The organism is Phytohabitans sp. LJ34, assembly GCF_052068095.1.
Taxonomy (GTDB): Bacteria; Actinomycetota; Actinomycetes; order Mycobacteriales; family Micromonosporaceae; genus Phytohabitans.
In genome coordinates this window covers 1-57293 of sequence record NZ_JBQHDG010000036.1, presented here as the reverse complement: position 1 = coordinate 57293, position 57293 = coordinate 1, and the positions used below count along the sequence as shown (strand labels likewise).

Sequence of the window (57293 nt, the reverse complement as noted above, 5' to 3'; positions counted from 1 at the left end):
TTCGTACGGCTCCTTCGCCTTGATCTTCGTCTCGAACCTGCTTCGCAACGCTGTCGACGGCTTACCGTCCACGCGGTAGACGACGATCTCCTTGCCGGCGCGGGCGGCGGCGGACACCTCGCTCTCCAGCTTCGGCGGCAGGAGTGGCTCGGGGCTGTTGGCCCGCGCACCGAGGGCGAACGTCATCTGCGTGGGGCTGCCCGTGCACGCGTTGACCTCGCAGGCCGGGTCGCCGGGCTCGCAGGTGCTCCGCCAGTACAGGAAGCCACCGACCGCCACCACCAGGGCGACCGCGACGGTCGCCGCGACGAAGGGCCACCGTCGCGAACGGCGCGGCTGGAAGCGTGAGCGGCCACGAGCCGCGTACCGGGAGCGGGGTGGTGTTCTCATCGGGTTTCTCCTGGGCGTGAGGGCGTCACGGACGCTCGGGGAAGTAGGCGTCGGTCAGCGCGGCGTCCTGTGCGCGCTCGGCGATCCGCGCCCGGATCCGTTGTTTCAGTTCCTCACCGGCGTGCAGGATCTCGACCTGCTCCGCCCAGCGGATGAGTTCGGAGTCACGGGCGCGCTGTTCGAGGTGTTCCACGGTGTTCTTGGCTTCCTCGTAGACCCGGGCCGCCTCGGCCGCCGAACCCACCGCGGCCTCGTACGCCTTCTTGGCCCTGGCGTAGGCGGCACGGGCGGGATTGTGGGTCAGGTAGCCGCCGATCGTGGCGGCCAGCCCGGTGCCGAGGTAGAGCGCGAGGAACATGCGAGCCGATCCGGTCCGCTCGAAGTCGGCGGCCGCCGTCGCGTCACGTTCGCCGGTGTCCGATGTGGGGGTCGGGGCCAGGGTCGGCAGCGGCGCGGGTGTGGCGGCCGGTGCCGGGATCACGCCCTCCTGCTGCTGGGTGGTGGCGTTGGTCGGGTTGTCCCAGGTCCACCGCAGGTGGAAGGCGAACACTCCGAGTAGCAACCAGACGCCGAGCGCGGTGCAGGCGAACACGATGGAGAACCGATCCCTCACCTTCCGGGTCGCCGGCCGGGCGTTCGCCGTCCGTTCGGCCCGTTCGGCCCGCTCCGCCCGCCAGACGCGCAGCTGCACACCGGCGATGTGGGACAGGAAGAGGACACACGCGGTGAAGCCGATGACGACGGCCCAGCGTACGAAGTCGCGTTCCAGCGGCATCACGAACTGGATGACCTGCGAGAACGTGCCGATGTCCGCCAGCGCGGCGAGGGCGAGTACGAAAATGTAGAACCGGTTGGCGGCCGGCCGCCCGGCGATCAGCGCCGGATCGGCGAAGCTGGCGGGATTCGCCGGTGGCGGCGGCCCGTCGTCCGGCGGCTCGCTCTCCGCACCGTTGATCGCCGGGGGCCGGGGCGGCGGTGGCGGCAGCCGCAGCGTTGGCGGCGTAGGCGCCCACGTCGGGTCGACCTGGGAAGGCCAGCCGGCGGAGATCAGCGAGGCGCTCCGGTCGTCCGCGACGGGGAAGGGCTGTGTCACGACTGCTCCTGCTGGTCGGTGGCGGGCTTGCGAACGCGTCGACGAGTGCCGGCCAGCGCTCGCTCGGCTTCCCGGTACGCGAACTCGAGGCCCGCCATGGCCCGCCGCTCGGCGGTGTAGACCGCCTCCTGATGGGCGAGCTCGGCGCGGGCTTCGTTGAGCTCGAGCTGGGCCGCGTCCCGATAGAGCACCCACTGCTTGGCCAGACGCGCCACGCGCCGGAGGGTGTGCCGGTCGACGAGCCGGTCGAGCACATGCGGCGTCGCCTCGTCGACCCCGTGCGGCAGCAGCCGTTCGACCATCTCTTCGAGCTCGCGCTGAAGCTCGGTGGTGTCGTACGGCTCGGGCTCGAACGGCCGGTCCGGGAGAGGGGCCTCTTCGGTCATCGTTGCTCCTCGCCGTCGGTGTCGTCGCGCGTCCAGTCGGGCAGGCGGGGTCCGGCGGGACGCAGGTTCTGGTTCAGCTCGGCGCCCCGCTCGTACGTTCGGATCAGATGCGTCCAGTACGTGGCGATCCGGCGCTGCGTGTGTGCGAGTTGCGCGCGAACGCGGCTGTCCGCGATCCGCCGCTCGGTAGATATCCGGTTTCTCAGATCGGCCACCTCGGCGTTACAGGCGTGCCATTCCTCGTCGAGCGCGGCGTACCGGGACTCGCTGCGCTCGCGCGTGCGGCCGTGCTGTGCCAACCGGCGCTGCCGGCTGAGGTAGGTGGGCCGGTCGAGCTCCTCCTCGGCCACGTGCCGCGTCCGCAGCGTTTCTTCCGTGGGCGGCTGTGAAGCGCCCTTCCACGCGGCCTCGGCGACCTCGAGCTTGTTCGCGGCCGTCTTTTCCCGAGCGACCGCGGCTTCGAGCTTCTTCGACAGCAGGTAGAGCCGCTCGTCCCGCTGCTGCTTCTCGTGTTCGGCCACGGAGCCGAAGCGCTTGCAGAGCGAGTCGACGTAGAAGGTGCTGATCGGCGGCGGTGCGGGCGTCTCCCGCGGGTGGGTGTTCGCCGTCTCCGCCCGGTCGTCGCTCGCATCAGGCTCGGCCTGCACCAGGCGCAGGACGGCCTTCTTGCCGTCGATCCGGCCGTTGCGCCGGTCGAGCCAGCGCTCGACGAGGCCGTACCGGATCGGTCGCGCGGGGGGCCGTACCCACGACTCGTAGGCCGCGCCGGTGACCTCCGACCGGCGGCCGGCCCCGCCGTCCAGGTAGCGCCTCATGGCGTCTGGATCCCCTGGTCGAAGGCCCCGACCGTGAGCGTGTGGAGCACGAACCCGGCGGCGTTGGCGGCGGCCAGGGCGGGCTCGTACCGTTCGTCGCGATCCATGCCCCAGTCGGAGATCGCCTTGGCGAGGATCCACGGCACCCCGGCGTCCGCGGCGGCGGCGTACAACCCGTGCCCTTCCATGTCGCCGCCGATCGCCCGGCTGTGCTCCCGACGGAGTTCCTCCCGGCGGGTGGCCGAGCTGATCAAAGCCGAGGAGGCGAGCATGGGTCCGAAGTGGACGCTCGCGACCGGCCAGTCGGTCGAGGCGGCGGAGAGCCTGGCGACGAGGGCCGTCGACGTGCTGACCCGGTCGCCCATCGGCTCGACCCGGCCCTCGAAGACGATGGCGCGGTCGAGGTCGTGCACGGTGCTCGCCACCAGCACGTCGCCCATCCGCTGCGGCTCCTTCCAGTCCTCGCGCAGGCCGTAGCAGATGCCCACCATGATCACGACGTCGGGACGCCAACGCCGGATGACCTCGGCGGTGGTGAGGATCGCGCCGCCCGGCCCGCCCGGTCCGGGGCGCGCGCACTGAGCCATGGCCACGCGGGCGTTGCGGATCGAACCGAGCTCGTAGATCACCGCGTTTTCCGCGAAGATCCGCTCCGGAACCTCGCCGGTCGCCGGCCGGAACACATCCAGGACGGCGGTGCGCTCCGTGGCGGTGACGGTCATCAGCAACACCCGGGTCTTCTGCAAGGCGCGGGACTGGATGGTCACGAGATCGACCACGCCGCGCTTGTTCGCGGCGATCGCGAGGCGCGCGGACACCCAGGCCACAGGCAGTGTCATCAGCCCGACGAGGCTCGTCAGCCATCCGATGATCCACGTCTGTGCGGTCTTCGGCACGAGGCCGGGCGCGTCCTGGAACATCAGGCGCCACGCCAACCAGCGCAATGCCGACCCCCAGTCGGCCGGCCGGCCCGCGCAGTCGGCCGCGCAGGCCTGCGCCTCCCACGTGGCCACGAGGTACGCGCAGATCGGCACGACGACGAGGACCCCGGCCAGGTAGGTGAAGAAGAACCCGCCGCCAGCCTGCACGGGCTCCCGGTATCCCTCGACCGGCCCGGTCGGCATGCGGAAGGCCACCCGGGCACCCGGCCCGTACGGAAGCGTCAGCGCCGCCTCGAGCGTCCTCCGCATGCCCGTGGTGGTGACACCGTGGTTGAGGCAGATCAGGACCTCCCGTACCCGGACACCCTCCGGCTCGGCGCCCTGCGCCGCGAGCAGCTGTGTCGCGTGCGCCCGGATCAGCCGCTCCATCTGGTGCGTCACGAGGTCGAGCAGCACTCGACCGGGCTGGTCGGTCTCGTGATGGCACAGCGGCATCGACCAGTTCCAGCCGGGCAGCGACTCCTCGGCGACCCGGTCCGCGGCGACGCCCTCGTGCCCGAACACCCTGCGCACCCAGGCCACCTGGGTCGCGACCTGGGCCAGCATGAAGGCCGTGACATAGGCCATGGCCGCCACCGCGAGCCAGACGATCGCGAGCGGTGGCGTGGCGCCGGCCGCCGTCGCACCGAGCGCGACCGCCGCCGTGACAGCCAGCAGGAGCGCCGGCGGCACGGCGAAAATCAGTAGATCCCAGCGCCGATCCAGGACGCGGAGGAAGCGGATCACCAGCCCGCCGTCCCGGCGGACCGGCGACACGTACCGCGGTGCCTCCAGGACGGCGAAGCTGCGCTCGCTCTGCCAGACCAGCCGTGCTTCTACCGCCGACAGGTAGAGGAGAATGGCCAACGGCGCGCGCGTACGGACGATCCCGAGAACACTTCGAGGCCGGATCGTGTTGATGGCCTGGCGGCTGTGCTCGGCCTGCCGTACTGCGCTCGCGGCGGCGCGGCATTGCGTGAAGGTGACGGATGCCATTGCCTCACCGATCGGTGGTGTTGGGAGTGGATGCCAGGTTTCTACGGCCGTACTGGCGCGCAATTGAGGGAATGCGCATGCTGTGCCCGTGCCTTGAGAGCACGATGATCCGTTCCTCCAGGATGTCGGCTCGGGCGCCTTCGCTGCCATCCCGCGTTTGCGTTATTCGGTTCCCGTGACGAGGTCGAGCGGGGCGTTCCATCCGTCGCTGTGGTGCCGGCGTTCCAGACTTGACGGCAGGCGCAAATTGTTTACGGCGGTTGTGATCAACGTGAACAACCTTTCGGATGACGTCACCGCCATCGTCTGTCGCCCGGTGAAATGACGGACCGGCACGCCTCGTATCGGTCGGATGAATACAAAGGCGGCTCAGGGGTCGACATGCACTGATAGTTCTCGATGTTTTGATTCCGTGAGTCGATGGGCAACTGTCGCAAGACCGTCAATAGCTGCCCGGTAAGGGCCCGACTCAAGGTGGAACGGCATTCGGCCGCATTCGCGGCTCGGTAAGACGAGAACGTGTGCGAATGGTACGGACGGCGGCACTGGTTGACCGTTCGAATGTCTCGTCGCGGACTTGCGGACGGTCGCGGGGGTGCTGCGAGACTGGCGGGCATGGAGCAGCACCTGTACGAGCCGGTCCACGACGAGTTTCGCGCGCTCTGCCGGGAGTTCCTGGCCCGCGAGGCGGTGCCCTACCACGACGAGTGGGAGCGGGAGGGCATCGTCGACCGCGAGGTGTGGCGCAAGGCCGGTGCGGCAGGTCTGCTCGGCATGGACGTCGACGAGGAGTACGGCGGGGGAGGGCAGCGCGACTTCCGCTTCAACGCGGTGCTCGTCGAGGAGGTGGTGGCGTCGGGCTGCGCCGGCCTCGGCTTCGGGCTGCACAACGACATCGTCGCGCCGTACCTCACCGACCTCACCACCGAAGACCAGCGCAAGCGGTGGCTGCCCGGCTTCTGCTCCGGCGACCTCGTCACCGCGATCGCGATGAGCGAGCCGGGCGCCGGCTCCGACCTTGCCGGGGTGCGCACGTCCGCGCGGCGCGACGGCGACTCGTATGTCCTCAATGGACAGAAGACCTTCATCACGAACGGCGACATGGCCGACCTCGTGGTGGTCGTCGCGAAGACCGCGCCGGACCAGGGCGCGCACGGGGTGAGCCTGATCGCGGTGGAGCGCGGGACGCCCGGCTTCTCGCGGGGCCGCCGCCTGGAGAAGGTGGGCATGAAGGCCAACGACACGGCCGAGCTCTTCTTCGACGACTGCCGCGTGCCCGCCGAAAACCTCATCGGCACGGAGAACCACGGCTTCTACCACCTCATGGCCAACCTGCCCCGCGAGCGGCTGGGCATCGCGGTCGCCGCCGTCGCCGCCTGCGAAAAGCTGCTGGCCATCACGCTGGAGTACGCGCGCGGTCGCGAGGCGTTCGGCCGGCCGATCGGAAAGTTCCAGCACAACCGCTTCCTGCTCGCCGAGCTCGACACCGAGGTGACGATCGCGCGGACGTTTCTCAACCACTGCGTCCGCGAGTTCAACGCGGGGCGGCTCACCGTGGTCGACGCGGCCAAGGCGAAGTGGTGGACCACCGAGCTGCAAAACCGGGTGGCCGACCGGTGCGTCCAGCTGCACGGCGGATACGGCTACATGCTGGAGTACCCGGTCGCCAAGGCGTGGCTCAACAGCCGCGTGCAGACGATCTACGGCGGCACGACGGAGATCATGAAGGAGATCATCGGGCGTAGCCTGGGGCTGTGACGGTTCTCGATGTAACGAGCGTCCAGCGGCGGACGCTGCGGCTCCTCTTCGTCACCCAGGTCGTGGGCGGCATGGGCGTCTCGATCGGGCTTTCCGTGGGCGCGCTGCTCGCCGCCCGGCTCGGCGGCGCCGGCATCTCCGGCCTCGTGATGAGCGCCGGCGTGGTGGGCACCGCGCTGCTCGCCGTGCCGATCACCCGGCTCACCAACGCGCGCGGACGGCGGTGGGGCCTCACCGCGGGGTACGTCATCGGCGGGCTCGGCGGCGTGGTCGTGGTGGTGGCCGCGACACTCGACGCCACACCGCTGCTCTTCCTCGGCATGATGCTCTTCGGCGGCGGAAACACGGCCAACCTCCAGGCCCGGTACGCCGCCGTCGACCTCGCCGAGCCGGCGCGCCGGGGGCGCCACCTGTCGCTGATCGTGTGGGGCACGACCATCGGCGCGGTCGCCGCGCCCAACCTCGCCCCGCTCGCCGACCGCGCGGTTCGCTTCACGGGGGTACCGGTGCTGAGCGGCCCGTTCCTGTTCAGCGGTTTGGCGTTCGCGTGCGCAGCGGTGGTACTCGCGCTGCTTTTGCGGCCGGACCCGCTGCTCACCGCGCGGCGCGCCGCGGCGGTGGAGCCGGCACCGCACCGCGCGGGTTTCCGGCCCGCGCTGCGCGCGGTCGCGGAAAGACCGGCGGCCCGGCTGGGGATCGCCGCGGTCGCCGTCGGCCACCTCGTCATGGTCGCGGTGATGGTGATGACGCCGGTACGCCTCGGCGAGTCGCATTCGGACGCGGACGTGCTCCGGGTAGTGGGCATCGTGCTGAGCCTGCACATCGCCGGGATGACGGCGCTCGCCCCGCTCGTCGGCTGGCTCACCGACCGGGTGGGGCGGCGCGCGGTGGTGCTCGGCGGGATCGGGCTGCTCGTGGTCGCGTGCGCGACGGCCGGCACGGCGGGGCACGACACGCCGTGGCTGGCGGTGGGGCTGACGCTGCTGGGGCTCGGCTGGTCGTGCACGATGGTGGCCGGTTCGACGCTGCTCTCCGAGTCGGTGCCGGTCGAGGTGCGCCCGTCCGCGCAAGGGCTGTCCGACCTGGTCATGGGCCTGGCGGGGGCGTCCGCGGGCGCGGTGAGCGGGTTCGTGGTGGAGGCGAGCGGGTACGCCACGCTGACCGTGCTGGCCGCCATCGCGACCGTGCCACTGGTCGCGCTAGCGTTGCGGCCGGTGCCAGCGTTTCCAAGGGGGGTTTGACGGGGTGCGGCTCACGGATTTCTGGGCGCGGCTGGAGGAGGCTTTCGGGCCGGTTTACGCGGCCAGCCTCGCCGCCGACCAGGTGCTGCCGCAGCTCGACGGCCGGACCATCCGGGAGGCGCTCGACGGCGGCACTCCGGCGGTGGTGGTGTGGCGTGCGGTGGTGGCCGCGTACCCCGATCGGGTGCCTTCTCGACTCCGCTGAGTGCCGTCCTGACTTCGTTCGGTCATCTTCGGGTTAACGGACTCTTTGTGTGGCGTGTCGGCACTTGCGTCGTACAGGTGTTCGGCTATTGTCCACACCTGGGTGCTTGTCCACAGGTTGCGGCTCGTCGGCTGTTTTCTGTCAGACCCAGCGCCTAGCGTGTCCGCGTGACGAGAAGCTCTTCGGCGAAGACGCCCGCGAAGGCGGCGAATGTAGGGGTGGCGGCAATGGGGGCAGCAGCACCAGATCGGGAGAAGGCACTAGACCTCGCTCTCGCGCAGATCGACAAGCAGTTCGGCAAGGGCTCGGTCATGCGGCTGGGCGAGCGGCCGGTCATCCAGACCGCGATCATCCCGACCGGCTCGATCGCGCTCGACGTGGCCCTCGGCGTGGGCGGCCTGCCCCGCGGCCGCGTGGTGGAGATCTACGGCCCGGAGTCGTCCGGTAAGACCACGGTCGCGCTGCACGCGGTGGCCAACGCCCAGCGGGCCGGCGGCATCGCCGCGTTCATCGACGCCGAGCACGCGCTCGACCCGGAGTACGCGAAGGCGCTCGGCGTCGACACCGACCAGCTGCTCGTCTCCCAGCCCGACACGGGCGAGCAGGCGCTGGAGATCGCCGACATGCTGGTCCGCTCCGGCGCGCTCGACATCATCGTCATCGACTCGGTGGCCGCGCTCGTGCCACGCGCCGAGATCGAGGGCGAGATGGGCGACAGCCACGTGGGTCTCCAGGCCCGCCTGATGAGCCAGGCACTGCGAAAGATCACCGGCATTCTCAACAACTCCGGCACGACCGCCATCTTCATCAACCAGCTTCGCGAAAAGATCGGCGTCATGTTCGGCTCGCCGGAGACCACGACGGGTGGCCGCGCGCTCAAGTTCTACGCCTCGGTCCGCCTCGACGTGCGCCGCATCGAGAGCCTCAAGGACGGCACCGACGTGGTGGGTAACCGCACCCGCGTCAAGGTCGTGAAAAACAAGGTGGCCGCGCCGTTCAAGCAGGCCGAGTTCGACATCATGTATGGCAAGGGCATCTCCCGCGAGGGCTCGCTCATCGACGTCGGCGTCGAGCAGAGCATCATCCGCAAGTCCGGCGCGTGGTATACGTACGACGGCGATCAGCTCGGCCAGGGCAAGGAAAAGGCCCGCGAGTTCCTGAAGGAAAACCCGGACGTCGCCGCCGAGATCGAAAAGAAGATCCTCGAAAAGCTCGGCGTCGGGCAGGGCGCTCCCGACGAGGCCGGCGGGGTCGAGCTGCCCCCGGTCGACTTCTGACCCGGCCCGCCATGCCCGGACGACGGCGTGGCGCACGCTCGGGGCGGGGCTGGGATGCCGCGCCGCCCCGAGCCCGTTCTTCTCGCGGTTCCTCAGCGACGCCCGCCAGCCGCCGCCCGCTGCCCGCACCCGGCCCAGACGAGGGCGAGTTCGAGTGGCCGGAGGGCGCGGTGCCCGCTCCCGCCTCGAGGCCGGCCCCCGAGGCGGACCCGCACGACGAGCCCCCACGTGGGCGCGGCCGCCGGGCCGGCGGCCGCCCCGCGCCGGACGGCGAGCTTGCGGGCGGGCGCTGGGGTGATGCGCGCCTCGCGGCGGACGGCGAGTCGCGTGGCGAGCTTTCGGGTGGGCGTGGGCGTTGGGGTGGTGGTCGCCCTGCCGTGGACGGCGAGTCGCGTGACGAGCTTTTGGGCGGGCGTGGGCGTTGGGGTGGTCGTCGCCCCGCCGCAGACGGCGAGCCGCCGCGCGACGAGGCCGAGCGGGCCCGCGAGATCTGCCTCGCTCAGCTCGCCGTCCGCCCGCGCACGCGCGCCGAGCTGGCCACCGCGCTCGCCCGGCGGGGCATCTCGCCCGAGGTGGCGGTGCAGGTCCTCGAGCGCTACGACGAGGTCGGCATGATCGACGACGCGGCGTTCGCCCGCGCGTGGGTCTCCAGCCGCCACCACGGCCGCGGGCTGGCCCGCCGCGCCCTCGCCAACGAGCTGCGCCGCAAGGGCGTCGACGCCGAGACGGCCGGCGCCGCCCTCGACGACCTCGACCCCGACACCGAGGAGGCCACCGCGCGGGCGCTCGTCGACCGCAAGCTGCGTGTGGCCCGGGGCGAGCCCGAGGCCATCTTCCGCCGGCTGGTGGGCATGCTCGCCCGCAAGGGCTACGGCCCGGGCCTGGCCATCCGCGTGGTCAAGGACGCGATGGCGGCGCAGAGCGCGGAGGCCGCCGAGTTCGCCGACGCCGTCGACGCGGACGCACTGGCCGACATGGAGGGTGGCGACCGCACCGACTGACCCGCGGGCGGACCAGCAGGCGGCCTCGACCGCGATTTGGGCTACCGCGATGTGCGTCGTGGTCTATGCCGTCGCGCGGGACCCCGGGGAAAATGTGGAGCGCGGCGGAGCGTTTTTGGGGTGGCATTTCCCGCGGCCTCACCCGTCCGCCGTTGGGCGCGGCAGTCTCGCCGAGCGGGTGCGGTTTGTGAACCACGGACGGTGTGGCCGAGGGAGCAACGGCATGGACCACAACGCAGACAGACCGCGATCCGCTGCCGTCCTGCCCACGCACTCGGCCAAGATCCAAGTCGCACGGAGGTAACGCGACGTCACTGGCCCGAGTCGGGGACTTTGAGATCTAGGAAACCTAGGGTCGAAATGTCGCCCTAACTCTCCAAGATCTCGACCCGGGGGCCGCTAACCCTGTCGCGACGGTTACTCGGCGCAACGAAAGCTCGAGCCAACGACGCTAGCAAGCGACAGGATGGGCAAACCCCAATCGCCCCCCGGCACGTCGCCCAAGAGCGCGGCGCCAGACGGTCGTAACAGTCAGGCCCAACGATGGCGCCTCGGGCGTTGGCATGCTCGGCTCTTGACGGGGTCGATGGCCGTCGGGATGGCGCCTTCACGATCCTGATGGTCCGGAGGCTTAAAGGGCTGACCGCGACCAACGGCGAATGGGTGAGGCCGCGGGAGCAACGGCATAGACCACGACGGACTTCGCGGTAGCTCAAATCTCCACAGTGGAGCCGCGCGGACGGGGCTGCCGATCGTGCCGCGAGCCGTCAGGGTCCCCGGGCGTGGATGATCGCAATCTCGACGGCCTGTGGACGGCCGGTTGCCCGCCGACGAGGCCGCGAGGTGGCTGAGCCTGGTAAAGCCCTCCGAGCGCGGCTGAGCCCGCGCGGTCGCAGAATGGGGGAATGCTCAAGGCCTGCCTGAACGGCGGCGTACTCCGGCACGAGCACCCCGCGGTGCCGATCACGCCCGCCGAGGTGGCGGCCGACGCGGTGCGGTGCGAGACCGCGGGCGCGGCCGCCGTACACGTCCACCCGCGCGACGAGGAGGGGCGGGAGACGCTCGCCGCGGAGGCGGTGGACGCGACCGTGGCGGCGTTGCGGCGGGCCTGCCCGGAGCTGCCCGTCGGGGTGAGCACCGGCGCGTGGATGGCGCCCGATCCGGGGGAGCGGGTCGCCGCGATCGAGTCGTGGCGGGTGCTGCCGGACTTCGCCTCGGTCAACGCGCACGAGGAGGGTGCCGAGCGGGTCGCGGCGGCTCTGCACGCGCGGGGGATCGGCGTGGAGGCGGGGCTGTGGACGCCGGCGGCCGTGGCGGCCTACCAGGCGTGGCGCGTGCCCTGCCTGCGGCTGCTGCTGGAGTGCATGGAGCCGGAGGAGGAGCGGGCCCTGGCCAACGCACACGCGATGCTGGACGCGCTGGGAAGCGACCCTCCCGTGCTCCTCCACGCGGAGGGGCCGGCGGTCTGGGCGGTCCTGCGCGAGGCGATGCGGCTCGGCCTGCACGCGCGTGTGGGGCTGGAGGACACCCGGACGATGCCGGATGGCACGATGGCACCCGACAATCGCGCTCTGGTGGAAGCCGCGTTGACCTTTGGGAGGACCCCGGGGTCGGCCGAATGATCGCGCAGGTTGGCCGAAAAATGTGCGGCGTTCGTGACTCGTCCCGGAATGCCCGTACCGGCCATGACCTGCGTGTGAGCGTTCGAATGCCGAACGTCCCGGCTTCGGCCGGATCATGGGTCCTTGACCGAACCGCCACTCGCGACCTAGCCTCGCGTTACAGACGAGAAAGCCCGACCATCGCAGGCTAATCGCACAACATAGATCGCGTAACAGTACGGCATCACTTTAGATCCGTCGTCGACCGGGCCGCGTCGGCGACGGCGTGACATATCAGGCCAGTGGCGGTGCCCCAGGTGGGCGCCGCTGGCGGTCGTACCTGCGGCCCGCTGCCTCGGTCGGGCGACACAGCCGTAAGGCGCGTCAGTGGGCGGGCACAACCCGCCCCCCGGCGCCCGAGGCGGCGAAGGGAGGCGGCATGGGCGGGATGACCGTAGTACTGCTGATCGCGGTGCTGGCGCTGGCCGTACTCGTGCTTGTGGCGATCGCTCTCGGCGCGCGGGCGCTGCGTGGCCTGACGGTGCCCCAGCCCGCGGTGGAGCGGGCCGAAGATCCGGCGTTCGTGGCCGAGCGAGACCGCCAGGAGGAGTCCCTGGCCGCGCTGCGCAGCGCGGCCGGCGAGGCGACGTCCGCGGCGGAGCAGGCCAAGAACGCCGCCACCGCGGCCCGTACGGACGCGGCGGAGGCCAAGGCCGAGGCCCGCGCGGCGCGTGCGGAGGCGCGCCGGGTGCTCGACGCGGCCCGGGCCGAGGCCGACACCATCCTCGAACGGGCACACCGGCAGGCCGAGGCGGACGCGGAGCAGGCGCGGGCGGCGGCGCGGCGCAGCGGTGAGCGCGAGATCGCCATGCTCAGCACGACCGTCAAGGAGCAGGCCGCGGATCTGGAGCGGCGCACCGCGCGGATCGACGAGCGGGAGCGGCAGCACACCGAGGAGCTGGACCGGATCGCCGAGCGCGACCGGCGGATCGCGGCGGCCGAGGCCGAGCTGGCCGAGCGCGAGGCGGCCCTGGCCGAACGCGAGGCGACGCTCGTCGAGGCGGAGGAGCTGCGCCGGCGCGAGCTGGAGCGGGTCGCCGGGCTCACCGTCGACGCGGCCAAGGCCGAGCTCGTCGAAGCGATCGAGGGGCAGGCCAAGCGGGAGGCGGCGCTGCTCGTCCGCGACATCGAAAACGACGCGCGCAGCACCGCCGAGCAGCGTGCCCGCCACATCGTGGTCGACGCGATCCAGCGGGTGGCGAGCGAGCAGACCGCGGAGAGCGTGGTCAGCGTGCTCCACCTGCCCGGCGACGAGATGAAGGGGCGCATCATCGGCCGCGAGGGCCGCAACATCCGCGCCTTCGAGTCGGTGACCGGCGTCAACCTGATCATCGACGACACGCCCGAAGCGGTCCTGCTCTCCTGCTTCGACCCGGTGCGGCGCGAGATTGGCCGCCTCACCCTGGAAAAGCTGGTACTCGACGGGCGGATCCACCCGCACCGCATCGAGGAGGTCTTCGAGACCGCCAAGCACGAGGTGGAGCGGCTGTGCGAGCGCGCCGCGGAGGACGCGCTCGTCGAGGTGGGCATCACCGACCTGCACCCGGAGCTGATGACGCTGCTGGGCCGGCTGCGCTACCGCACCTCCTACGGGCAGAACGTGCTCAAGCACCTCGTCGAGACCGCGCACATCGCCGGCATCATGGCCGCCGAGCTCCGGCTCGACGCGCAGATGATCAAACGGTGCGCGTTCCTGCACGACATCGGCAAGGCACTCACCCACGAGGTGGAGGGGAGCCACGCGCTGATCGGCGCCGACCTCGCCCGCAAGTACGGCGAGCCGGAAGAGGTCGTCCACGCGATCGAGGCGCACCACAACGAGGTGCCGCCGCAGACCATCGAGGCGGTTCTGACCCAGGCCTCGGACGCCTGCTCCGGCGGCCGGCCGGGGGCGCGGCGGGAGAGCCTCGAGGCGTACGTCAAGCGGCTGGAGCGGATCGAGGAGATCGCCGCCGGCAAGACCGGCGTGGAGAAGGTCTTCGCGATGCAGGCCGGCCGCGAGATCCGGGTGATGGTCAAGCCCGACGACGTCGACGACATCGGCGCCGCCGTGCTGGCCCGCGACGTGGCGAAGCAGATCGAGGAGGAGCTCACCTACCCCGGGCAGATCCGCGTGACGGTGGTCCGCGAGTCCCGGGTCACGGAGATCGCTCGCTGACCTCGGTGATTACGCAAACGTCGCGCGAGCGCCATCGCCCGCCGACGTGCTGCCGGCTTCTCGGCCTCGGACGCCGGGCGTCGCGGGTTCGTCGCCGGGAAGAGAAACTGTGAGCTACCGCGGCGTCCGTCGTGGTCCATGCCGTTGCTCCCGCGGCCTCACCCGTCCGCTGTTGCTTGCGGCTCACCCCTATGCACCCCAAAAACGCTCCGCCGCGCTCCACGTTTCCCGGGGGCCCCGCGCAACGGCATGGACCACGACGCACATCGCGGTAGCTCAAGGAACGCGTACTCAGGCAATCCGCCTTAGCCCTGCGGCTCCACCACCGCGGCCGAGGGTGGCGCGGCCGCCTCTTCCCGGGGAGCGCGACCCTGGCGCTTGGTGCGGCGGTCGAGCCAGTTGGCCAGCAGGGTCAGCAGCGAGTTGACCACGATGTAGATGGCGGCGACGACGATCGCCGCGGCGACCACGTTGCCGTAGTTGGCGGGCAGGTCGTTGACGCCGCGCTGGAGCAGTTCGGGGTAGGCCACGATGTAGCCCAGCGCCGTGTCCTTCAGCAGCACCACAAGCTGGCTGACAATCAGGGGGAGCATCGCGCGGGCCGCCTGCGGCACAAGGATGTGCTGCATGACCTGGCCCTTGCGCATGCCGACCGCGTACGCGGCCTCGGACTGGCCACCGGGCACGGCGCGGATGCCGGCGCGGAACGCTTCGGCCAGCACCGAGCCGTTGTAGAGCGTCAGGCCGACGACCACGGCCCAGAACGCCTCCACCGGGCCGTCGATGAGAAACGGCACGCCGTAGAAGATAAAGAAGATCATGAGCAGCAGCGGCACGGCGCGGAAGAACTCGACGACCATGCCGGCCGGGACGCTGATCCACCAGTGGTCGGAGAGACGCCCGACGGCGAAGATGATGCCGAACGCCAGCGACAGCACCATGCCGGTGGCCGCCGCCTTCAGGGTCGCCCACAGGCCGGGGAGGATGAAGTCGGTCCACGTGCCAGACTTCGCGAAGGGCTCCCACAGCGGTCCGGCGAACTGGCCCTTCTCGTCGAACTTCGAGTAGACCCACCACAGCAGCGCGATCAGCGCGAGCCCGAAGACGACCGTGAGGATCCGGTTGCGCCGGATGGCCTTGGGGCCCGGGTGGTCGTAGAGAACCGTGCGGTCGCTCATCTAACGCCTCACTGCGAAACGGTTGGCTAGCCAGCCGAACAGGTAGCCGGTCGGCACCAGGAACAGCACGAAGATGCCGGCGAAGACAAGGAAGATTTCGATGACCGCGTCGCCGTTGTCGTTGATGAGGCTGCGCATGGCGTCGGATGCCTCGAGGACGCCGATCACGACGGCGACCGTGCTGTTTTTCGCCAGGGCGATGAAGACGCTGCCCAGCGGTCCGATCACCGAGCGCCCGGCCTGGGGCAGGATGATGATCCGCAGGATCTGGCTGAAGGTGAGCCCGATCGCGCGCGCAGCCTCCGCCTGGCCGGCCGGCACGGTGTTGACGCCGGAGCGAAACGCCTCGCAGACGAAGGCCGCGGTGTAGACCGAGAGGCCGATGACGCCCAACCAGAAGTTGTTGAGCTCGATGTTGTCCGAGAGTTTCAGCCCCAGCGTGGAGAAGAGGGCGAAGTAGCAGAAGACGAGGACCAGCGTCAGCGGCGTGTTGCGGAAGATGTTGACCCAGGCCGTGCCGAAGCCGCGCAGCACCGGCACCGGCGACACCCGCATCGCCGCCAGCAGGATGCCGAGCACCAGTGCGAACGCCGCCGACACGAGGGTGAGGCGGAGGATCCAGGAGAACCCGTTCAACACCAGGTCGACGTTGGCCGAGTCCTGGAAGACGTGCATGGTCCACTCCCTATTGGCGCCCAAGCGAGTGGGGCCGGCCGTCGCGGGCCGACCCCACTCCCGCGGATGTCAGCCGCAGTTGGTCAGCTTGCTGGTGTCCAGGGTCGGTGCCGGGGTGCCGCTCTTGCCGAGCGTGTTGTCCCAGGCCGCCTTGTACGAACCGTCGGTGCCGGCCGCGGTGAGGATCTCGTTGATCTTCTTGCAACCGGCCGAGTCGTCCTTCTTCAACCCGATGCCGTACGGCTCGGTCGAGAACGGCTTGCCCACCACCTTGAACTTGCCCGCGTACTGGTCCTGCGCCGCGTACCCGGCCAGGATGATGTCGTCGGTGGTCACCGCGTCGACCTGGTTACCGGCCAGCGCGGTGATGCACTTGGAGTACGCGTCGAACTGCTGGAGCTGCGCCTTCGGGTAGTCCGTCTGGATCCGCTTGGCCGGCGTCGAACCGGAGACGGAGCAGACCTTCTTGCCGTCCAGCGACTCCGGACCGGTGATGTCCGAACCAGTCGGCACCAGCAGGTCCTGACCAGCCGTGTAGTACGGACCGGCGAAGTTCACCTTCGTCTTGCGCTCGTCGTTGATCGTGTACGTGGCCACGACGAGGTCGACGGTGCCCTGCTGGATGAACGGCTCCCGGTTGGCCGACACGGTGGTCTTCCACTCGATGCCGGACTCGGGCACACCCAGCCCCTTGGCGATGATCTTCGCGATCTCGATGTCGAAGCCTTCGTAGGCCGAGCCGGTCTGTAGACCGAGGCCGGGCTGGTCGGCCTTGACACCGATCACCAGCTTCTTGTCCTTCTCGGCCTTGCCCACGATGCCGGACGCGCCGCTACCACTACCCGAGCCGGCGTCATCGCCGTCATCGCCCCCACACGCGGCGACGCCCAAAGACAGCACCGCCACCGCGGCGATGGCCGTCAAGCGCGACATACGCATTTGTTAACCCTCCTCTTTCGACGGAGCTCCCGGATCCCGGCGGAATGCTCCACAGTGGACGCTTAGTGCGTCAGGATCTTCGACAGGAAGTCCTTGGCCCGCTCGCTCTTCGGGCTGCCGAAGAACTCATCGGGTGCTGCCTGCTCGACGAGCTGGCCGTCGGCCATGAAGACCACCCGGTTGGCGGCGTGCCGCGCGAACCCCATCTCGTGCGTCACCACCACCATCGTCATGCCGTCTCGGGCCAGTGATGTCATCACGTCGAGCACCTCGCCGACCATCTCCGGGTCGAGCGCGCTGGTGGGCTCGTCGAAGAGCATCGCCTTCGGCTGCATCGCCAGCGCCCGGGCGATCGCCGCCCGCTGCTGCTGGCCGCCGGAGAGCTGGGCCGGATACTTTTCCGCCTGGCTCGCGATGCCGACGCGCTCCAGGAGCGCCATCGCCCGGTCGCGGGCCGTCGCCGGCTTCTCCTTGCGCACCTTGATCGGCCCCAGCGTGACGTTCTGGAGGATCGTCTTGTGCGCGAAGAGGTTGAACGACTGGAAGACCATGCCGACGTCGCTGCGCAGCCGCGCGAGGGCACGCCCCTCGGCGGGCAGCGGCTGCCCGTCGAACGTGATCGAGCCTGAGTTGATCGGCTCGAGCCTGTTGATCGCTCGGCAGAGCGTGGACTTGCCCGAGCCGGACGGCCCGATGACCACCACTACCTCACCGCGGTCGACCGAGAGGTCGACGTCCTGGAGCACGTGCAACGGACCGAACCACTTGTTGACTGACTCGAGCACGATGAGCGGTTCGCCCGCTGCCACTGTCGTCACCGCCCTGTAACGTCACGACTACTCTCGGTAGGCCGATTGCCTCGGCTCCGGCCACTTTAAGCGGGTCGGAGTGCGGAAAAGCCACTTACTTGGTCACGAGGGAATAACACCGGCCACGCATACCGTGCTGGACAGCCACCATCGACGTATGAAAACCCCCACCGCCATCTGGACCTGGTCGGTGGACGCCTGGATCCACCCGGTCCGGCTGTGCGCCGCTCTCGAGGCGGTACTGGCCCGTCCGGTGGTCCCCCTGGGCGCCGCCGACCCCGCCCGATTACCGGCGGATGCGGTGGTCTGCGACGTGTGGCAGACCTCGGGCGACTTTCCCACGATCGTGGAGTGCTACGGCCCACCCGCCGGCGTGATCGAGGCGGCGGTGGTCGCCGGGCTCGCCCGGCGGCTCGGCCACCGCTTTCTGGTCGCCGACGACACGCTCAACCCCGGCCGCCACCTGCTGGCCACGCCGGACGGCACGCTCCGCCCGGCGCACGTCGACGTCGCCGACACGGACGACGGCGCGGCACACTCCAACGCCCGCCCGTGCACGATCGCCACACAGCGCTGCCGGGAGTCCGAAGAGTGCCGCCAGTCGCGCTGGGAGCCCGACAGCGCCCATCGGCTGGGCTCCGGGCTCGCTCCGCTCCTCGGCCGCTAGCGCTCCTGTCGCCGGGCGTGTGGCGGCGGCCCCTGACCTAACGGCGGCCTGAGGCGGCGCGGGCCGCGCGGGCCTTTTCGCGGCGTACGTCGGGGGAGTCCGCGTTCGGGCTGGGACGCACCACAAGATCAGCGAGCAGCGTCCGCGTGGCGTCGGCCACCGCGGCGACCGCGGTCTCGAAGGCCTCGGCGTTGTGCGAGGCGGGGGTACGGAAGCCGGAGATCTTGCGGACGTACTGGAGCGCGGCGGCCTGGATGTCAGCCTCGGTGACCTCCTCGACGAACGGCTCCCGCAGGGTAACGATGCTCCGGCACATTTACGCCTCCCAGAAGAATTGGTCCCGCCCCAAGACAGTTAGTCTTGACTCTGCCATGACTACCGCACCCACCGGCAACCCGCGTACCTACGAGGTCCGCACGTACGGCTGCCAGATGAACGTCCACGACTCCGAGCGCATCTCCGGCCTCATGGAGCAGGCCGGCTATGTGCGCGCGGCCGGGTCGGACGAGCCGGACGTGGTTGTTTTCAACACCTGCGCCGTGCGGGAAAACGCCGACAACCGCCTCTACGGCAACCTCGGCCACCTGCGGCCGGTCAAGGACAAGCACCCCGACATGCAGATCGCGGTCGGCGGTTGCCTGGCGCAGAAGGACCGCGGCGAGATCGTCAGCCGCGCGCCGTGGGTCGACGTCGTCTTCGGCACCCACAACATCGGCTCGCTGCCGGCGCTGCTGGAGCGGGCCCGGCACAACTCCGCCGCCGAGGTGGAGATCCTCGAGTCGCTGGAGGTCTTCCCCTCCACGCTGCCGACCCGCCGCGAGTCCACCTACGCGGGTTGGGTGTCGATCTCCGTCGGGTGCAACAACACCTGCACCTTCTGCATCGTGCCGTCGCTGCGCGGCAAGGAGAAGGACCGCCGGCCGGGGGAGATCCTCGCCGAGGTCGAGGCGCTGGTGGCCGAGGGCGTGCTGGAGGTGACGCTCCTCGGGCAAAACGTCAACTCGTACGGGGTCGAGTTCGGCGACCGGCTCGCGTTCGGCAAGCTGCTGCGCGCCACCGGCGGCATCGAGGGGCTGGAGCGGGTGCGCTTCACCAGCCCGCACCCCAAAGACTTCACCGACGACGTGATCGCGGCGATGGCCGAGACGCCCAACGTCTGCCACCAGCTCCACATGCCGCTCCAGTCCGGCTCCGACGCGGTGCTCAAGGCGATGCGCCGGTCCTACCGGGCCGACAAGTACCTCGGCATCATCGAGAAGGTGCGCGCGGCCATGCCCGACGCGGCCATCACCACCGACGTCATCGTGGGTTTCCCTGGCGAGACGGAGGAAGACTTCGCCCGGACGCTCGACGTCGTGCGCGCGGCCCGGTTCGCGGGCGCCTTCACCTTCCAGTACTCCAAGCGTCCCGGCACACCCGCCGCCTCGATGCCCGACCAGCTGCCCAAGCAGGTGGTGCAGGAGCGATACCTGCGGCTGATGGCGGTCGTCGAAGAGGTCACCTGGGCCGAAAACAAGGCGCTCGTCGGCGAGACCGTCGAGGTGCTCGTGGCGGTCGGCGAGGGACGCAAGGACGAGCGCACCGGCCGCATGTCGGGCCGCGCGCGAGACGGGCGGCTCGTGCATTTCGCCACGGACGGCATTGAGCCGAGGCCGGGCGACATCGTGCACACCGTCGTGACGTACGCGGCACCGCACCACCTCAACGCCGACGGCGCGCCCCTGCACCACCGGCGCACCCGGGCCGGCGACGCGTGGGAGTCGGGCCGGGCCCCCCGCACACCGGGCGTACTGCTCGGTATGCCCGCCGTCCGTCCTAGCTAGAAACCTTTCGCGGCCACGGTCGCCGCCGTTGCTCCCGCGGCCTTGCCCGTCCGCCGCTGGTCGTGCTTACCCCGGCGGCTGCGCCGGGCCTGACGGCTCCGGCTGGGTAGGTGCGCGCGGGATGCGTTTGCTCTGCTTCCCTGGAGTGGCCACCCGCATTCGGCCCGCCGCCACCCGCGGAGGCCCGCCGCATAGCCGACCGTCAAATGACCTCCGGAACGCGACACTAGAGCCTTTTCGGAGTCGAGGTAACCGGGCCGCTAAGTTCCTTTTAGGACAAAGATTTGAGCTACCGCGATGTCCGTCGTGGTCCAGACCGCTGCTCCCGCGGCCTCACCCGTCCGCCGCTGGTCGCGCTCACCCCGTCGGGCCGCCGCGACGGTCGCTGTTTGTCCACAAATGCCTGCTCCCGGATCGGCGCTCTGGGAAAGCAACAGCGGTTTCGTCGCCGCGGGTAACCGCCGCGGCGGTGTGAGCGGCGCGAGATTCCAGATCTCGGAGAGTTAGGGCGCTATTTCCACCCCAACTCTCCTAGATCTCGAAGTCCCGATCCCTGGGCTGGTGACGCTGCGTCAGGATGGCGGAGGTAGGCCCCGCGAAGACTCCCTTCGGGGCTTGTCTCGCGGACCTGGCAGTGGACGGCCGGGGATTTCGGCTCGCCCCGCGAGCCGCCGGCCGGGAGCGGTCCCCGCGGGAGCGTACGGTCTCCAGCTGACGCGGACCGGGGGAAATCTGCCGGAGCGCCGCCACGCGCGTAACCCGACTCCGAAAGCTCTTCAGATCTCCCCCCGCCGGTGGCGCGCGGGGGTGAGCGCGACCAACGGCGGACGGGTGAGGCCGCGGGAGCAGCGGTCCGGACCACGACGGACATCGCGGTAGCCCAAATCTCTTTGGTCAAATGGGTTTCGGGGCCGGGCTGGCCGAAGCCACCCCGACCCCGAAGATCTCTAGATGCTGATCCGGCCGGCGCCGGCGCCCTGGGAGACCAGGTTCTTGACCGCGCTGGCGGAGTCCATCGAGTACGCGTACGGGATGCCGGCCACGCTGCCGCCGGTCTGGCCCGAGCCCGAGTTGACGAAGTGGTTGTTGCGGGCCACGAGCGATCCCGGACCCGAGTCGCCCTCACCGAGGTGGAACGGGTCGTCGGTGTTCTCGAAGTAGTTGCCCTCCACGAGCACGCCCGCGCCCTCGGTGGACGCCACGCCGTAGCCGCCGACGTTGCTGTAGAAGTTGTTGTACACGTGCACCGGGTTGCCGAAGCGCACGCGCGGGTGCCGCTGGTTGCTGCCGTCGAACCAGTTGTGGTGGTACGTGACGCGCAGGTGCCCCACGTCCTGGCTGGCGTTGTCGTCGCTGTGCCCGAGCAGCATCGACTTGTCGTGGCCGAAGACGCGGTTCCACGACACGGTCACGAAGTCGGAGCCGCGCTTGATGTCGACCGCGCCGTCGTACCCGGCGGTGAAGCTGTTGTGGTCGATCCAGATGTTGGTGGCCGACTCCTGGATGTTGATCGCGTCGTCGTCCCAGCCGCGGAAGGTCAGGTTGCGGATGATGACGTTGCGGTCGCCGTTGACGTTGAAGCCACAGCCGGCGATCGTCGCGCCCGCGTTCCCGATGATGGTTTTGTTGGAACGGACCCGCAGCATGCCCGAGCACGAGATCGTGCCGGAGACCCGGATGACCGAGGCGCTGGTCGACCCGAGCGCGCTGGTCAGCGCGGAGGCCGAGGTGACGGTCGTGGTGGCCGCGTTGCCGCCGCCGGTGGTGCCGCCGTTCTGGGTGGCCCAGCCGACCAGCCCGGCGCCGCTGCCACCGGGCGGTTGGGTCGGCGGGGTGCCGGTGGTGGGAGAGGTGCCCGGCGTGGTCGGGGTGGCGCTGCCGGTGCAGGCGGTGCCGTTGACCGCGAAGCTTGTCGGCGCCGGGTTGGTGCTGTTGTTCCACGACCCGTTGAAGCCGAACGAGGTGCTCGCGTTGGTGGCGAGGCTGCCGTTGTAGCTGGCGTTCTGGGCGGTCACCTGGCTGCCGCTCTGCGTCACGGTGGCGTTCCACGCCTGGGTGACGGTCTGGCCGGCGGAGTACGACCAGGTGAGCGTCCAGCTGGTGATCGGGTCGCCGAGGTTGGTGACGGTGACGTTGGCGCCGAAGCCGCCCTGCCACTGGTTGCTGACGGTGTAGCCGACCCGGCACCCGGCCGCGGCCTGGGCTCCGGTGGCGGCGATGACGACGCCCGTCGCGGAGAGCGCGGCGGCCGTGGCGGCGGCGGTGCACAGCGCGATGCGGCGCCGTGTATCGAACATGGTTGTCTCCTGGGCTTCGTGTGGGGGCGCTGCCCATTCGCCCACGATGTCCGGCTCTGCGCTCGCAGCCCGGAGGCAAGCGCTTTCCCATGAAAGCATGAACCAGGGCGCCACTCAAGACCGTCAATGAGTAGCGCCCTGGTTCGTTGCGCTATGCCGTAGCTGTACAGGTGGCGCCGTTGAGGCGTACGTTCCCCGGCGGACTCGCGGTGCCGTTGGCGGTGAAGCCGATCGTCACCGAGCTGCCGGCGGGCAGCGACGGGCTCCAGGTCGGCGCCGCCGCGGTAACGGTCGTGCCGCTCTGGGTGACCGTGGCGTTCCAGCCGCTGCCGAGTGTCACCCCGGACGGCCAGGTCCAGGCGACACTCCACGGGTTGGCCGCGCTACCGCTGTTGTTGCGCACGGTCACGTTGCCCTGGAAGCCGCCCTGCCAGGCGTTCGTCTGCTGGTACGTCACCTGGCAGCCGAGCGGCCCATTGGTGGTGGGCGGTGGTCCGGTGGTGGTGCCGCCGGTGGGCCCGCTCGTGGTGGGGCTGGTGGGCGTGCCGCCGCCGACCGGCGGGATCAGGTACGGCTGGAGGATCGCCTGCTTCTCCGTGTTGATGTTGGTCCAGTCGTCGAGCGCGATGCCGCCGGTGTCACCCGAGTTCGGGTTCCACGACCAGTACGTGAACGACATGCCGTCGACGCCCGTGCCGGTGTAGCGCATCAGCTCCTGGAGCCACACCTTGTCCTTCGGGTCGGCCAGCGTGCTGCCGAACTCGCCCATCATGATCGGCGCGACGTTCTGCTTGTAGAGGTAGCCCCAGAAGCCGTCCCAGAGCGCCGGCATGTTCGCCGGGTAGTTGGGCTCGTCGAACCAGTCCTGGTGGAAGACCGAGATCGCGTACTCGTGCGGCGAGTAGACGAGCCGGTTGGCGACGTTGAGCCGCACCGGGAACTCGCCGGCCTTGGACAGGTTGCCGCCCCACCAGCCACAGCTCTCGTCGTTGCTGGGGTCGCCGTCCCACACGTTCGACAGGCCGCCGCTGGGGCAGCTCACGCCTTCGACGAAGATCAGCCAGTTGGGCTGCACGCCGAGGATCGCGTTGCCCGCGCGCTCCGCGGCGAGGCGCCAGTCGCGGCTCTCCACCCCGCAGCCCCAGCAGGCGCCGGTGGCGTTGGGGTTGGTGCCCTCGGCGTGCGGCTCGTTGTGCAGGTCGGCGCCGATGACGGTGGTGTTGCCCGCGTACCGCTGCGCCAGCATCCGCCAATCGGCGATCCAGGTCGCCTCTGACACGGTGGGGGTGTACCAGAGGGCGGACTGTCCAGCCGCCGTCGGGCGGTGCCGGTCGAGGATCACCCGCATGCCCTTGGTGCCGGCGTAGTTGATGACCTTGTCGAGGATCTGCAACGGCGTGTTGCCGACCAGGTCCGGGTTGACGAAGTCGTTGATGCCGGTCGCGGTCGCGCCGGCCTTGAGGGCGTCGTTCGAGAAGGGGATGCGCAGGGTGTTGTAGCCCAGGCTGGCCATCTTGTCGACCTGGTTGCGCCAGGGGTTGTTGGACCACAGGCCGTGGAACGTCTTGTTGTCGGTCTCCATGCCAAACCAGTTGATGCCGGTCAGGCGTACCGTCGCGCCGGTGCTGTCGACAATCTTGTTGCCGCTGGTGCGCAGGTATCCGGTGCCGGTGCCCGCCGCGTGCGCGGCCGGCGCCATGGCGATGGCGACCAGAAAACCAGCGGCGGCGGTGGTGGCGACGGCGAGGGCGCTCGCGAGCGCTCTGCGGGACATTGCCAGGGTTCTCCGTTCAAAGGAATGCAGCGTCGAGGAAAGAACGTTGCCCTGGCTCCAACGGCCATTCTGATCCTTGTAAATGTCCTCGTCAAACCCTCAAGCCCAAAGATCAAGATTTGGGCTACCGCGACGTCCGCCGTGGTCCAGACCGTCGCTCCCGCGGCCTCACCCGTCCGCTGTTGGTCACGCGCACTGGTCTTGCTTCGCGGCATGCGCTGACGCGGACCCGGGACCTGGGTCTGCCTAGGTCTGCCGGCGGAAACGAAAGCGGTGAGGGCTCCCCGACCCGCCGTCGGGGAGCCCTCACCATTGGGAGGAGGAACAGCTAGTGCGTGCCGGCCGTCACCGGCTCGCGCTCGGTCGTCGGCTGGCCGTGCCCGCCGGGCGCGTCGCCGTGGCCGGGCCACCAGGCGGCGTGGCCCAGCAGCGCGGTCACGCTCGGCACCAGGAACATCGACATGACGAACGCGGAGATCGCGATGCCGATCGAGACCGCGAAGCCCATCTCGCTCAGGAACGCGATGCCCGCCAGCATCATCGAGGCGAACGTGCCGGCCAAGATGAGTCCCGCCGAGGCGACCGAGGGGCCGCCGTGCTCGACGGCGAGGTCGGCGGAGGTGCGCGGGTCGTTGCCGAGTCTCGCCTCCTCGCGGAGTCGCGCGATCATCAGGATGTTGTAGTCGGTGCCGATGGCTACCACGAAGAGGTACAGGATCGTGGGCAGCATGAACGACAGGCCGGGCCGGCTGCCGATGCCCTGGAAGACGAGCACCGTCGCGCCGAGCGTGCTGAAGAAGCCGAGCACCACGGCCAGCATCAGGTAGATCGGTGCGACCAGCGCGCGCAGCAGCAGGGCCAGGATGATCGCGATCAGCGCGCCCGCGACCGGGAAGATGACCCACAGGTCGCGGGTGTTGGCGTCCCGGATGTCCGCGAAGATCGAGCTCGCGCCGCCCACGTACGCGGTGGCGCCGGATGGAACGTCGGCGTGTGCCACGTCGCGCAGGCGGTCGCCGGCGAGGTCGAGCGCCTCGGTGGAGTACGGGCTGGTGGCGAGCAGCAGGTTGATCTGCGCCGCCGTCCCGTCCTGGCTCACCGCGGCGCTCGCGCCACCCGGAGCGGGCATGATGCCGCCGACGCCGGGCACCTCCTTGAGCTTGTTCGCGTACTGCTCGAGCGTCGCCGGGTCGAGCCGCCCACCGCCGTCGGCGCGCAGGTACACCGTCGTGGGGTTGAGCGCGCCCGCTGGGAAGCCGGTCTGGAGGTCGCGGAAGCCCTGCGACGACTCGGTGTCCTCGGGCAGCTGGGCGGTCTGGTCGTAGTCGGTGGCCATGCCGAGCGAGCCGAGCGCGAGGGCCACCATGAAGAGGCCGGAGACGACCGCCACCACGGCCGGCCGGCGGCCGACGAACCTGCCGATGCCCCGGAAGACGCTGCCCCGTGGCGTCTTCTGCCACGCCTTGGACGGCCAGAAGACGCGCGGCCCGAGCAGCGACACCACCGCCGGCACCAGCGTCACCGACGCCAGCGCCATCACCGCGACGGCGATGGAGAGGCCCGGCCCGAGGCTGCGGAACGCGCCGAAGATGGCCAGCAGCAGCGCCATGAACGCGATGATGATCGCGGCCGCCGCCGAGGCGATGACCTCGCCGACCCGCGCCACGGCGCTGACCAGCGCGTCCTTCTTGTCGTCGCCGGCGCGCAGCCGCTCGCGGTAGCGGAATAGGAGGAACAGGATGTAGTCGGTGCCGACGCCGAACAGCACGATCGTCAGGATGATCTGTAGTGACTGGTCGACCTGGAGGTCGGTGGCCTTGGCGACGAGCGCGATCAGTCCGGGGGAGATGGCGCTCACGATGCTGACCGTGACGATCGGCAGCAGCGCGGCGACCGGGCTTCGGTAGATCACCAGCAGCAGCACGATGATGAGCACGATCGTGGCGATGCCGACGATCGTCAGCGCGTTTTCGAACGCGTCCTGGTTGTCCAGCTGCATGGCCACGTCGCCGGTCACCGCGAGCGTGAGCGGGCTGCCGGCCACCATCGGCTTGACCGTGTCGCGGATGCGCTGCACGGAGTCGAGCACCTTCTGGTCGTCGGCCAGCCCCTGGATGCCGATGCTGATCAGCTGGACCTGTTTGTTGGGGGAGACCGCCTCGGGGCCGGTTACCACGCCGGTGACCTTCTCGATGTCGGCCGACTGCACCGCGGTCGCCAGCTCGCCGACCTTGGCCTGGTCGGCCTCGGTCAGCGGCTGGTTGTCGGTGCGGCGTACGACCACGGTGGCCGTGGAGTCATTGGACTGCGCGAACTTCTCCTCCGCCAGCTCCTGAGCCTTGACCGACTCATAGCTGTTGGGCAGGAAGTTTGCCTGGTCACTCGTGGTCACGTCGGCCAGCGTCGGCGCGAACACGACGACACCCACCGCCGCGATCACCCACGCGAGGATGACCTTCCACGGGTTGTAGACGACGAAGCGTCCCAACCGTTCGAACATGACTCCCCCTCAGTCAGCCGTTCGGTCCTTACCGTCCGGCAAGTAGATGTCTACCTGCCGCACGGTAGATAAGATCTGAGCGTAGAGCAAGGACTTTTCGCGCGTATGACCAAGCTCGCATCAAGATGATGCGGGAGGCGCGCTGAGAGACTGCTGAGAGTGCGTAACGCGCCTGTTGCTGGGTACGATCGGCGCGCGTCTAGGAGGTGCACGACCCGTGGTCGCTGACGACACCAAGGCCCGGATCCGTGCCGTGGCGATGGAGCTTTTCGCCTCCCAGGGCTACGAGCGGACCAGCCTCCGCGAGATCGCCGAGCGGGTCGGCATGACCAAGGCCTCGCTCTACTACCACTACCCCTCGAAGCAGGCGCTGCTGCTGGCGCTCATCCAGCCGCTGGTCGACGAGTGGCGCCACGAGGTCGAGGCCGCCGAGCGCGAGCCCTACGGCCCGTCGACTGTGCGCGTGGCCCTCGGCCGCATGATCGACACGATGATCCGCCACCGCGCCGCGTGCGGGATCGTCATGCGAGACACCCCGGCGCTCGCCTCGGTCAAGCCGATCCTCCAGGAGATGATGCAGGTGGCCAGCCAGCTGCACACCTGGCTGGCCGGCCCGCACCCGACCGACGTCGACCGGATCAGGGCGATCGCCGCGTCCGAGGTGCTCGGCGGCGCCGTGTCATCGGTGGTCACGGTCGCCGAGGTCTCGCCGGTCCTGCTCCGGCAGACGCTGCTCGACTGCGCCATGGGCGTGCTGGGCATGGACCGCGAGCCGCCGCCGGACGCGCCGCCACCCGTCGGCAGCCAGCGCGTCCCGGTAAACCAGCACGCCTAGCGAGAGCGTCGCCGTCGGCCCCGATCCAGACCCACGATCACGAAACATTGAGCTACCGCGATGTCCGCGGTGGTCCATGCCGTTGCTCCCGCGGCCTCACCCGTCCGCTGTTGGTCGCGCGTCGGGCTCAGCCAGCGTGTGTGCCGCCGGCGGCGACCGCGCCCCAGGTCCCGCGCCTTTGCCGCGCGGTAGCCGCGGCCACAGGCGAAGGCGGGGGGCACCGCGTGACAACGGCGGAGGGCAAGGCCGGGGGAGCAGCGGTCCGGACCCGATGCCACTCACCTGACCTGGACATTCCGAAGCGCGCGGATGACAGGACCGGCAAGAGCATAGATTTCCCGCCCGCACAGGGTGGGCCGGCTTCGCCGGCCACCGTCTGTGACGCGGCCTCAGCAGGCTCAGGTAAGAAACTTCCGGATCTAGGAGAGTTAGGGCTGATATGGCGCCCTAAGTCTCCAAGATCTCGAATTTGGGCCGCGTACAAGGCGGCAGCGGTTACTCAGGGCGACGAAGCCCTGTTTGGGATCGCCCGCCGGCTGTTCGGAAACATGCCGCGACCGAACGCGAGGATGAGCCGCGGGAGCGGCGGACCAGACCATGGTCGACTTGCGGTAAGTGGCATTGGGTCCAGACCACCGCGGCCGTCGCGGTAGCCCGAATCTTGTCTCTGATCTGGGAGTTAGCTTGCCTGCTCGGCCAGCTTGAGGAACTGACGCTTTGACTCCAGGGCCTTTTCCGCCTCGCGGATGCGCTTGGCGTCGCCCGCGGCGCGCGCCCTATTGAGCCGCTGCTCAGCCTCGGCGACCTGGTCGCGCATCTGGGCCAGCAGGGGGTTGGCCGACGGCTCGGTGCGCCGCCAGGCCGACTCCATCGCCTGGCGCACCTTGTCGTCGACCGCGCGGAGCCGGCGGTCGAGGCCGGCGGCCGCCTCGCGCGGCACCCGGCCGGCGTCGTGCCACTGGCCCTGGATCTCACGGAGCCTGGCCTGCGCGGCCCGCGGGTCGGCGTCGACGTCGATCGCCTCGGCCTGGGCCAGCAGCTCCTGCTTGCGGTCGAGGTTTCCGCGCTGCTCGGCGTCGCGGGCCGAGAAGACCTCGCTGCGCCGGGTGAAGAACGCGTCCTGCGCCGCCCGGAACCTCTCCCACAGCCGCTGCTCGGCCTCCTTCGAGGCGCGGGGTGCGGCCTTCCACTCGGACATGAGCTCCTTGAGGCGGGCGGCCGTCGGTGCCCAGTCGGTCGACTCGGTCAGCGACTCGGCCTCGACGACGAGCGCCTCCTTGGCGCCCTGTGCCTGCTTACGCTGCGCGTCGAGCGTCGCGAAGTGCGCGCCCCGCCGCCGGGTGAAGGAGTCACGGGCGGCCGCGAAACGCTTCCACAGCTCGCCGTCGGTCTTCTTGTCGACGCCGCGGATCGTCTTCCACTCGTCGAGGATCTCCTTGAGCCGGTCGCCGGCCGTCTTCCAGCCGGTGGACTCGGCGGCGAGCTTTTCCGCCTCCTCGACCAGGGAGGTCTTGCGGGCCAGCGCCTCGGCGCGGGCGGCGTCGCGGGCGGCGCGGGCCTCGCCGGCCTTCTGCTCGGCCAGGCTCGCCAGCTTGTCGAGGCGCGCGCAAAGACCGTCGATGTCGCCGACCACGTGCGCCTCGGCGAGCTCGGTGCGGAGCCGCCGGACGCTCGCCAGCGAGTGGGCCGCGTCGGCGGCGCCCGAGTTGAGGCGGGCCTCGACCAGATTGACCTCGGTGACCTTGTCGGCGAACCTCCGGGCGAAGTGGGCCAATCCCTCCTCCGGTGGGCCGGCCTGCCACGACCCGACCACTCGCTCGCCCTCTGCCGTCTTGACGTACACCGTGCCGTCGGCGTCCACTCGACCGAAGGCGGTCCAGTCGCTCATGTGCCCATCCTCGTTCTCCCGGCGCCGTCGGGCGGGGGTTACCCGGCGGCTACCGCCACAGCGCAGTATGTTTGCAGCGGAGTATCTCCCGGCATTGTCACAGGTCCAACCCGGTCCGCGTCGAGCGCTAAACGTTGACCGTGACCATACGGTGTCCTTGGTTGGCTTGCGCACGACACAGTTAGGTCGCCGCTACCGTGTGACCGTGCCATTGGTCGCCGCAGCGGTCTGTCCGCATCCGCCCATGATCGTCCCAGAGATCGCCGGTGGCGCGGCTCCCGAGCTCGACCCGCTGCGGGCCGCGTGTGACACGGCGGTGCGGCGGCTCGCCGCTTCCGGCGCCCGTTCACTGGTGGTCCTGGGTAGTTACACATCGACGATGGACTATAGCTTTCCGGTGCGGGTCTCGTTTTCCCGATGGGGCCTGCCCGAGCCTCCGGGCGAGCCGCCGTCGTTGCCGCTCAGCCTGTCGGTCGGCGCGTGGCTGATCAATCGGGCGTTCGTGCCGGTTCCGCCGGTCATCCGTAGATTCGCCACGATCGCGGAGTCCGCGCCGGTCGAGGAATGCGCCGCGCTCGCCGACGACCTCGGGTCCGACGAGCCCTGGGCGCTCCTCGCGCTGGGCGACGGTTCGGCCCGCCGCGGCACGGGTGCGCCGGGATACGACGACCCGCGCGCCGTCCCGTACGACGAATCAGTCGAACAGGCCCTGGCCACCGCGGACCTGGACGTTCTGCGCGGTCTGGACCCCGTGCTCGCCGCGGAGCTGATGGTCGCCGGGCGCGCGCCCTGGCAGGTGCTGGCGGCGGCCGCGGCGGGCGGCACCTGGCGGGCGCGCCTCGACTACGCGGCCGCGCCCTATGGTGTGGCCTACTTCGTCGCGTCGTGGGAGCGGGAGTGGGAGCGGGCATGACTGTGATCGCCGTGGTGGGGCCGACGGCCGCGGGCAAGTCGGCGCTCGGCATCGCGCTCGCCCACGCGCTCGGCGGCGAGGTCGTCAACGCCGACTCCATGCAGCTCTACCGCGGGATGGACATCGGCACGGCCAAGCTCACGCCGGACGAGCGCGAGGGCGTGCCGCACCACGTGCTCGACATCTGGGAGGTGACCGAGCCGGCGAGCGTGGCCGCGTACCAGCGGGTGGCCCGCGCGGCCGTCGACGACGTGCGGGCGCGCGGCCGGGTGCCGATCCTGGTGGGCGGCTCGGGGCTGTACGTGCGGGCGGTGCTGGAGGAGTTCGAGTTTCCCGGCACCGACGCCGACCTGCGGGCGTCGCTCGAGGCCGCGCTCGCCGCCGGCGGCCCGGGCCCGCTCTACGAGCGCCTGCGCGCCGCCGACCCCGCCGCGGCCGCGAAGATCCTCCCCACGAACGGGAGGCGCATCGTGCGGGCCCTCGAGGTGATCGCGCTGACCGGCGCCCCGTTCACCGCCTCGCTGCCCGACCCCAAGCCCTACTACGACGCGGTGCAGATCGGCGTCGACCGCACCGACCTCGCTACGCGGGTGGAGGAGCGGGTGGACGTGATGTTCGCCGCGGGGCTGGTGGCGGAGACTTTGCTTCTCACCGAGCGGGGACTCAGGGAGGGGCGGACGGCCAGCCGGGCGCTCGGCTACCAGCAGGTGCTCGCCCACCTCGCCGGCTCGCTCTCCCTCGAGGAGGCCCGCGCCGAGACCGTCCGTGCCACCCGCCGCTTCGTACGGCGGCAGCGCACCTGGTTTCGCCGCGACCCCCGTATCGCCTGGCTCGACGCCACGCGCCCGGATCTGGTGGAGGCCGCGTTGGAGATTGCGGGATGATGGGTGGCGTGCGATTCCTGAAGGGCCACGGCACCGGCAACGACTTCGTCATCCTGCCGGAGGGCACGCCCGAGCTCACACCCGAGTTCGTGGCCGCGGTGTGCGACCGGCGGCGCGGCATCGGGGGCGACGGCGTGCTGCGCGTGGCGCGCTCGGCACAGTCCGGCGTCGAGTGGTTCATGGACTACTGGAACTCGGACGGTTCCCTGGCCGAGATGTGCGGCAACGGTGCGCGCGTCTTCGCCCGTTACCTCGCCACCGCCGGCCTGGCGGCCGGCACGGTGCCGATCGACACCCGGGCCGGCGTCGTGCGCGCGGTGATCGGTGACGAGACCATCAGCGTCGACATGGGCCTCCCCAAGGTGTACGGGGAGAGCAGCGCTCGCGTCGGCGCCCTCCAACTGCCCGGCGTGGCGGTCGACTGCGGCAACCCCCACCTTGTGTGCGCGCTGCCGGCCGCGGTGCCGCTCGACGCGCTCGACCTGCACCTGGCGCCGGAGCACGACGAGCAGTTCTACCCCGCCGGGGTCAACGTCGAGTTCTACGTCCCGGTCGGTGACCTGCACGTCCGCATGCGCGTGCACGAGCGCGGCTCCGGCGAGACCCTCTCGTGCGGCACCGGCGCGGTGGCCGTCGCGGCGGTGGCGCTCGCGAACGCCGGGCGCGACACCGGCAAGGTGACGGTCGACGTCCCGGGCGGCCGGCTGACGGTCACCTTCGACGGCGCCGCGTGCCACCTGGCCGGACCCGCCGTGATCGTGGCATCGGGGGAGCTTTCACTCTGACCACTTGATCGATGTTGGTCGAGGTGCCAGACTGCACGCTTGGGAACGCTCCCACTGACTGCGATCAATCTCGGAGGTCGACCGATGCGCTGGACCAGCGGTGTGCTGTTCGGTGTCGCTGTCCTGGCGTTCGCCACCGGCTGCAACGGCCCGCAGGGCGACAACGCCGGCCCGCCCGGCGGCGTACCCTCGGCGTCCGCGCCCGCCCCGGTGGAGGGCACCCCGGTGCCCAACGGCCCGAACGTGCAGGAGGCGCTCGACGTCGCCAACAAGCAGTTCGAGATGCTGGCCAACGGCAACTGGGCCGGCGCCTGGGGCTTGTGGACGGAGTCGGCCAAGAAGCAGGTCGGGCAGAAGGACTTCGAAAAGGTCAACAAGACCTGCCCGGCCCAGAAGGGGCAGAAGATCGAGCTCCAGGACGTGCGCCCGGTGAACATGGAGCTGGTCGAGCTGACCTGGCGCCAGGGCGACAAGGTGGGGCACAGCGCGCTACGCCAGGCCGGCGGCAAGTGGCAGTACGAGCCCGCGAGCGAGACGCTGGTCGAGTACGCCAGCGGCGCCGACGCCGCGATAGCCAAGCGCAAGTCGTCCAACCTGTGCCCGGCGGCCTAACCGCGACCACCCGCGGAGCTAGAGCCCGCGGGAGCAACGGCGGGCGACCAAAAGCGGACGCGGGCAAATAGGCCTCAGCTCGAAGAGGGACGCCCGGCCTCCCGTACCGCCGCGGCCACCGCCGGCGCGACGCGCGGGTCGAAGACGCTGGGAACGATCACGCTGGGGTTGATCTTCTCCTCGCCCACGACGTCGGCGATCGCCCTCGCGGCCGCCAGCGCCATCTCCTCCGTGAACTCCTCGGCGTGCGCGTCCAGCATGCCGCGGAAGACGCCGGGGAAGGCGAGCACGTTGTTGATCTGGTTGGGCTGGTCGGAGCGGCCGGTGGCCACGATCGCCGCGTGCTTGCGGGCCTCGCGGGGGTCGACCTCGGGGTCGGGGTTGGCGAGCGCGAACACGATCGAGTTGGGCGCCATCGCCGCGATGTCGTCGCCGGTCAGCAGGTTAGGCGCGCTCACGCCGATGAAGACGTCCGCGCCGCGAAGCGCGCCGGGCAGGTCGCCCGAGTACCCGCCGGAGTTGGTGTGCTCGGCCAGCCACCGCCACGACGGGCTCATGTCGGCCATGCCGCGGTGGAGGGCGCCGAGGCGGTCGTACGCGATGATGTCGCCCACACCCTGGCGGAGCAGGAGCTTCATGATGGCCGTGCCCGCCGCGCCGGCCCCCGAGACGACGACCCGCACGTCTTCGAGGCGCTTGCCCACGACGCGCAGCGCGTTGGTGAGCGCGGCCAGGACGACGATCGCGGTGCCGTGCTGGTCGTCGTGGAAGACCGGGATGTCCAGCTCCTGCCGCAGCCGCTCCTCGATCTCGAAGCACCGCGGCGCGGCGATGTCCTCCAGGTTGATGCCGCCGTACGCCGGCGCGATCGCCTTCACGATGCGCACGATCTCGTCGGTGTCCTGGGTGTCGAGCACGACCGGCCACGCGTCGACCCCGCCGAAGCGCTTGAAGAGCGCCGCCTTGCCCTCCATCACCGGCAGCGCGGCGGCCGGGCCTATGTTGCCGAGGCCGAGCACCGCGGTGCCGTCGGTGACCACCGCCACGGTGTTGCGCTTGATGGTGAGGCGGCGGGCGTCGGCCGGGTTTTCGGCGATGGCGAGGCAGACGCGGGCCACACCCGGCGTGTACGCGCGGGACAGCTCGTCGCGGTTGCGAAGCGCGACCTTCGAGTTGACCTCGATCTTGCCGCCCAGGTGGAGCAGGAACGTGCGGTCGGAGACCTTGTGCACCTCGACGCCGGGCAGCACCTCGAGCGCCTTGACCACCTGGTCGGCGTGGGTGGAGTCGGCGGTGTCACAGGTGATGTCTACGGTCACCCGCACGTGGTCGGAGTCGACCACGTCGAGTGCGGTGACGACCGCGCCGGCCTCGCCGACGCACATGGTCAGCCGTCCGATCGCCGATGCGTCGGCGGTGACGCTCACCCGGACGGTGATGGAGAAGCCGGCGCTGGGCAGGCGGGTCGTGGGCACAGTATCCCTTTCGACTTTGAACGGGTAAGGCCATTTGTACTCCGGCGGAGACTGGGCATTTAACCCAGGTGCGTTCGAGCGATGCTCGTGACACCATGGAAGGCCGGACCAAACGGACACTCACCAGGGAGACCAGCTTGCAGGACGTCGTTCTCATGAGCGAAGACGCCACGACGGGCGAGCTGGAGCTTGAGGACCGCCACGCACTGCGCCGTGTCGCCGGCTTGTCGACCGAGCTCGCCGACGTCACCGAGGTGGAGTACAGGCAGCTGCGGCTCGAGCGCGTGGTGCTCGTCGGCGTGTGGACCGAAGGCACGATCACCGACGCGGAAAACTCGCTCACCGAGCTGGCCGCGCTCGCCGAGACCGCCGGTTCCCAGGTGCTCGAAGGTGTGATCCAGCGGCGCGGGCGGCCCGACCCGGCCACGTACATCGGGCGGGGCAAGGTCGACGAGCTGGGCTCGGTGGTCCAGTCGAGCGGCGCCGACACGGTGATCTGTGACGGCGAGCTCTCCCCGTCGCAGCTGCGCAACCTCGAGCAGCGCACCAAGGTCAAGGTGATCGACCGCACCGCGCTGATCCTCGACATCTTCGCCCAGCACGCCAAGAGCAAGGAGGGCAAGGCGCAGGTCGAGCTGGCCCAGCTGGAGTACCTGCTGCCCCGCCTGCGTGGTTGGGGCGAGGCGCTCTCCCGGCAGACCGGTGGCAGCGGCCGGGGTGGCGGCGCCGGCGGCGGCGTGGGCCTGCGCGGGCCCGGTGAGACCAAGCTCGAGACCGACCGCCGCCGCATCCGCACCCGCATCTCGAAGCTGCGCCGCGAGATCAAGGGCATGCGCACGGTACGTCGCACCATGCGCGCCAGTCGCGCCCGCAAATCCGTCCCCGCCATCGCCATCGCCGGATACACCAACGCCGGCAAGTCGAGCCTGCTCAATCGGCTGACCGGCGCGGGCGTGCTGGTGGAGGACGCGCTCTTCGCCACCCTCGACCCGACCACGCGGCGGGCCGAGACGCCCGACGGGCGGGTCTACACGCTCTCCGACACGGTCGGCTTCGTGCGCCATCTGCCGCACCAGATCGTCGAGGCGTTCCGCTCCACGCTGGAGGAGGTGGCCGAGGCCGACCTCGTCGTGCACGTGGTCGACGGTGCGCACCCCGACCCGGAGGAGCAGGTGCGCGCGGTGCGCGAGGTGCTCGCCGAGGTGGGCGCCGACGCGCTGCCCGAGCTGCTCGCGGTCAACAAGGTCGACGCGGCCGACGAGGAGACGCTGCTGCGGCTCAAGCGCACCTGGCCGGACGCGATCTTCGTCTCCGCCCGCACCGGGCGGGGCATCGACGAGCTGCGTGCGGCGATCGAGGCGCGGCTGCCGGTGCCGGCGGTGGAGCTGAGGGTCGTGGTGCCGTACGAGCGGGGCGAGCTGGTGTCCCGTATCCATCGACGGGGCGAGGTGCTCTCGTCCAGCCACACCGACCGCGGCACCGAGCTGCACGTGCGGGTCGACCAGGCACTCGCCGCTGAGTTGGCGCCGTTTGTGCACGCGGAGTGACGAAACATAGCGTTACCCACGGGATGCGCGCGGCGTGCGACACTGATCTGATGCGTCGTTTGGTGTCCTCGGTGGTGGTTGCGCTGGGCCTGGTCGGCACTGGTCTCGCCGCCTTCCCGGCGCCCGCTCTGGCGGCTGGTAAGAAGATCTGCACCATCCAGGATTCCAAGCTCGACGAGCTGTCCGGTCTGGTGACCACGAGCAGCGGATACATCGCGATCAACGACAGCAGTGAATCGTCCAACCGCAAGCGGGTCTTCTACCTCGACGGCAAGTGCGGCATCACCAAAAACGTGCAGTACACCGGCAACGGCCCCCGCGACACCGAAGACCTCGCGGTCTCACCCGACGCCAAGACGCTGTGGATCGCCGACACGGGTGACAACCCCGAGGCGAGCGAGCGGCGCAGCAGCGTCGCCTTGTGGAATATGCCGATCGGCGGCGGGTCGCGGCCGGTGCTCCACCGCGTGTCCTACCCGGGTGGCAAGCACTTCGACGCCGAGGCGCTGCTGATCGGCGCCAACAACACGCCGATCATCATCACCAAGACGGCGGGCAAGGCCGAGCTCTACAGCCCTTCGGCGGCGCTCAAGGCCAACAACGACACGCCTGTCCCGCTCAAGAAGGTGGGCGAGGTCACCCTGCCCAAGACGGAGACCAACAACCCGTTCGGTGCGGTCGGCCGGCTCACCGTCACCGGCGCCGCCCGCTCGCCCGACGGCAGCCGGGTCGTCCTGCGCACGTATGCCGACGCGTTCGAGTACGACGTGGCCGGCGGTGACGTGGTCAAGGCGCTCACCACCGGCGAGCCCCGCGCGACGGCGCTCGACAGCGACCAGTTCGGCGAGGCGATCACCTACAGCGCCGACGGCAAGACCTTCGTCACCGTCTCCGACCTGGGCAACCTTGGCGAAGACGCCAGCAACGACATGCTCCGGTACACGCCGTCGCAGAGCAAGCCGAAGGACACGGTCGCGGCCGAGGTGCAGGGCGGCGCCAGCGGCGCCAGCGAGCGTTCGTGGACCGACGACCTGACGATCGGCGACATCACCTACATGGTGGGCGCGATCGGCGTGGTCGGCGCGATCATGGTGGGCGCGGGCGTCTTCGGCATCATGCGGGCCCGCCGCCGCGCCCCCGGCGCGCCGCCCGCGCTCAAGGGCGGGCTCGGCCCGCGCGACGACCCCTCCGGCCCGACGATGGGCCGCCAGCCCGTGCCCGGCGCCACGGGCGTCGCCGCGGCGGCACCGGTCGACAAGAGCTTCGGATACGACGAGGCGAGCTGGGATCGCCGGCCGGGCGGCTACGACGACGGCTACCACTCGGGCCGCCCCGACGACGACTACCAGCCCGCCGGCACCACCTATGGTTCGGCCCGCCCCAAGTCCGGCGGCGTCTACGGCGGCGGTGGCGGCGGCAGCGTCTACGGCGGCGGTGGCGGGGGCAACGTCTACGGCGGCCAGGGCCGGGCGCCGCAGGAGAGCCCACCGGTCGTCGGCGGCGGCTACTCGTCGGGCGGCGTCTACGGCCGCCCGCAAGGCGGCATGTATCCGCCCGACGAGCCCTACTGACCCAAGGCCCAGATCCGAGCTACCGCGACGTCCCGTCGTGGTCCAGACCGTCGCGCGGGGGCCCCGGGGAAACGTGGAGCCCTTTGCCTGGCGGATGCGCGGCCCGCGGTGGAGGGGTGGTTGTCCACGATGCCTGTCGCCGCACAGGCGGCGAGGCGGCGAGATCGCAAACAAGGGCTTCGTCGCGCTGAGCAATCGCCGTCGCCATGTGCGCGGCCCAAGATTCGAGATCTTGGAGAGTTAGGGCGCCATATCAACCCTGACTGTCCTACATCTCGAAGTTCTTACCTGAGCCTGCTGACGCCGCGTCACCGATGGTGGCCGGCCCCCAGACCCCGCCCGCGAGGCGACAAAAGCAGGGATTTTGTCGCCTCGCGGCGCCTTACTTCACTTCACGCGGCGGAGGACGGCCACTACGCGGCCCAAGATGGTGGCGTCGTCGCCGGGGATCGGGTCGAAGGCTGGGTTTTGTGGCATCAGCCATACGTGGCCGTCTTTGCGGCGATACGTCTTCACGGTCGCCTCGCCCTCGATCATCGCGGCCACGATCTCGCCGGCGTTGGCGGTCGGCTGCTGGCGCACGACCACCCAGTCGCCGTCGCAGATCGCCGCCTCGACCATCGAGTCGCCCTTGACCTGGAGCATGAAGACCTCGCCCTCGCCGACCAGCTCGCGCGGCAGCGGGAAGACGTCTTCCACGGCCTGCTCGGCGAGGATCGGGCCACCGGCGGCGATGCGGCCCAGCATCGGCACGTACGCCGGGGTGGGGCGCGCCGCGCGGGCGGTCTCGTCGTCGAGCATCTCGCTGGGCGGCCGCACGTCGACCGCGCGCGGGCGGTTGGGGTCGCGGCGCAGGAAGCCCTTTCGCTCCAGCTCCTTCAGCTGGTAGGCCACGCTCGACGGAGAGACGAGCCCGACCGCCTCGCCGATCTCGCGCACGCTCGGCGGGTATCCGTAGCGCTCCACCCAGTCGCGGATGAACTCGAGGATCCGCCGCTGCCGTGCGGTCAGGTCGGCCGTCACCAGATCGGGGAAGGAGCTGACCACCGGCGTGACGGCGCGCAACTGGGGCGCGTCGGCGCTGCGGGACCGGGCCGGGCTGCGCCGCCGCGTGCCGGCGGTCGTCGCCGCGCCCTTGGTGCTCTTTTGCTGGGTCGGCGCTGGCCGTCCGCCTCGCTCGTCGGTGGGCACGGGTCTGTCCTCCCTGTTCGCGGTGGTGCGTCGCGGTGCGCGGTGGTGCTCACCCAATAGCTTGTCGCCCGGCCGGCCGCGTGTTTCGTGGGGATAGTGCCGCGGTGCCCCGGATCGGTGGACTCACCGTAACGGCAAGATTCGCCAGTTTCAAACATCTGTACGACCTGCGTGTCGGCGTGTCGTGTGTCAGGCCTCGACATCGCACAGATGTTCTGGTAGACCATCGTACGTCCGTTCGATCGAACTGCCGTTCGACCAGGGGTCGGGTCAATCGATGGGGGCCGCTATGCAGACGATGGAGGCACAGGCCACGATGGGTGCGACGCGCAGGCGTCCCACTCTCGCCCGGCCACCCGCGCCGGCGCTGCCCGGCGTGCTGGCGCTGGCGACCGCGGCCGGCGTGGTGCCCGCCCGAGCCGCGACGGCCGTCCACGGCGCGCGCGCCGCCGCCCGAGGTGCGGGTGGCACCCGCGGCGCGGCAAAGCCACGGTTGCGCCTCACCCGCCGCGGGCGGGTCGTGGTGTTCGCGCTCTTCCTGCTGCTCGCCGCCACCGCGGTCACCCTCGCGGCCACCGCCTCCCGTGCCGCCGACCCGTCCGGTCCGGCCGTCACGACGGTCGTCCAGCAGGACGACACCCTCTGGTCGATCGCCGAGCGCCACCACCTCAAGGGCGACCGCCAGGCGGTCATCGAGGAGATCCGTCGCCTCAACGGCCTCGACGACTACACCGTCTACGTCGGCCAGGAGCTCAAGCTCCCCAGCTGACCCAGCGGCCACTCCGCGCGCACCCTCGCTCGACGCGAGGGGCTGTCGCGTGTCCGCGGCCTGCCCCGACGCACCGGCGAAACCGGCCTGAGATCCACAACACGGCGACACCAAGCGGCAGGAATGACGTTGAGCTTGCGTCAGAGCGTCCGCTGGCCTAACGTCGAACCCCTAGATGTAGTAGTTACAAGGGTGTAAGTCGTCCACAGGTTGGGTTTCGCTCCACACAGCTTTCCCACACGTCATACACAGCCGTGTCCACAGGCCGTGGCGCTCGGCTGGGTATCAGCGTGCGCGAAAAGTTGTCGTAGGTGCCGCCTAGCCTGAGGGTGCTGAAGGGAGGTGTGTCGATGCGCTGTCCGTATTGTCGGCACGCCGACTCCCGGGTCGTCGACTCGCGAGAGGCCGACGACGGCCAGTTGATCCGCCGCCGCCGGGCGTGTCCCGAGTGCGGCAAGCGGTTCACGACCGTCGAGGAGGCGGTGTTGGCCGTTGTCAAGCGCAGTGGGGTGACCGAGCCCTTCAGCCGGACGAAGATCATCGGTGGCGTGCGCAAGGCGTGTCAGGGTCGGCCGGTCGACGAGGACGCGATCGCGCTCCTCGCGCAGAAGGTCGAGGAGACCGTCCGGGCGCGCGGCGCCGCCGAGATCCCCAGCCACGACGTGGGCCTGGCCATCCTGGGGCCGCTGCGCGAGCTGGACGAGGTGGCTTACCTGCGCTTCGCGAGCGTCTACCGGTCGTTCGAGTCACTGGGCGACTTCGAGCGGGAGATCGCGACACTGCGCGCAGCGGCCGCGGCTCGCGAGGGCGCTGGTCGAGCGGAGAGCGGCGGTCGCAGTCCGGTGCCAGAGCCGGCCGGCGGGCGTACCCAATAGGGCTCTGGGTTTTTGATCTTTAAGGTTTTGGGTTCCGAGGGGGCATTGACTATGTCGGGGGAAGGCGTGAGCGCAGGAAAGACGCGTGCGACGCGTAGCGCGACCGGGGGGCTGAAGGTCGAGCGGGTGTGGACGAGCGAGGGTGTCCACCCGTATGACGAGGTCGCCTGGGAGCGTCGTGACGTCGTGATGACCAACTGGCGCGACGGCTCGATCAACTTCGAGCAGCGGGGGGTCGAGTTCCCCGACTCCTGGAGCGTCAACGCGGCAAACATCGTGACGACCAAGTACTTCCGCGGCGCGGTCGGGACGCCGCAGCGGGAATGGTCGCTCAAGCAGCTCATCGACCGGGTGGTGAAGACCTACCGGGCGGCGGGAGAGCAGCACGGCTACTTCGCCACGCCGGCCGACGCCGAGATCTTCGAGCACGAGCTGACCTGGATGCTGCTGCACCAGGTGTTCAGCTTCAACTCGCCGGTCTGGTTCAACGTGGGCACGCCGTCGCCGCAGCAGGTCAGCGCCTGCTTCATCCTCGCCGTCGACGACTCGATGGACTCGATCCTCGACTGGTACAAGGAGGAGGGCCTGATCTTCAAGGGCGGGTCCGGCTCCGGCGTCAACCTGTCGCGCATCCGCTCGTCCAAGGAGCTGCTCTCCAGCGGCGGCACCGCGTCCGGCCCGGTCAGCTTCATGCGCGGCGCCGACGCGAGCGCCGGCACGATCAAGTCGGGCGGCGCCACGCGGCGCGCGGCCAAGATGGTGATCCTCGACGTCGACCACCCGGACATCGAGGAGTTCGTGGTCACCAAGGCGCGCGAGGAAGACAAGATCCGCGCCCTCCGCGACGCGGGCTTCGACATGGACCTCGGCGGCCGCGACATCGTCAGCGTGCAATACCAAAACGCCAACAACTCGGTCCGCGTCTCCGACGAGTTCATGCGCGCGGTCGACGAGGGCGCCAGCTTCGACCTGCGCGGCCGCCTCGACGGCTCGGTCGTGGAGACCGTCGACGCCAAAAAGCTCTTCGGCACGATCGCGCAGGCCGCGTGGGAGTGTGCCGACCCCGGCCTCCAGTACGACGACACGATCAACGACTGGCACACCTGTCCCGAGACCGGCCGCATCACCGCGTCCAACCCCTGCTCGGAGTACCTGCACCTGGACAACTCCTCGTGCAACCTCGCCTCGCTCAACCTCATGAAGTTCCTCCGGGCCGACGGTGGCTTCGAGGTGGAGAAGTTCGTGCGGTCGGTCGAGTTCGTGATCACCGCGATGGACATCTCGATCTGCTTCGCCGACTTCCCGACCGAGAAGATCGGGGTCACCACCCGGGCCTACCGCCAGCTCGGCATCGGCTACGCCAACCTCGGCGCGCTGCTGATGGCCTCCGGCCTGCCCTACGACTCCGAGGGTGGCCGCGCGGTCGCCGGCGCGATCACCTCGCTGATGACCGGCACCGCCTACCGCCGCTCGGCCGAGCTCGCCGGCGTGGTGGGCCCCTACGAGGGATACGCGCGCAACGCCGAGCCGCACAAGCGGGTCATGCGCAAGCACGCGGCCGCCAACGACGAGATCAAGCCGTCGCACCCGGTGGCCACCGCGATCGTCCGCGAGGCCACCAAGCAGTGGACCCAGGGCAACAAGATCGGCGACAAAAACGGCTGGCGCAACTCGCAGGCCTCGGTCCTCGCCCCCACCGGCACCATCGGCCTGATGATGGACTGCGACACCACCGGTGTGGAGCCCGACCTGGCGCTGGTCAAGTTCAAGAAGCTGGTCGGCGGCGGCTCGATGCAGATCGTCAACCAGACGGTCCCGCGCGCGCTCCGCTCCCTCGGCTACCCGGAGGAGCAGGTCGAGGCGATCGTCGAGCACATCTCCGAGCACGGCCACGTGGTCGACGCGCCGGGCCTCAAGACCGAGCACTACGGGGTCTTCGACTGCGCGATGGGCGAGCGTTCGATCGCGCCGATGGGCCACGTGCGGATGATGGCGGCGGTGCAGCCGTTCATCTCCGGCGCCATCTCCAAGACGGTCAACATGCCCGAGTCGGCCACCGTCGAGGATGTCGAGCAGATCTACTACGAGGGCTGGAAGCTCGGCCTCAAGGCGCTCGCCATCTACCGCGACAACTGCAAGGTCGGCCAGCCGCTGTCGGCGAGCTCGAAGAAGGCGGAGGTCGCCACCGCGGAGCCGGAGAAGGTCGTCGAGTACCGGCCGATCCGCAAGCGGCTGCCGAAGAAGCGCCCCTCGGAGACGGTCTCGTTCTCGGTCGGCGGGGCCGAGGGCTACCTCACCGCCTCGTCCTACCCGGACGACGGCCTCGGCGAGGTCTTCCTCAAGATGTCCAAGCAGGGCTCGACGCTGGCCGGCGTGATGGACGCCTTCTCGGTGGCGATCTCCATCGGCCTCCAGTACGGCGTGCCGCTGGAGACGTTCGTCAGCAAGTTCACCAACATGCGCTTCGAGCCGGCGGGCATGACCGACGACCCGGACATCCGCATGGCCGCCTCGGTGATGGACTACATCTTCCGGCGGCTGGCGCTCGACTTCCTGTCCTACGAGCGCCGGGCCGAGCTGGGCATCTTCACCGCCAAGGAGCGCGCCGCCCAGATCGCGGCCGAGGCCGAGGGCACGATCGACCTGGCCGGCATGGCCCAGTCCGCGCCGGTGTCGGCCCCGGTCCCGCCGCCGGCGTCCGTCTCCGACGAGGTGGCGGCGGCCAAGCCGGCGCCTAACGTGGGCTCGTCGACGGAGCTGCTGGAGGCCGTGATCGGCAAGGCGGCCGACGCGCCGCTCTGCTTCACCTGCGGCACCAAGATGCGGCCGGCGGGCAGCTGCTACGTCTGCGAGGGCTGCGGCTCCACGAGCGGCTGTAGCTGATCGCTCTCTGACGTGATGGCCGCCCCGGCCGGGGCGGCCATCACGCGTTTCAGGCGGTGCGGGTGAAGTACATGTGCCAGTTGGTCTCCCACTCCTTGCCGTCCAGGGAGAAGGCCTGCTGCCAGTGCGCCGCGTCACCCGTGATCTCGGACCAGACGAAGCGCACCTTCACCGGCCGCCCCTCGAACATGTCCGTGCCCATGAACTCGCCCACCCCGTCCACGAAGCGCCCCGTCACCGGCGGGTCCATGCGGCCGGTGCGGCTGCTCATCCAGTAGAGCGACCACATCTCCGTGTCCAGGTCGTAGACGCGGGCGGTGGCGCCGCGCCAGCCCTTCGTGGGGAAGGTGATCTCGTCGAAGTTGCCGGCGCCGTCGAAGAACGTGTGCGCCACCGAGCGCCCGGGGAACTCCTCCCACTCGTCGCTGCCGGCCAGCCGCTTCGTCAGGTAGCGGTTGGCAACGTCCCAGGTGCCGGTGAAGAAGTCGAAGTCATTCATGGAGGCATCATCCGGGGTGGTGACTGACAGCCAGTGGCAGGAATTAGCGCGACGTTTCCGCGGACACCGGCTAGGTTTGTCGCCGTGCATCTTGGCGTGCTTCCCCCTCCCGTCCGCTAAGCGCGGGCGGGTCCTTCACTGAGCCCCCACCGCCGGACCGGCTAGACGGTCCCGCGGTCGATGGCTGCCGCCCGCATTCCCAGCGGTCCTCGTCAGCCATCCACAGTGGAGTCTTCGCATGCCCGTCTTCTTCATCGTCATCGCCGCGGCCGCCTGGGGTACGGGTGGAGCCGTGGCCGCCCTTCTCTACCAGGACAGCGGCCTCGGCCCGATCGCCGTGTCGTGGTGGCGAATGACCATCGGCGTCATGGTCCTGGGCGCGGCCCTCGCGGTCCGGCGCCGCACGCTCCTCCCGCGTCGTTTCGTCCGGTCGCGCCGGGGCTGGGGGCGGCTCGCCGCCATCGGGGTGGGGCTGGCCGTCTACCAGAGCGCGTACTACGGTGCGATCGCGCACATCGGCCTCGCCGTCGGCACGGTCGTCACGCTGGGCGCCGGCCCGGTGCTGATCGCGTTCGGGGCGCGGGTCACGATGGGCGAGCGCATCGGCCGCGCCGGCACGGTCGCCGTCGCGCTCGCGCTCGCCGGCCTGGTCTTGCTGACCGGCGGCTCAGGCAGCGCCGGCACCCGGCCGGCGCTCGGCATCGGCCTGGCCCTCCTCTCCGCCGCCGGCTACGCGGTGGTCACCCTCCTGACCCGCGCCCGGGGTACCGGCGGGCAGCCTTACGACACGGCGCTCGCCGGCTTCGTGGTCGGCGGGGTGTGCCTCCTGCCGTTCGCGCTCGTGGAAGGGCTGGGCGGTGCCTACACGGCGGGCACGATCGGTTCGCTGCTCTACCTGGGGGCGGTGCCGAGCGCGCTCGCTTACGGCCTCTTCTTCGCCGGCCTGGCCCACGTGCGCGCGGCGACCGCCTCGGTCGTGACGTTGCTGGAGCCGGTGGTGGCGGCCGGGATCGCGGTGGCGCTGCTGGGGGAGCGGCTCTCCGGCGCCGCTGTGGCCGGCACGGTGGTGCTGCTGGCCGCGGTCGCGATCCTGGTGGCAACGGAAGACACACCAGCGGCGACCGAGCAGCTGAAGCCGGCCGAGCGGCCCGACGCCGCCGGGCGGCCCGAGGCGGCTGGGCGGCCCGAGGCGGCCGGGCGGTCCGAGGTGGCCGGGCGGCCTCAAAAGACCGAGCGGCCCACGAAGGCCGAGCGGACCGAGGCGGCCGAGCCTGAGCCGGTCGGCGGCTGAAACCGAACGATAGGGTCGGGGCGTGGACCGGCTCGCGCCCCGACCCTTGCACGAGCCCCACCCGTCCCGCCTACCCCTCGACCACCCCCGCCACGACGAGATCATCGCCGCGCACGACGCCGCCCTCGCCGCGGACGAGGCGGGGTACCTCGACCCGGACACCGGCCTCTTCGTGCTCACGGCGAGCTTCCACGCCAAGCGCGGCACCTGCTGCGGCCGCGGCTGCCGCCACTGTCCGTACGTCGACAGTCCGTAGATCGGCAACCCGCGCTACTGTCCCGCCATGGCGAAGTTTGTCGTGGTGGGGGCCGGGATCGTGGGCCTCGCGGTCGCGCACCGGATCACCCAGGATTTCCCGGACGCGCAGGTGACCGTCCTGGAGAAGGAGGAGCGGGTCGCCACCCACCAGACCGGCCACAACTCCGGCGTGATCCACGCGGGCGTCTACTACAAGCCGGGCAGCCTCAAGGCGACCCTCTGCCGGGCTGGTTCGCGGTCGATGGTGGAGTTCTGTGCCGAGCACGGCATCCGCCACGAGGTGTGCGGCAAGCTGATCGTCGCCACCAGCGAGGAGGAGCTGCCCCGCCTGCGCGCGCTGCACGAGCGTGCCGCCGCCAACGGCCTCCCGGTCAAGCTGATCGGCAAGGAGGAGGCCGCGGAGTACGAGCCGCACGTCAACTGCGTCCAGGCCCTCCACGTGGCCTCGACCGGCATCGCCGACTTCGCCGCGGTGTGCGAGACCCTCGCCGCGCTCGCCGAGAAGGCGGGTGCCGAGGTGCGCTTCGGCGCCAAGGTGACCGGCATCGTCGCCCGCGACGACCGGCAGATCATCGAGACGACGGTGGGCGACGTGCGCGCGGACGTGCTCGTCAACTGCGCCGGCCTGCACGCCGACCGGGTGGCGCGGCTGGCCGGGGTGGACCCGCCGGCGCGCATCATCCCGTTCCGCGGCGAGTACTACGAGCTTCGCCCCGAGCGGCGCGACCTCGTGCGCGGCCTGATCTACCCGGTGCCCGACCCGCAGTTCCCGTTTCTCGGCGTGCACCTGACCCGCATGGTCGACGGCACCGTCCACGCTGGACCGAACGCGGTGCTCGCGCTCGCCCGCGAGGGCTACACGTGGCGCAGGGTCAACCCGCGCGACATCGCCGACTTCGCCGCCTACTCCGGACTGTGGCGGCTGGCCCGGCGCCACCTCGGCTACGGCCTGACCGAGGTGCGCCGCTCACTGTCCAGGCGCCGCTTCGCGCAGAGCCTGGCGCGCCTGGTGCCGGAGGTCGGCGAGGGCGACCTGGTGCGCACGGAGGCGGGTGTGCGGGCGCAGGCGATCGCGCCGGACGGTGCGCTTGTCGACGACTTCCTGATCGTGGCGCGCGAGCGGCAGGTACACGTGCTCAACGCCCCCTCGCCCGCCGCCACCAGCTCCCTCGAGATCGCAAAACACATCGTGTCGCACCTTCCGGGCTTTCCTGCCGCCGCCTGAGGCCCTATCGTGGCCCACGAACTTTGACCCGGTACCGGCAAGGCTGCCGCGAACCAGGAGGGCCACACCCGTGCGGACCCGTGCGCGACGCTTCGGCGCGAGCCTATTGCTGCTGCTCCTCGCCGGCTGTGGCACGGAGGCGTCCGCCGACACACCGCCCGCGCCGCCGCCGGTGGCGCCCGACATCCCCGCGGCCGCCGCGGGTGGCGTGTGCCAGCTGCTCGACTACGTGCTGATCGAGCGGATCGTCGGCGTCAAGTTCGACATCGCCGCCGCGCAGAAGGTCGACAAGACCTACACCTGCGCGGTGCAGTCGATGGGCGCGCCCCGCCCCGACCTGGTGCTGTCGGTGACGGTGACGCAGGCCGACGCCGAGGTCTTCAAAGAGGAGCTGATCCCCGAGGGCGGCGCGGCCGTCAGCGGCCTGGGCAAGGCCGCCTACCGCCAGATCCGGGGCGCCGGCGGCAGCGCCGGCCCGGGCGTCGAGGTCGGCTGGCTGACCGCCGACGCGCGCCTGATCGTCCTCCGCTACACATCCGCGCCCGGCGATCCCAAGTCGGCCGCGGACGCGCTCGCCCCCAAGCTCATCGCCCTCGCGAAGGAAATCAACCAGACAAGCGTATAGAGCAAATTTCCCGGGCCGCGTCAGCTGGAGACCGCCGCTCCCGCCGGAGACCGCGGCGGCCGGCGGCTCGCAGAGCGAGCCGAAATCCCCGCCCCCCGCTGCCACGTCCGCGCGACAAGCCCAACCCCGGCGGCTCGCCCCGAGCCCCCCAATAGGGCAGCCGTATCACCGTCTGGACGGGTATACGGGAGCCCTCCTCATCTCCGGCTTTGAAATGGATCTTCTCGGACGAGGCGGAAGAAGGTCGGGTTAGCGGGCGGCGACGAAGACGCGGGACGCCACCTCGCGGGGGAGGCGGACCTTGTCGCCGGAGCGGTCGATCGTCACGCCGTCGCGCTCCTGTGCGACGGTGACCGTCACGCCCGGGTCGACGCCCGCCGCGTGCAGCTGGCGGAGCACGTCGGCGTCGGTTTGGACGCTCTCGCAGATGCGCCGCACCACCACCTGGCCGACGAGGCCGGGGAACGCGAGGTTGCGCTCGCCGCCGTCTTCACCACCGGCGGCCGGGGTCGCGCCGTTGCCGAGCGCGTCGAGGCCGGGGATGGGGTTGCCGTACGGCGAGCGGGTGGGGCGGTTGAGCAGCTCGTAGACCTTCTTTTCCACCGTGTCGCTCATCACGTGCTCCCACCGGCAGGCCTCCTCGTGGGCATCCTCGTAAGGCATGCCGATCACGTTGACCAGGAGGAGCTCGGCCAGGCGGTGCTTGCGCATGACGGACACGGCGTGGGCCCGACCGGAGTCGGTGAGCAGCAGGTGCCGGTCGCCCTCCACGGTGAGCAGACCGTCGCGCTCCATGCGGGCGACCGTCTGGCTGACGGTGGGGCCGCTCTGGTGCAGCCGCTCGGCGATGCGCGCACGCAGCGGCGGCACACCCTCCTCTTCGAGCTCGAGGATGGTCTTCAAATACATTTCGGTGGTATCGACCAAGTCGTTCACGGCGCAGCCCTCCCTCGCACATGCTACCCCTGCGAGACGGCGCGGCCTGTCCCGCAGTAGCAGCCTGGCGGTGGTTGACTGGACCGCGTGGCCGTACGCGAAGACTTTATCGTGCACCCCTCCGAGCTCGCGAGCGAGCTGAGCAAGCTCAGCACGCTGGAAACACCGACGCTTCTCGACGTGCGCTGGCGGCTCGCCGGCCCGCCCGGCCGCGACGACTACACGGCCGGGCATCTTCCCGGTGCCGTCTTCCTCGACCTCGACGCCGACCTCTGCGGCCCGCCCGGCAAGGGCGGACGCCACCCGCTGCCCGACCCCGACGACCTCCAGCGCGTGCTGCGGGCCGCCGGCGTGCGGGCCGGTCACCCCGTCGTCGTGTACGACCTCGGCGACGGCGTCCCCGCCGCCCGCGCCTGGTGGACGCTGCGCTGGGCGGGGCACGAGTCGGTGCGGGTGCTCGACGGCGGGTTCCCGGCCTGGGTGGCGGCCGGTCTGCCGGTCACCGCCGAGCTGCCCGAGCCCGAGCCGGGCGACTTCACCGTGCGGCCGGGCGGCATGCCGGTGCTCGACGCGGCGCAGGCTGGCCGCCTGGCCAGCGAGGGCGTGCTGGTCGACGTGCGGGCGGCGCCGCGCTACCGGGGCGAGGTCGAGCCGATCGACCCGGTCGCCGGCCACATCCCCGGCGCGGTCAACCTCCCGACCACCGACCATGTGGAGGCCGACGGCCGGCTGCGCGACGCCGATGCCCTCCGGTCCCGGTTCGCCGAGGTCGGTGTCGACGACGGGGTGCGCGTCGGCGCGTACTGCGGCTCCGGGGTGACCGCGGCGCACACCGTGCTCGCGCTCAACCTGGCTGGCCGCACCGACGCCGCGCTCTATGTGGGGTCGTGGAGCGAGTGGATCACGGACCCCGACCGCCCCGTGGCCTGAACCCGCTGGCGCTCCTCGCGCGGGCCCGGCGCCGGGGCACCGTGGCCCGGCTGGGGGTGCCCGGCGCCCGCGTCTACCTGGTCAGCGATCCCGCCGCCATCCAGGAGGCGCTGACCCGCACCCAGCGGGAGTACGCGAAGGGCGTGGGCCGCCGCGGCCGCGAGCCGCTCAAGCGGGTGCTCGGCGACGGCCTGCTGACCAGCCCGCCCGACCTGCACCGCCAGCAGCGGCGGCTGGTGCAGCCGCTGTTCCACCGGGAGGCCGTGGCCGGATACGCGGAGACGTTCACCGCGCTGGCCGGGGCGGCGGCCGCCGGGTGGCGCGACGGCGAGGTGCGCGACGTGCACCGCGACATGACCGCGCTGACGCTCGCGATCGTCGCGCGCACGGTCTTCGACGCCGAGGTCGGCGACGCCGCGGTCACCACGGTCAGCCGCGCGCTCGCCCGCAACCAGCGGGCTCTTCGCCGCGAGATCCTTCCCGGCGGTACCCTCCTGGACCGGCTGCCATTGCCGGCGACCCGGCGGTGGCGCGCGGACAGCGCGGCGGTCGATGCCGTGGTCTATGGGTTGATCGAGGCCCGGCGTGCCGAGCCGGGCGTGGCAAGCTCCGATCCGAGGAGCCCAGCGAGCGAAGCGAGCGCGGCCGGCTCACCGCGCGACCTGCTCAGCCTGTTGCTCGCCACCGGCATGCCCGACCGGCTGATCCGCGACGAGGCGCTGACCCTGCTGCTGGCCGGGCACGAGACCACGGCGAACGCGCTGGCGTGGACGTTCGCGCTGCTGTCGCACGACCCGGCGGCGCAGGAGCGGATCGCGGGCGGCGACCGGGCGTTCACGGCGGCGGTGGTGCGCGAGTCGCTGCGCCTCTACCCGCCGGCGTGGGCGATTTGGCGCCACCTCGTCGAGGCGCGCGAGGTGGGCGGTCGGCGGCTGCCGGCCGGCGCGACGCTCATCCTCAGCCCCTGGGTGATGCACCGCGACCCGGCGTGGTGGCCCGAGCCGGAGCGCTTCCTCCCCGAGCGGTGGCTGGACGGCCCGCCGCCGGAGCGATACGCGTACTTCCCGTTCGGCAGCGGGCCCCGGCAGTGCGTGGGCAACGAGTTCGCCGAGCTGGAGGCGACCCGCGTCACCGAGGCCGTCTGCGCCCGCTGGGTGCTCGCCCCCGCGGGCCCGGTCGTGCCGCAGCCGTTGATCACGCTCCGTCCGCGCCACGGCGTGCCGGTCCTGCTCCGCGTGCGACGATGAGCCGATGAGCGGGAGTCGTGAGGCTACGGGCCTGGGCCACGACGGCGGACGAGCGCCGAGCGACGGAGCGTCGGTAGGCGGAGTGCACGGCGCTCTGGTGGTGTGGGACGAGGCGCTGCTGGCGTACGACATGGGCGACCACCCGCTCGACCCCGTCCGCGTCGAGCTGACCATCGCACTCGCCCGCGAGCTGGGCGTCCTCGACCGCCCGGGAGTGCGTGTGGTGGCGCCCAAGCCGGCCGACGACGCCGCGCTCACCCGCGTGCACCGGGCCGACTACATCGAGGCGGTCCGCGCCGCGCCGGACGACCCGTTCTTCTCCGGCTGGGGGCTCAACACACCGGACAACCCCGTCTTCGACGGCATGCACGAGGCGAGCGCGCTGGTCTGCGGCGCCACCCTCGCGGCCGCCGAGGCGGTGTGGCGCGGCGAGGTGCGGCGGGCGGTCAACGTCGCCGGCGGGCTGCACCACGCGATGCCCGCGCGGGCGGCTGGCTTCTGCGTGTACAACGACCCGGCCGTCGCCATCGCCCGGATGCTCGACCTGGGCGCCGAACGCGTCGCGTACGTCGACATCGACGTGCACCACGGCGACGGCGTGCAGACGATCTTCTACGACGACCCGCGGGTGCTCACGGTCAGCCTGCACGAGACGCCGCTCGCGCTGTTTCCCGGCACCGGCTTCCCGGAGGAGACCGGCGGCGAGGGCGCCGAGGGCACGTCGGTCAACGTCGCGCTCCCGCCCGGCACCGCCGACACTGGCTGGCTGCGCGCGTTTCACGCGGTGGTGCCGTCCGTGCTGCGCGCGTTCCGGCCGCAGGTGCTCTTCACCCAGTGCGGCGCCGACAGCCACCGCCTCGACCCGCTCGCCGACCTGCGCCTGTCGGTCGACGGGCAGCGGGCCGCCCACCTGGCCCTGCGCGCCCTGGCCGACGAGCTGTGCGAGGGCCGGTGGATCGCGACGGGCGGCGGCGGGTACGCGCTCGTCGAGGTCGTCCCGCGGACCTGGACCCACCTGCTCGCGGCCGCCACGGGCGACCCGATCGAGCCGGCGACCCTCACCCCGCTGGGCTGGCGCGCACTGGCCAAGCGCCGCCGCCCGCAGCGTGAGGTGCCGCTGCGGATGACCGACGACGCCGACGTGTCACACCGGCCGTGGCAGCCGGAGAGCGAGCCCGACGCCGTCGACCGCGCCATCATGGCCACGCGCAAGGCCGTCTTCCCCCTCCACGGCCTCGACCCGCACGACCCGCGCGACTAGTGCGGTGGCCCAACGTTTGTGGCCACCGCCCGAATCCCCTTGTTTAGACAGAGATTTGAGCTACCGCGACGTCCGTCGTGGTCCGGACCGTTGCTCCCGCGGCCTCACCCGTCCGCCGTTGGTCGCGCTCACCCCTGCGCGCAACCGGCGGGAGGAAAGGGGGTTGTCGTCGCCGCGTGTAACGGCCACGAGGGTGTGAGCGGCGCGAGGTTCGAGATCTCGAAGTCTGGTCCGTTTGGCTGGTTACGTTGCGTCAGGGTGGCGCGGGTGGGGCCGCGTAGACCCGCTCGGGCTTGTCTCGCGGAGCTGGCAGTGGACGGCCGGGGGTTTCGGCGAGCGCTGCGAGCCGCCGGCCGGGAGCGGTGCCCGCGGGAGCATACGGTCCGCCGCTGACGCGGACGTGGGCAAATTTGCCTTGAAGCAACGCCACGACGAGCGGCGACCCTGACCCCGAAAGGTCTCTAAAGAACGGTGTGACGACTTCCCGCCCGCGATAGTCGAGCCCGCGGCGGCCGGCGAGGCGATGATGGAGGCGTGATCCGGGACCGGTCGGCCGACGTGTTGCTGAGTGACGGCTCGACCGTCCACCTGCGCCAGATCCGGCCGGAGGACGCGGCCGGGATCGTCGCGATGCACTCGCGCTTCTCCGAGCGCACCCGCTACCTGCGCTACTTCTCGCCCTACCCGCGGATCCCCGAGCGCGACCTCCAGCGCTTCGTCAACGTCGACCACCACGCCCGCGAGGCCTTCGTCATCGAGACCGGCGGCCGGATCCTCGCGGTCGGTCGCTACGAGCGGCTGGGGCCGGAGGCGGCCGAGGCCGAGGTGGCGCTCGTCGTAGAGGACGCCTACCAGGGGCGCGGCGTCGGGTCGGTGCTGCTGGAGCACTTGGCCGCCGCGGCGCGGGATGCCGGCGTGAGCCGGTTCGTGGCCGAGGTGCTGCCGGAAAACTCCACCATGCTGCGGGTCTTCGCCGACGCCGGCTACCAGATCCAGCGCCAGTACGCGGACGGCGTCGTCCATCTCACGTTCCCGATCGCGCTGACCGAGCAGTCGCTCGAGGTGCAGTGGCGGCGGGAGCAGCGGGCCGAGGCGCGCTCGATCGCCCGCCTGCTCAGCCCGCGCGGTGTCGCCGTGTACGGCGCGAGCGCGAGCGGCCACGGCATCGGCGCGGCGATTCTCGGCCACCTGCGCGACGGTGGCTTCACCGGTCCGATCCACCCGATCCACCCCAGCGCCGGTGCGGTGGGCGGCCTGCCCGCCCTGCGCTCGGCGCGCCTGGCCGAGGGCATCGACCTCGCCGTGGTGGCGGTGCCGCCGGAGGCGGTGCCCGGCGTGGTCGACGACGCGGCCGCCGCCGGCGTGCACGGGCTCGTCGTGGTCTCGGCCGGCTTCGCCGAGACGGACACCGAGGCCGGCGCCGCCGCCGAGCGCGAGCTCACCCGGGCGGCGCACGCGGCGGGCATGCGGGTCGTCGGCCCCAACTGCCTCGGCGTGGCCAACACCCACGACGGGGTACGCCTCAACGCCACCCTCTCCCCGCGCCTCCCGCTGCCCGGCCGCGCCGGCTTCTTCAGCCAGTCGGGCGCGCTGGGCGTCGCGCTTCTCGCCGAGGCGGACCGGCGCGGGCTGGGGCTGTCGAGCTTCGTCTCGGCCGGCAACCGCGCCGACGTCTCCGGCAACGACCTGCTCCAGTACTGGGAGGACGACCCGGCGACCGACGTGATCCTGCTGTACCTGGAGAGCTTCGGCAACCCGCGCAAGTTCGCCCGGCTGGCCCGCCGGATCGGCCGCACCAAGCCCATCGTCGCGGTCGCCTCAGCCGCCCGCGGGCTCTCCCGGTCGCGCTCGCCGGGCGACCGGCGCGATCCGGCCACCGGGCCAGACCGCGACGGGGTGGCCGCGCTCTTCGCGCACGCCGGCGTGATCCGGGTCGACACGGTGGCCGAGCTCTTCGACGTCGGCGTGCTGCTGGCGCACCAGCCGCTGCCGGCCGGCCGGCGGGTGGGCATCGTGGGCAACTCCACCGCGCTCACCCGCCTCGCCGCGGCCGCCTGCGCGGACGGCGGGCTGGCCGTGGCCGAGGGGTACCCGCGGCACGTGCCGCCCCAGGCCGGCGCGAACGAGTTCGGCGACGCGCTTGCCGAGGCGTCCACCGACGGGGGAGCGGACGCGCTCGTCGTGGTCTTCGCGCCGCCCGTGCCGGGCCAGCTGTCCGATGAGGACGCCGACTTCGCCACCGCCTTGGCGAGCGTGGCGCTGGCCGGTGACAAGCCGACCGTCGTCACGTCCCTTGTGGACAAGATGCCGGCCGGCGTGCCGGCCTACCCGTCGGTGGAAGAGGCGGTGCGGGCCCTCGCGCGCGTCTCCGGGTACGCCGACTGGCTGCGCCGTCCACCCGGGACTGTCCCCGAAGTGGCCACAGTGGACTCGTTCGACGTCCTTACCGCGTACGGCATCGACGTCGTCCCCTCGCTGCCGGCCGAGTCGGCGGAGGAGGCGGTCGCGGCGGCCGACCGGCTCGGCTACCCGGTGGCGCTCAAGTCGGCCGGCGAGGCGCTGCGCCACCGGCTCGACCTCGGCGCGGTCCGCCTCGACCTGACCGACGAGTCAGCCGTCGCGCGGGCCTACACGGAGATGGCCGGCAACTTCGGACCGGGCGTGCTGGTGCAGGCGATGGTCCCGGCGGGCGTGGCCTGCGTGGTCGAGCTGGTGGAGGATCCGGCCTTCGGGCCGGTGGTGGGCTTCGGGTTGGGCGGCGTGGCCACCGAACTGCTCGGCGACCGGGTGTGGCGGCCGGCCCCGCTGACCGACCGCGAGGCCGCCGCGATGGTCGACGAGCCGCGGGCGGCGCCGCTGCTGCGCGGCTACCGGGGCGCCGAGCGGGTCGACCGGGAGGCACTGGCCCAGCTGCTGATCCGGGTGGGGCGGCTGGCCGACGAGCGCCCCGAGGTGCGCGAGCTGCGGCTCAACCCGGTGCTGGCGCGCGCCGACGGGCTGTCGGTGTTGCACGCCGAGCTGGTGCTCGGCCCACCCACCGACCGCCCCGACACCGCACCGCGCCGTCTCTGATACTGGGATAGGGCTCCCATATCGTGGGCGGCCGGCGTTAGCGTGCGGGTCATGGCGACGTACACGCACGGGCATCACGAGTCGGTCCTGCGATCGCACCGGTGGCGCACGGCGGAAAACTCCGCGGCCTACCTGCTCGGCCACCTTGCGCCCGGCCTGGACGTGCTCGACGTGGGGTGCGGCCCGGGCACGATCACGGCCGACCTGGCGAGGCTCGTCGCGCCCGGCCGGGTGACCGCGGTCGACACGTCCGAGGCGGCGCTGGAGGAGGCCCGCCGGGCGGCCGGCCCAGCCGGCGTCGAGTTCGCGGTGGCCGACGTGCACGCGCTCGACTTCCCGGACGCGTCGTTCGACGTCGTGCACGCCCACCAGGTGCTCCAGCACGTGGAGGACCCGGTGGCCGCGCTCCGCGAGATGCGCCGGGTGTGCCGACCGGGCGGGATCGTGGCCGCGCGCGACTCCGACTACGCGGCGATGACCTGGTATCCCGAGACGCCCGAGCTGGACACCTGGCTGGCCCTCTACCGCGACGTGGCCCGGCGCAACGGCGGTGAGCCGGACGCGGGGCGGCGGCTGCACGCGTGGGCGCGGCAGGCCGGCTTCGCCGACATCACCGCGACGGCGTCGGTGTGGTGCTTCGCCTCGGACGAGGACCGGGCCTGGTGGAGCGGCATGTGGGCGGAGCGGATCACGCACTCGGCCATCGCCACCCAGGCGCTCGCGGCCGGGTACCCGCAAAGCAAGCTGGACCACATCGAGGAAGGCTGGCGGAAATGGGGCGCCGTGGAGGACGGCTGGTTTGCCATCCTCCACGGCGAAGTGATCTGCCGGCCCTAGCTGGCGTACGCCTCCAGGCGCTTGGCCCGGGACGGGTGGCGGAGCTTGAGCAGGGTGACCTTCTCGATCTGGCGGATCCGCTCGCGGGAGAGGCCGAACTCGCGGCCCACCTCGTCGAGCGTGCGCTGGCGGCCGTCGTCGAGGCCGAAGCGGAGGCGGATGACCGCCTGCTCCCGCTGGGAGAGCGTGGCGAGCACGATCTCGACCTCGCTGCGCAGCTCGCCCTGCGCGACGCTGTCGGCCGGCTCCGCGCGCGGGTCGACACCGGCGACGAAGTCGCCGAGCGCGCTCTCGCCGTCTTCACCCACGGCCTGGTCGAGGCTGACCGGCTCGCGGTCGTACGAGATCAGCTCGATCACCTGGAACTCCGGCACGCCCATCGCCTTGGCCACCTCGGCGATCGTGGGCTCGCGGCCGAGCGTGGTGCTGAGGTCGCGGCGGGCGCGCACCATGCGGTTGACCTGCTCCACCATGTGCACCGGGATGCGGATGGTGCGGGCCTGGTCGGCCATGGCGCGGGTGATGGCTTGGCGGATCCACCAGGTGGCGTAGGTGGAGAACTTGTAGCCCTTGGTGTAGTCGAACTTTTCGACGGCGCGGATGAGGCCGAGGTTGCCCTCTTGGATGAGGTCGAGGAAGGCCATGCCACGGCCGGTGTACCGCTTGGCGATGCTGACCACCAGCCGCAGGTTGGCCTCGAGCAGGTGGTCCTTTGCCGCGCGACCCTCGACAGCGACGGTCGCCAGGTCTTCCCGTATGGCCGGCGAGAGCGTCGCGTCCGCGAGCTTCTCCTCGGCGAAGAGCCCCGCCTCGATGCGCTTGGCCAGCTCGACCTCCTGAACGGCGGTGAGCAGCTTGGTCCGACCGATACCGTTCAGATACGCCCGGACCAGGTCGGCCGACACTCCCCGCTCGTCGGTGGCGTCGAGGTCGGCATCGAGGGTGAGCTCGTTGTCGTTCATTTGCAGGACCACCTTTAGTCGCCTCCCCGCGTCGACAGATGGCACGCGTCCCAGCTGCCCGAGTGGCGCTGGTGAGAAAAGCTTGGCGGTCGGGGCGTGAAGCGGGAGTGAGGCGGACGCTCCGTGGCACTAATCCGGTAGTTGATTAGCCCGGGGTACACCTTTTAGGGGAAATGTCGGCGGTTGCTGCCTGGAGTTAGTGTGCTGGAGTTGCGATAGCTCCAACCCCCGATCCGGGAGGACGACGTGGTCTTCAAGCGCATGTTGCAGGCGATGGGTGTGGGAGGCCCGTCGGTCGAGACGGTGCTCAGCAACCCCAACTGCCGGCCGGGCGGCTACCTGGAGGGTCAGGTGCACGTGGTCGGTGGCGACCACGCGGTCGACATCGAGTACGTGGCCGTCGGGCTGGTCACGCGCGTAGAGGTGGAGAGCGGCGACTCGGAGTACGACACGACCCAGGAGTTCCACCGCCAGCGGCTGACCGGCTCGTTCCGGCTCAACCCGGGCGGCCGCCACGACGTGCCGTTCCGCTTCGACGTGCCGTGGGAGACCCCGATCACCGAGCTCTACGGGCAGCACCTGCACGGCATGACCATGGGCCTGCGCACCGAGCTCGAGGTGGCCCGCTCGGTCGACAAGGGCGACCTCGATGCCGTGGCCGTGCACCCGCTGCCCGCCCAGGAACGCATCCTCGACGCCCTGCTCAGGCTGGGTTTCCGCTTCAGCAAGGCCGACGTCGAGCGCGGCCGCATCCGCGGCGTGCAGCAGTCGCTGCCGTTCTACCAGGAGATCGAGTTCTACCCGGCGCCCCAATACGCGCGCGCCTTCAACCAGCTCGAGGTCACCTTCCTGCCCACGCCGCACCAGCTACAGGTCGTGCTGGAGCTCGACAAGCGCGGCGGCCTCTTCACCGAGGGCCAGGACGCGTTCGGCCGCTTCACGGTCGACTACGCGGGGGCCGAGCAGGCCGATTGGGCCGGCCAACTGGACGCGTGGCTCCGCCAGTCAGCTCAACGCCGGGGGCTGTTCTTCTAAATCTCGCCGAGGTCGTCGGGCCCGGGAGGATCACACTTCAAAGACGGAGACATTGAGCTACCGCGATGTCCGCGGTGGTCCGGACCGCTGCTCCCGCGGCCCCACCCGTCCGCTGTTGGTCACCCCCGCACAGGGTGGGCCGGCCTCGCCGGCCACCGTCTGTGACGCGGCGTCAGCAGGTTCAGGTAGGAAACGTCGAGATCTAGGTGTACTGCCCACGGACGTTGGTGACACGGGGATCTTGAAAGGGTGAGGACCTCCTCGGTAGGTGTGGAGCTACCACAACAGCCGCACCATCCGAGGGAGGTCCTCGTGCCCCACCGT

General features: G+C 70.9%; 48 protein-coding genes (1 of these 48 running past the window's edge). 29 read left to right on the top strand and 19 right to left on the bottom strand.

Annotation, left to right across the window (positions count from 1 at the left end; all coding sequences use genetic code 11):
• The 5 genes in view from ACTMTJ_RS42290 to ACTMTJ_RS42270 are tightly spaced (at most 25 nt apart) and all read right to left on the bottom strand, a layout consistent with a single transcriptional unit that may run on beyond the window.
• Window positions 1-390 carry the 5' end (the start) of an OmpA family protein gene (locus tag ACTMTJ_RS42290; protein WP_441224407.1) on the bottom strand. 876 nt of this gene lie to the left of the window's left edge, so only the first 390 of its 1266 coding nucleotides appear in the window; it begins with the start codon at window positions 388-390; its stop codon lies off the left edge, out of view.
• A gap of 25 nt (window positions 391-415) precedes the next feature.
• Window positions 416-1483, bottom strand: a complete 1068-nt coding sequence (locus tag ACTMTJ_RS42285) for a hypothetical protein (protein ID WP_441224406.1) — start codon at window positions 1481-1483, stop codon at window positions 416-418.
• Window positions 1480-1869, bottom strand: a complete 390-nt coding sequence (locus tag ACTMTJ_RS42280; protein ID WP_441224405.1) for a hypothetical protein — start codon at window positions 1867-1869, stop codon at window positions 1480-1482. Before ACTMTJ_RS42280 ends, ACTMTJ_RS42285 begins: the two co-directional genes overlap by 4 nt.
• Window positions 1866-2684, bottom strand: a complete 819-nt coding sequence (locus ACTMTJ_RS42275) for a hypothetical protein (protein ID WP_441224404.1) — start codon at window positions 2682-2684, stop codon at window positions 1866-1868. Before ACTMTJ_RS42275 ends, ACTMTJ_RS42280 begins: the two co-directional genes overlap by 4 nt.
• Entirely contained in the window at window positions 2681-4471 is a 1791-nt protein-coding gene (locus tag ACTMTJ_RS42270; RefSeq protein ID WP_441224403.1) for a 5'-methylthioadenosine/S-adenosylhomocysteine nucleosidase family protein, read from the bottom strand. The genes ACTMTJ_RS42275 and ACTMTJ_RS42270 overlap by 4 nt, the downstream gene beginning before the upstream one ends.
• 744 nt (window positions 4472-5215) lie before the next feature.
• On the opposite strand from ACTMTJ_RS42270, the gene ACTMTJ_RS42265 reads away from it, so the two are divergent.
• From ACTMTJ_RS42265 to rny, 7 genes are all read left to right on the top strand, one after another.
• Window positions 5216-6358 (top strand): acyl-CoA dehydrogenase family protein, encoded by a 1143-nt coding sequence (locus tag ACTMTJ_RS42265; protein WP_441224402.1) that lies wholly within the window; start codon window positions 5216-5218, stop codon window positions 6356-6358.
• Entirely contained in the window at window positions 6355-7599 is a 1245-nt protein-coding gene (locus tag ACTMTJ_RS42260) for an MFS transporter (protein WP_441224401.1), read from the top strand. Before ACTMTJ_RS42265 ends, ACTMTJ_RS42260 begins: the two co-directional genes overlap by 4 nt.
• A 4-nt stretch (window positions 7600-7603) precedes the next feature.
• Window positions 7604-7804, top strand: coding sequence for a DUF3046 domain-containing protein (locus ACTMTJ_RS42255; protein ID WP_441224400.1), 201 nt, complete (start codon window positions 7604-7606; stop codon window positions 7802-7804).
• Between the two features lie 227 nt (window positions 7805-8031).
• Window positions 8032-9081, top strand: coding sequence for a recombinase RecA (recA, locus tag ACTMTJ_RS42250; RefSeq protein ID WP_441224399.1), 1050 nt, complete (start codon window positions 8032-8034; stop codon window positions 9079-9081).
• Window positions 9082-9485: 404 nt separating this feature from the next.
• Window positions 9486-10082, top strand: coding sequence for a regulatory protein RecX (locus ACTMTJ_RS42245; protein WP_441224423.1), 597 nt, complete (start codon window positions 9486-9488; stop codon window positions 10080-10082).
• Between the two features lie 905 nt (window positions 10083-10987).
• Window positions 10988-11704 (top strand): 3-keto-5-aminohexanoate cleavage protein, encoded by a 717-nt coding sequence (locus tag ACTMTJ_RS42240; protein WP_441224398.1) that lies wholly within the window; start codon window positions 10988-10990, stop codon window positions 11702-11704.
• Window positions 11705-12122: 418 nt separating this feature from the next.
• Window positions 12123-13901, top strand: coding sequence for a ribonuclease Y (gene rny, locus ACTMTJ_RS42235; protein WP_441224397.1), 1779 nt, complete (start codon window positions 12123-12125; stop codon window positions 13899-13901).
• A 305-nt stretch (window positions 13902-14206) separates the two neighbouring features.
• Here rny and ACTMTJ_RS42230 read toward each other — a convergent pair whose 3' ends face one another.
• The 4 genes from ACTMTJ_RS42230 to ACTMTJ_RS42215 all read right to left on the bottom strand — a co-directional run bounded on the left by ACTMTJ_RS42230 (window position 14207) and on the right by ACTMTJ_RS42215 (window position 17502).
• Entirely contained in the window at window positions 14207-15079 is an 873-nt protein-coding gene (locus ACTMTJ_RS42230) for an amino acid ABC transporter permease (RefSeq protein WP_441224396.1), read from the bottom strand.
• Complete coding sequence (locus ACTMTJ_RS42225; protein WP_441224395.1) at window positions 15080-15754, bottom strand: amino acid ABC transporter permease; 675 nt, start codon at window positions 15752-15754, stop codon at window positions 15080-15082.
• Between the two features lie 69 nt (window positions 15755-15823).
• Window positions 15824-16693, bottom strand: coding sequence for a glutamate ABC transporter substrate-binding protein (locus ACTMTJ_RS42220; RefSeq protein ID WP_441224394.1), 870 nt, complete (start codon window positions 16691-16693; stop codon window positions 15824-15826).
• Window positions 16694-16755: 62 nt separating this feature from the next.
• Entirely contained in the window at window positions 16756-17502 is a 747-nt protein-coding gene (locus tag ACTMTJ_RS42215) for an amino acid ABC transporter ATP-binding protein (protein WP_441224393.1), read from the bottom strand.
• Between the two features lie 157 nt (window positions 17503-17659).
• On the opposite strand from ACTMTJ_RS42215, the gene ACTMTJ_RS42210 reads away from it, so the two are divergent.
• Window positions 17660-18169: a hypothetical protein gene (locus ACTMTJ_RS42210; RefSeq protein ID WP_441224392.1), complete on the top strand. Its 510-nt coding sequence runs from the start codon at window positions 17660-17662 to the stop codon at window positions 18167-18169.
• 37 nt (window positions 18170-18206) lie between these two features.
• Here the strand turns inward: ACTMTJ_RS42210 and ACTMTJ_RS42205 are convergent, their stop codons facing one another.
• Entirely contained in the window at window positions 18207-18485 is a 279-nt protein-coding gene (locus ACTMTJ_RS42205) for a DUF2277 domain-containing protein (RefSeq protein WP_441224391.1), read from the bottom strand.
• Between the two features lie 55 nt (window positions 18486-18540).
• On the opposite strand from ACTMTJ_RS42205, the gene miaB reads away from it, so the two are divergent.
• On the top strand, window positions 18541-19992 hold the full coding sequence (gene miaB, locus ACTMTJ_RS42200) for a tRNA (N6-isopentenyl adenosine(37)-C2)-methylthiotransferase MiaB (RefSeq protein ID WP_441224390.1): 1452 nt from the start codon (window positions 18541-18543) through the stop codon (window positions 19990-19992).
• Between the two features lie 947 nt (window positions 19993-20939).
• Here miaB and ACTMTJ_RS42195 read toward each other — a convergent pair.
• The 3 genes from ACTMTJ_RS42195 to ACTMTJ_RS42185 form a co-directional block, all read right to left on the bottom strand.
• Window positions 20940-22289 (bottom strand): pectate lyase family protein, encoded by a 1350-nt coding sequence (locus ACTMTJ_RS42195; RefSeq protein WP_441224389.1) that lies wholly within the window; start codon window positions 22287-22289, stop codon window positions 20940-20942.
• 151 nt (window positions 22290-22440) lie between these two features.
• A complete protein-coding gene (locus tag ACTMTJ_RS42190) occupies window positions 22441-24063 on the bottom strand; it encodes a cellulase family glycosylhydrolase (protein WP_441224388.1) in 1623 nt (540 codons plus the stop codon).
• A gap of 328 nt (window positions 24064-24391) precedes the next feature.
• Window positions 24392-26563, bottom strand: a complete 2172-nt coding sequence (locus tag ACTMTJ_RS42185) for an MMPL family transporter (protein WP_441224387.1) — start codon at window positions 26561-26563, stop codon at window positions 24392-24394.
• Window positions 26564-26780: 217 nt separating this feature from the next.
• On the opposite strand from ACTMTJ_RS42185, the gene ACTMTJ_RS42180 reads away from it, so the two are divergent.
• Window positions 26781-27398: a TetR/AcrR family transcriptional regulator gene (locus tag ACTMTJ_RS42180; protein WP_441224386.1), complete on the top strand. Its 618-nt coding sequence runs from the start codon at window positions 26781-26783 to the stop codon at window positions 27396-27398.
• 679 nt (window positions 27399-28077) lie between these two features.
• On the opposite strand, the gene ACTMTJ_RS42175 is transcribed toward ACTMTJ_RS42180, so the two are convergent.
• A complete protein-coding gene (locus tag ACTMTJ_RS42175) occupies window positions 28078-29286 on the bottom strand; it encodes a DUF349 domain-containing protein (protein WP_441224385.1) in 1209 nt (402 codons plus the stop codon).
• Window positions 29287-29530: 244 nt separating this feature from the next.
• Between ACTMTJ_RS42175 and ACTMTJ_RS42170 the strand changes: the two genes are divergently transcribed.
• The 4 genes from ACTMTJ_RS42170 to ACTMTJ_RS42155 all read left to right on the top strand — a co-directional run bounded on the left by ACTMTJ_RS42170 (window position 29531) and on the right by ACTMTJ_RS42155 (window position 32480).
• Entirely contained in the window at window positions 29531-30199 is a 669-nt protein-coding gene (locus tag ACTMTJ_RS42170; RefSeq protein ID WP_441224384.1) for a hypothetical protein, read from the top strand.
• Window positions 30196-31083 carry a tRNA (adenosine(37)-N6)-dimethylallyltransferase MiaA gene (gene miaA, locus ACTMTJ_RS42165; RefSeq protein WP_441224383.1) on the top strand — a complete coding sequence of 296 codons (888 nt, stop codon included), beginning with the start codon at window positions 30196-30198 and terminating at the stop codon, window positions 31081-31083. Before ACTMTJ_RS42170 ends, miaA begins: the two co-directional genes overlap by 4 nt.
• Window positions 31084-31091: 8 nt before the next feature.
• Entirely contained in the window at window positions 31092-31868 is a 777-nt protein-coding gene (dapF, locus tag ACTMTJ_RS42160; RefSeq protein ID WP_441224382.1) for a diaminopimelate epimerase, read from the top strand.
• Window positions 31869-31952: 84 nt separating this feature from the next.
• The gene (locus ACTMTJ_RS42155) at window positions 31953-32480 is read left to right on the top strand and encodes a hypothetical protein (RefSeq protein ID WP_441224381.1); all 528 of its coding nucleotides are present in this window, start codon (window positions 31953-31955) and stop codon (window positions 32478-32480) included.
• Window positions 32481-32554: 74 nt separating this feature from the next.
• Here the strand turns inward: ACTMTJ_RS42155 and ACTMTJ_RS42150 are convergent, their stop codons facing one another.
• Entirely contained in the window at window positions 32555-33955 is a 1401-nt protein-coding gene (locus ACTMTJ_RS42150) for an NAD-dependent malic enzyme (RefSeq protein WP_441224380.1), read from the bottom strand.
• A gap of 95 nt (window positions 33956-34050) precedes the next feature.
• Between ACTMTJ_RS42150 and hflX the strand changes: the two genes are divergently transcribed.
• Together hflX and ACTMTJ_RS42140 are read left to right on the top strand one after the other, a co-directional pair.
• Window positions 34051-35502: a GTPase HflX gene (gene hflX / locus ACTMTJ_RS42145; protein ID WP_441224379.1), complete on the top strand. Its 1452-nt coding sequence runs from the start codon at window positions 34051-34053 to the stop codon at window positions 35500-35502.
• Between the two features lie 50 nt (window positions 35503-35552).
• On the top strand, window positions 35553-37073 hold the full coding sequence (locus tag ACTMTJ_RS42140) for a hypothetical protein (RefSeq protein WP_441224378.1): 1521 nt from the start codon (window positions 35553-35555) through the stop codon (window positions 37071-37073).
• 387 nt (window positions 37074-37460) lie between these two features.
• Here the strand turns inward: ACTMTJ_RS42140 and lexA are convergent, their stop codons facing one another.
• A complete protein-coding gene (gene lexA, locus ACTMTJ_RS42135) occupies window positions 37461-38264 on the bottom strand; it encodes a transcriptional repressor LexA (protein WP_441224377.1) in 804 nt (267 codons plus the stop codon).
• Between the two features lie 289 nt (window positions 38265-38553).
• On the opposite strand from lexA, the gene ACTMTJ_RS42130 reads away from it, so the two are divergent.
• The 3 genes from ACTMTJ_RS42130 to ACTMTJ_RS42120 all read left to right on the top strand — a co-directional run bounded on the left by ACTMTJ_RS42130 (window position 38554) and on the right by ACTMTJ_RS42120 (window position 42791).
• Window positions 38554-39033, top strand: a complete 480-nt coding sequence (locus ACTMTJ_RS42130; protein WP_441224376.1) for a LysM peptidoglycan-binding domain-containing protein — start codon at window positions 38554-38556, stop codon at window positions 39031-39033.
• Window positions 39034-39383: 350 nt separating this feature from the next.
• Complete coding sequence (gene nrdR, locus ACTMTJ_RS42125) at window positions 39384-39908, top strand: transcriptional regulator NrdR (protein ID WP_441224375.1); 525 nt, start codon at window positions 39384-39386, stop codon at window positions 39906-39908.
• Window positions 39909-39959: 51 nt separating this feature from the next.
• Window positions 39960-42791 (top strand): vitamin B12-dependent ribonucleotide reductase, encoded by a 2832-nt coding sequence (locus tag ACTMTJ_RS42120; protein WP_441224374.1) that lies wholly within the window; start codon window positions 39960-39962, stop codon window positions 42789-42791.
• Window positions 42792-42840: 49 nt separating this feature from the next.
• Here the strand turns inward: ACTMTJ_RS42120 and ACTMTJ_RS42115 are convergent, their stop codons facing one another.
• Window positions 42841-43290 carry a hypothetical protein gene (locus ACTMTJ_RS42115; protein WP_441224373.1) on the bottom strand — a complete coding sequence of 150 codons (450 nt, stop codon included), beginning with the start codon at window positions 43288-43290 and terminating at the stop codon, window positions 42841-42843.
• Window positions 43291-43528: 238 nt separating this feature from the next.
• Between ACTMTJ_RS42115 and ACTMTJ_RS42110 the strand changes: the two genes are divergently transcribed.
• The 4 genes from ACTMTJ_RS42110 (at window position 43529) to ACTMTJ_RS42095 (ending at window position 46689) form a co-directional block, all read left to right on the top strand.
• Window positions 43529-44581 carry a DMT family transporter gene (locus ACTMTJ_RS42110; RefSeq protein WP_441224372.1) on the top strand — a complete coding sequence of 351 codons (1053 nt, stop codon included), beginning with the start codon at window positions 43529-43531 and terminating at the stop codon, window positions 44579-44581.
• Between the two features lie 22 nt (window positions 44582-44603).
• Window positions 44604-44837, top strand: a complete 234-nt coding sequence (locus ACTMTJ_RS42105) for a DUF5522 domain-containing protein (RefSeq protein ID WP_441224371.1) — start codon at window positions 44604-44606, stop codon at window positions 44835-44837.
• A 27-nt stretch (window positions 44838-44864) separates the two neighbouring features.
• Complete coding sequence (gene lhgO, locus ACTMTJ_RS42100; RefSeq protein WP_441224370.1) at window positions 44865-46064, top strand: L-2-hydroxyglutarate oxidase; 1200 nt, start codon at window positions 44865-44867, stop codon at window positions 46062-46064.
• Window positions 46065-46134: 70 nt separating this feature from the next.
• On the top strand, window positions 46135-46689 hold the full coding sequence (locus ACTMTJ_RS42095; protein WP_441224369.1) for a hypothetical protein: 555 nt from the start codon (window positions 46135-46137) through the stop codon (window positions 46687-46689).
• A 249-nt stretch (window positions 46690-46938) separates the two neighbouring features.
• Here the strand turns inward: ACTMTJ_RS42095 and ACTMTJ_RS42090 are convergent, their stop codons facing one another.
• Window positions 46939-47625: a metal-dependent transcriptional regulator gene (locus ACTMTJ_RS42090; RefSeq protein WP_441224368.1), complete on the bottom strand. Its 687-nt coding sequence runs from the start codon at window positions 47623-47625 to the stop codon at window positions 46939-46941.
• A gap of 87 nt (window positions 47626-47712) precedes the next feature.
• On the opposite strand from ACTMTJ_RS42090, the gene ACTMTJ_RS42085 reads away from it, so the two are divergent.
• From ACTMTJ_RS42085 to ACTMTJ_RS42065, 5 genes are all read left to right on the top strand, one after another.
• Window positions 47713-48555: a sulfurtransferase gene (locus tag ACTMTJ_RS42085; protein ID WP_441224367.1), complete on the top strand. Its 843-nt coding sequence runs from the start codon at window positions 47713-47715 to the stop codon at window positions 48553-48555.
• The gene (locus tag ACTMTJ_RS42080; RefSeq protein WP_441224366.1) at window positions 48513-49802 is read left to right on the top strand and encodes a cytochrome P450; all 1290 of its coding nucleotides are present in this window, start codon (window positions 48513-48515) and stop codon (window positions 49800-49802) included. The genes ACTMTJ_RS42085 and ACTMTJ_RS42080 overlap by 43 nt, the downstream gene beginning before the upstream one ends.
• A gap of 130 nt (window positions 49803-49932) precedes the next feature.
• Window positions 49933-51063: an acetoin utilization protein AcuC gene (locus ACTMTJ_RS42075; RefSeq protein ID WP_441224422.1), complete on the top strand. Its 1131-nt coding sequence runs from the start codon at window positions 49933-49935 to the stop codon at window positions 51061-51063.
• Between the two features lie 534 nt (window positions 51064-51597).
• A complete protein-coding gene (locus tag ACTMTJ_RS42070; protein ID WP_441224365.1) occupies window positions 51598-54135 on the top strand; it encodes a bifunctional acetate--CoA ligase family protein/GNAT family N-acetyltransferase in 2538 nt (845 codons plus the stop codon).
• 51 nt (window positions 54136-54186) lie between these two features.
• Window positions 54187-54972 (top strand): methyltransferase domain-containing protein, encoded by a 786-nt coding sequence (locus tag ACTMTJ_RS42065; protein ID WP_441224364.1) that lies wholly within the window; start codon window positions 54187-54189, stop codon window positions 54970-54972.
• On the opposite strand, the gene sigB is transcribed toward ACTMTJ_RS42065, so the two are convergent.
• Window positions 54969-55934: an RNA polymerase sigma factor SigB gene (gene sigB, locus ACTMTJ_RS42060; RefSeq protein ID WP_441224363.1), complete on the bottom strand. Its 966-nt coding sequence runs from the start codon at window positions 55932-55934 to the stop codon at window positions 54969-54971. The genes ACTMTJ_RS42065 and sigB overlap by 4 nt on opposite strands.
• A 246-nt stretch (window positions 55935-56180) precedes the next feature.
• On the opposite strand from sigB, the gene ACTMTJ_RS42055 reads away from it, so the two are divergent.
• Window positions 56181-56969, top strand: a complete 789-nt coding sequence (locus ACTMTJ_RS42055) for a sporulation protein (RefSeq protein WP_441224362.1) — start codon at window positions 56181-56183, stop codon at window positions 56967-56969.
• Window positions 56970-57293: the final 324 nt, after the last annotated feature.

Excerpts from the sequence above, each read along its gene's own strand:
- ACTMTJ_RS42230 (WP_441224396.1), bottom strand. The coding sequence starts at position 15,079 with ATGAGCGACCGCACGGTTCTCTACGACCACCCGGGCCCCAAGGCCATC.
- ACTMTJ_RS42140 (WP_441224378.1), top strand. The coding sequence starts at position 35,553 with ATGCGTCGTTTGGTGTCCTCGGTGGTGGTTGCGCTGGGCCTGGTCGGC.
- ACTMTJ_RS42130 (WP_441224376.1), top strand. The coding sequence starts at position 38,554 with ATGCAGACGATGGAGGCACAGGCCACGATGGGTGCGACGCGCAGGCGT.
- sigB (WP_441224363.1), bottom strand. The coding sequence starts at position 55,934 with ATGAACGACAACGAGCTCACCCTCGATGCCGACCTCGACGCCACCGAC.
- ACTMTJ_RS42265 (WP_441224402.1), top strand. The coding sequence starts at position 5,216 with ATGGAGCAGCACCTGTACGAGCCGGTCCACGACGAGTTTCGCGCGCTC.
- ACTMTJ_RS42175 (WP_441224385.1), bottom strand. The coding sequence starts at position 29,286 with ATGAGCGACTGGACCGCCTTCGGTCGAGTGGACGCCGACGGCACGGTG.
- nrdR (WP_441224375.1), top strand. The coding sequence starts at position 39,384 with ATGCGCTGTCCGTATTGTCGGCACGCCGACTCCCGGGTCGTCGACTCG.
- ACTMTJ_RS42210 (WP_441224392.1), top strand. The coding sequence starts at position 17,660 with ATGAAAACCCCCACCGCCATCTGGACCTGGTCGGTGGACGCCTGGATC.
- ACTMTJ_RS42115 (WP_441224373.1), bottom strand. The coding sequence starts at position 43,290 with ATGAATGACTTCGACTTCTTCACCGGCACCTGGGACGTTGCCAACCGC.
- miaB (WP_441224390.1), top strand. The coding sequence starts at position 18,541 with ATGACTACCGCACCCACCGGCAACCCGCGTACCTACGAGGTCCGCACG.
- ACTMTJ_RS42185 (WP_441224387.1), bottom strand. The coding sequence starts at position 26,563 with ATGTTCGAACGGTTGGGACGCTTCGTCGTCTACAACCCGTGGAAGGTC.
- miaA (WP_441224383.1), top strand. The coding sequence starts at position 30,196 with ATGACTGTGATCGCCGTGGTGGGGCCGACGGCCGCGGGCAAGTCGGCG.
- ACTMTJ_RS42155 (WP_441224381.1), top strand. The coding sequence starts at position 31,953 with ATGCGCTGGACCAGCGGTGTGCTGTTCGGTGTCGCTGTCCTGGCGTTC.
- ACTMTJ_RS42075 (WP_441224422.1), top strand. The coding sequence starts at position 49,933 with ATGGGCGACCACCCGCTCGACCCCGTCCGCGTCGAGCTGACCATCGCA.
- ACTMTJ_RS42110 (WP_441224372.1), top strand. The coding sequence starts at position 43,529 with ATGCCCGTCTTCTTCATCGTCATCGCCGCGGCCGCCTGGGGTACGGGT.
- ACTMTJ_RS42195 (WP_441224389.1), bottom strand. The coding sequence starts at position 22,289 with ATGTTCGATACACGGCGCCGCATCGCGCTGTGCACCGCCGCCGCCACG.
- ACTMTJ_RS42225 (WP_441224395.1), bottom strand. The coding sequence starts at position 15,754 with ATGCACGTCTTCCAGGACTCGGCCAACGTCGACCTGGTGTTGAACGGG.
- lhgO (WP_441224370.1), top strand. The coding sequence starts at position 44,865 with ATGGCGAAGTTTGTCGTGGTGGGGGCCGGGATCGTGGGCCTCGCGGTC.
- ACTMTJ_RS42240 (WP_441224398.1), top strand. The coding sequence starts at position 10,988 with ATGCTCAAGGCCTGCCTGAACGGCGGCGTACTCCGGCACGAGCACCCC.
- ACTMTJ_RS42170 (WP_441224384.1), top strand. The coding sequence starts at position 29,531 with ATGATCGTCCCAGAGATCGCCGGTGGCGCGGCTCCCGAGCTCGACCCG.
- rny (WP_441224397.1), top strand. The coding sequence starts at position 12,123 with ATGGGCGGGATGACCGTAGTACTGCTGATCGCGGTGCTGGCGCTGGCC.
- ACTMTJ_RS42120 (WP_441224374.1), top strand. The coding sequence starts at position 39,960 with ATGTCGGGGGAAGGCGTGAGCGCAGGAAAGACGCGTGCGACGCGTAGC.
- ACTMTJ_RS42065 (WP_441224364.1), top strand. The coding sequence starts at position 54,187 with ATGGCGACGTACACGCACGGGCATCACGAGTCGGTCCTGCGATCGCAC.
- ACTMTJ_RS42205 (WP_441224391.1), bottom strand. The coding sequence starts at position 18,485 with ATGTGCCGGAGCATCGTTACCCTGCGGGAGCCGTTCGTCGAGGAGGTC.
- ACTMTJ_RS42280 (WP_441224405.1), bottom strand. The coding sequence starts at position 1,869 with ATGACCGAAGAGGCCCCTCTCCCGGACCGGCCGTTCGAGCCCGAGCCG.
- ACTMTJ_RS42190 (WP_441224388.1), bottom strand. The coding sequence starts at position 24,063 with ATGTCCCGCAGAGCGCTCGCGAGCGCCCTCGCCGTCGCCACCACCGCC.
- recA (WP_441224399.1), top strand. The coding sequence starts at position 8,032 with ATGGGGGCAGCAGCACCAGATCGGGAGAAGGCACTAGACCTCGCTCTC.
- ACTMTJ_RS42275 (WP_441224404.1), bottom strand. The coding sequence starts at position 2,684 with ATGAGGCGCTACCTGGACGGCGGGGCCGGCCGCCGGTCGGAGGTCACC.
- ACTMTJ_RS42220 (WP_441224394.1), bottom strand. The coding sequence starts at position 16,693 with ATGCGTATGTCGCGCTTGACGGCCATCGCCGCGGTGGCGGTGCTGTCT.
- hflX (WP_441224379.1), top strand. The coding sequence starts at position 34,051 with ATGGAAGGCCGGACCAAACGGACACTCACCAGGGAGACCAGCTTGCAG.